Below are 54,563 nucleotides of genomic sequence, written 5' to 3'. Positions count from 1 at the left end.
CAAAAGCGGAAACGCCCAGCCGCCGGTAGTGCTCGAAGAACACGTCCAGATAATAGGCCCCATCGCGCACCAGGGCGATCAGCACCACCTCATCCGCTGCGGCAAAGCGTCGGGACGGGCCGTGCAGCCGGCGCAGCGACGCCTGCAGCCGCAGCTGATGCGCCATGCGCCCGGCGCGGGCGGCCAGCCTTTGGCCAAGTGATGTCTGCACGCTGCACCCGTCCTGCGTCGGTTCCGGAATTTCCCTGTCAAATTGCAAACTTCCGCCGAAGCCCGCAAGCATCCTGCCGCTGCTCAATTGCAAATGCGGCGCGAATGCTGCAGTCTCAAACCCGGGAAAACATCAGAAAGGACCGCGGCCCATGGCGGCTGAGCTGACTGTTCTGGCCGGGGATGTGGGCGCCAGCCGGACCCGGCTGGCCCTTGCCGCACCCGGCATCGGGGTGACTGCGCTGCAGAGTTTTTCCAATGACAGTTTCGCAAGCCTTGAGGCCGTGCTGCAGGCCTATTGCGCCCAGCCGGGTTTGCCGCCGCTGCAGGGGGCTTGCCTGGCTGTGGCCGGCCCGGTTGCGGATGGTGCCTTCGCGCTCAGCAACCGCAACTGGCGGGGCAGCACGGACAGCATCGCTGCGGCGCTGGGACTGACAGGCGGCGCCAAGGCATGGATCGTCAACGATCTGGCCGCGCTTGGCCATGCGCTGCCGGTGCTGATCCCGGGGCAGCTTTGCAGCCTGCAGGCCGGGCGGCAAAGCGGCGGCCAGGCGCTGGTTGCAGGAATTGGCACCGGCTTCAACATATCCGTATCGCTTGGCGGCGCTTCGCTGGAGGCGGAAATGGGGCATGCGGGACTGCCGCAGCCTTTGTGCCGCCGGCTGGAGGACGTTCTGGGGCGTGCGCCTCAGGATTTTTCCAGTATCGAGGCGCTTTTTTCGGGACCGGGGCTTGTGCGTTTTCACCAGGCGCTGACCGGCAGCGCCGCCAGCAGTGCCGAAGCGGTGGAGGCGGCGTATCTGGCGGACCCCAAGGCGCCGGAAGCCCGCACCGTTTGCGAATGGGCGCATCTGCTGGGGCTGCTGGCACGGGAGCTGACGGCGGCTTACCTGCCGCGGCAGGGGCTGTTTTTCGCAGGCAGCGTGGCGCGCGGCATCCTGAACACGGCGGCGCGGGCCCAGTTCCTGGACAGCTATACTGCCCCTGGCGGGCGGCTTGGGGCGATCTGCTCTGATGTGCCCCTGTGGCTGATCACTGACGATGCAGCGGGGGTCAGCGGCGCCGCCCAGGTGGCGCTTGCCGCTGCCGGGGTTGCGGAATCCGGTACGAACTCCGATCCGGAAATCGCCTGATTTCCGGGCCGTTTTCCGTGCCGGAAAACGGTTGCCGGGGCGCGCGGAAGGGCTGCGGACGGACCTTGGTCAGTAGTCGCGTTTGAAGAACAGCCCGAACCCGGTTTCGCCTTCGCTGTCCACCGTGCCCTGCACCGTCAGGCTGCCGGTCACATCCAGATTGATGCTCAATTCGCTTTCGCCGCGGGTGTTAACGTTGAAATCGGTATAGACATTCTCTGCCGCATAGCCGCCCAGCCCCAGCTGCCCGGCGCCCAGGTTGTCGGCTCCGATATCGACGTCATCGGCCCCGGTCGCCTGGCGCACCCTGTCCTGGGCACCGCCGCCGCGTCCGCTGAGGGTCAGCGCCGAGCCGGCCAGCCGCGCCAGCGCCAGCGGCGAGATATCCTGGATATTGTCGCCGAACAGCAAGAGCGCCAGTGCTTCTTCACTGGGTCTTGGCGGATCCGAAGTCACTTTGATCTCCGGCGCGTCGACCCGGCCGGAGATTTCCAGCGTCGCGGTGCCCTGGTCGGTGGCGGCGGAGGACTTGAACTCCAGATAGGGTTTCAGATCGCCAAGCAGGGTGATCCGGCCCTCGTCCAGCTCCAGCCGCCGGCCCAGGATATCAAAGGTGCCGCGGATCAGGCTGATCTGGCCGGAGGGCGAGAGCCGCGCGGTGCTGCCGCGCAGGCGGATTTCGCCCCCCAGTTCCGAGCGCAGGCCGCGGCCGCGGGCAAAAATTCGCGATGGCGCGCTGATCAGGATATCCAGATCCGTCCTGCCTGACCCGCCGGTGCTGCCGCCACTGCGGGTCAGCCCGGCGCGGGCCAGCGTCTGGCGCACCTCCCGCGGCGCGCCCACATGGCGCACCGGGGGAATGGGCGCAGCCGAGACCGAGCCTCCCGCCGTGTTCAGGTTGATATTGGTCTCGCCCACATCAATACGGCCAGTGATCCGGTTGCTGCCTGCCATGGCACCGGACATCGCCAGCGAGCCATTCAGCAAGGTTTCGTAAGACAGGTGATCTGTCACCACCACATCGGCGATGGCGATCTGCAGGCCGCCGTTGAACGGCGGCAGCAGCGCCACTGGCCCGCTGACCCGCACCGTCCCGCCATCGCGGGGGCGGGCCGAGACCTGCAGCTGGGCGCTGGAGCGGGCGATAGAGACAGTGGCGTTGATATCATCCACCCGCTGGGCGGCTGACGGCACCGCCAGCGAGGCACCGGGGATGGATACGGTGCCGCTCAGGGCGTCCAGCGAAGGCGCCCCCTTGAGCGCGAGATCGAAGTTTGCAGCCCCCTGCAGCAGGTTCGGAGAGATAAAAGGGTTCACACCCTCCAGCCGCAGCGTGCCCTTGGCGGTGACATCGGCGGTGCCCTTTGCCTCGTTCCAGCTGCCTGCCACACGGCTGTCGATGCCGGCAGGCCCGCTGGCGGTGCTGTCTATGGTCCAGGTGCCATCACGGCGGCTGGCGCTGCCCTTGGCCGCCAGCCGGCCGGGCAGGTCGGGGACCAGCCGCTGCAGCTGTTCCATCACTGCATCAAACCGCAGATCGGCGCTGCCGTCGCCTTCATTGAAACTGCCTTCGAAATCCGCGGCAGATCCGGTGGGCCCTGCCACTGCGGCCGAAAACTGCCAGTCCCCATTGCGGCGCCTGGCGGTGCCATCGGCGCTCAGCTTGCCCGGAAGCTGCGGCACAAAGCGCTCCAATTCGTGCAGCGCGGCGGCAAAGGTGAAATCCGCATCGCCCTCCAGCGTGACTGAGCCGTCCAGCTTGGCGCCGGAGGTGTGCGGCCCGCTCAACTCCGCCACACCGCTGAGCCGGTTGCCATTGCGGGTGAGGGTGGCGGCCAGCGCCAGCGTGCCGGGGTTCTGCGGCACCAGCACCTCCAGTTTCCTGAGTTCGGCGGTGATCTCCATCTGCCCGGCATCGCTGTTGAGGCTGCCTGCCGCGGCGGCGGCAATGGCGCTGCCTTCCAGGTCGAAATGGTCGATGGCGATGCCGTTTTCGTCCCGTGCCGCCTTGAGCTGCAGGGTGGTGGTGCCCGCCAGCAGCGCATCCGCCTGGGCAATGCCGGCAGAGAGGTCCTGGGCGGTCACTTCCAGATCGGTGTCAAAAGCACCGGAGAGCGGCGTGAAGGAGCCCTTCACTGCGCCGCGCACCGCGCCGCCCAGCGGGCGCCCGGCCAGATCCGAGAAGCGGGCAAGATCAGCTGCGCTTGCGGCCAGGTCCGCGGTCACTTTCAGCCCGCTTTCCAGCCCGTCCAGCGCCACATCGCCGGCGGCCTCATAACCGCTGCCGCGCAGCTCCATCTCCGTGATACGCAGCGCCCCGGGGCCTTCGGTGCTCAGCGTGCCCTCGAACCGGATGTCCTCTCCAGCGGCCCGCGCCAGCGCCGGATCACGCGGCTGGAACCCGCTGAGGCCGGCATTCAGGCGCCCCTCCAGGGCAAAGCCGCTGCTTTGGTCCAGCGTGCCGCGGCCAGCGATTTCGGCCTGGCCGATCAGCGCGCCCGGGTGGCTCAGCTGGTTCAGGACGCCGTCCAGCGCCCAGCTGCCGTCCGTTGCCTTGCGCAGTTGAAGGTCGGCCCCGGCCAGCGTGGTCTGGCCGCCCGCAACCGGCAGGGTGACGGCGGCCAGACCTGCGGGCGGCGTGATGGCGGTTTTCAGGTTGGCGGTGTCCAGCTTGCCGCCCGCGTCCAGTGCCGCGGCGCCGGTGACCTGCAGCGCGCTGGTGCGCAGAACCAGCGTGTCCAGCGCCACGGCGCCGCTGGCGGCACGTGCGCCTTTTACGTTCAGCCGCAATCCGGGGCCAAAGAACGGGCGATTGACCGGCGGCAGCAGCACATCAATATTGCCGCCCAGATCGGCAGAGAACCCAATATCGCGCGGGCTGCCGGCAGCTGCGCCTGCGGGCAGCGGGCGGGCCGCCAGCACCACCTGGCCCGCCAGCCGTTCAGCGCCATTGGTGGCAAGGCTGATATCCGCGGTGAAATCCGAAACCGGCCCGGCGCCCTTGGCAGTAAGCTTCAGATCGGGCCGGCCCGGCAGGTCCAGGCTGCGGGAAATCAGCCCGCCCGGCGCCTCTTGCAGCACCAGGTCCAGCGCAATCTCTTGTGTTTCATTGTCATAGCCGGCCATCAGCTGCAGGTGATCGCCGGGTTTGTCCAGCCGCGCGGCCTCAAGCCGCGTGTCCAGCGCCCCGTCAGCCAGTTTCAGGGACCCTTCGACCGACAGGCTGGCAGCGGTGCCGGCCAGCGCTTCGCCCAGGTCAATCCGCGCAGCCTTGATCTGGCCCAGCTCGATCGCCACCGGCAGTTCGGGCAGGGCAAAGGGCGCTGCTTCAGGCTCTGGCAGCTCCGGGTCCGGCGGCAGCGGCTCCGGCGCCCGCTCCACCGCGATCCGTTCGGCAGACAGCTGATTGACCGAGAACCGCCCGCGCAGAAGCTCCAGCCGGTTCCAGTCCAGTTCCGCCTCCTCAATGGTCAGCCAGATACCCAGTTCATCCGCGACGGTGATCTTCTTGATCCTGGCCTCGGAGGAAAACGCCCCTTCCAGCCCCGACACGCTGATATAGCGGCTGTCGCCGGACAGCGTGTCCTCCAGGAAGCCGACCAGCAGCCCGCCGGCATCTTCATCGCCGGTGTCCTGCGCCGCAACAGGCGCCACCGTCAGGCCCGCGGCCAGAGCAAGGCTAAGGTACTGTCTCAAAACGCCTGTCCTATCCCGATGTAGAATTGCAGCCCGTCCTCGGACCCGCCGTCCACCGGATAGGCAAGGTCCAGGCGGATCGGGCCGATGCCGGCCACATCATAGCGCAGCCCGAAACCCGCACCCGCATGGCGGGCCGAGGAACCAGAGACAAAACTGTCCGCATCGACAAGGCCGATGTCGTAGAAGCCAACCAGCGAGATCTTCTCTGTCACCTTGCCGCGCAGTTCTCCTGACAGGGACAAAAAGCTGCGCCCGCCTGCGGTGCCGCCGCCAACAGGCACCCCCAGCGACTGGAACTCATGGCCGCGAACCGATCCCGCGCCGCCGGAAAAGAACAGCAGCGTGGGGGAGATTTCGCTGAGCGACGGCCCGATGGCCGATCCGATTTGCAGCCGCCCGGCCAGTACGATCCGGTCTTCGGCGCCCAGCCCGTAATAGGCACGCCCGTCGCCTTTGAGCTGCAGGCCGGATTTGCTGCCGCCGATGCCGATAAATGGCGTCGCGCCGCCCTGCAGGAAAAAGCCGCTGCTCGGGTTCACCCGGCTGTCGCGCCCGTCGTATTCGGCGCGGATCCGGCCTGCCAGGTATTTGAAACGGCGCTTGCCGAAAACATCCTCTGCCAGGGTTGAGGAGACCCCCAGCGCGGCCTCGGCAAAAAACATGTCGGAAAAGGTCCGCCGGGCGCCAACCGCCCCCAGCACCTGGGTCGCGCTGTAGTGCTCCTCGTCCAGCCGCTCGGCCTCTGCCAGATAGAAGATACTGTCATCCGGCCCCAGTTTCGCAGGCCGGTCCAGCCGCACCGCGATGCGGCCGTCAATGTCGTTGCTGCTGCCGATGCCGCTGAGGCGGGCCTCGATGCGCAGCTTTTCGGCGGCTCCGAACAGGTTGCGGTGCATCCAGCTGCCAGAGATTTCCAGCCCGTCCGAAGAGCTGATCTCGGCGCCGAAGGTCAGGCGGCGCGGCGGCAGGTCCTCGACCTGGGCGGTGAAGTCCAGGGTGCCGTCCGGGTTGGGCTGCTCCGCCTCGCGCAGGACAACTGTTGAGAACGTGCCGGTGCGGCGCAGGCGGGTGGCCGATTTTGACACCAGATCGGGGTGGAATTCCTCACCCGCCGGGAACCCGGCAATCCGGCGGATGGCCTCTTCGCGCACGGCGGTCTCGCCAAAGATCCGCATCTGCCCGAACCGCAGCTTGGGCCCCGGGGCAAGGCGCAGCTGCGCGTCCAGCCTGGCCTGCAGGTGATCGGCGGTGATTCTCTGCTGCGCGACGGTGGCCTTGGCATGGCCGCTGCGCCGCCAGGCCCGCACCCCGGCAATGGCCGCTTCGCGGATGGCGCCGCTGCTTGCGGGCTGCCCGGGGGCGTAAGCCGCCGGGATTTCCACCTCGCTTTGGGCCGGAAAGGGGGCAAGCTCCGCCTTGCCAAAGGCAAATCGGGGGCCGGGCTGCACGGTGATCTCGACCTTGCTGATGCTTTTGGGCGGGTTCAGCGGCTGGATCCCCGCGGCCTCGCGCCCATCCAGGCGGATGTTCACCACAGGCGAAAAATGGCCTGCATCATACAGCACCTGCACCAATGTCCGGTAGTCTGACAGGGCTGCCGCCAAAAGCTCCTGCACATTGGTCTCCCCGCTTGCCGCAACCGAGGCAGAGGCGCCGCGCAACCGGTCTGCCAGCTCCTGGCTCGCGCCGGGCGCCTTCAGGGCTGCGTCGGCGGCAAGGGCCGCAGGCGGAGAAAAAGCCAGCAGGCCCAAGGCAATGGCGCACGCCAGCGGGCGCGGGCGGAAGAGAAAATTCATGTCGGCTCCCGGCAGCGGGCTAATCAATTCCGGCCGCAAAGCCCGGCAGGGCGGCTGGCGGCTTGGGGGGAGCCTAGCACGGGTAAATTGGGGGATGGAACCGGCAAAGCGGCAGCTTTGCGCCGGGTCCGGCGGCGGCCGCCCCAGCGGCAGATTGCCGCGCAGCCCGGCGGCCGCGGCGGCTCGCTGCAAAGGGGAACAGGGCTGCGCCAGCACAATCTTGCCAGTTTGGCGCTTGCACGGTGAAAATGGCCGGAAAGGTGATTGGAAAACCGTCGGGAAACTGTACTATCCAGTTCAGCTCCGGCAGGTAAACCCGCCGGAGCTGACACTGGTTAACAATATACTTTGATTAAACGTCAGGCGCAGCCACCACTCACAACGCAGCTAAGCCTGACTGGAATGATACCACGCGGAATGTTACTGTCCAGATAATTGTCGGATTGATAATTTTCCCGTGGTGTCGTTTCATAGGTACGGATTTTATCAGTGCTGGAGCAATGGTTTAGTATTCCGGGGGTGCAATTGTGGATCGGTTGAAATCTATTTTCGAACTTCGCGACATGCTGCATGAGATGGAGCGCGACATTGGCCTGGACCGTTTGAGCCGCGCCGAAAGGGACGTGCTGCTGGCGGCCCACGCGCTGACCAGCGCACCGGGTGCGGCGGTTCAGTCCGAACAGATCCGCAGCCACCGCCTGGTGCGGGGCATTGCGCAGGCGACGTTTCACCGGACCTTGAAGTCCCTGCTAACGCTTGGCCTGCTGGAACGGGCCGGGGGCAGCAGGGCCAAGCATTACGTGGTCTGCTTAGACAAGGTCGCTGGCTGACGGCGGCTGGCCGTTCGTTCAATAACCGGATTGCAGCTTCCCCGTACTCTGTCTAAAGGGGCGGCATGATACGAGTATTGCAGTTGCCCCCCGGTGTTCAGAGTTTCGCGGTCATCACTGCCGCCTATGTTATTTGCCACGGTTTGACAGCTTGGGTTGTCACGCCGGTGCAGAATCTGTTCCTGCCGGACATCACCGTCTTTGCCAGCCTTGTTTACCTGCCCCACGGGGTGCGGGTGCTGAGCGTCTGGCTGCTTGGCTGGAAGGCCGTCCTGCCGCTTGCTGCCGGGGCCCTTCTGGCTGAGCTGCTGTTCACCTCTGCCAATGTGCGCCAGCTGATGGAGCCGGTGCTGCTGGAATCCATCGCTGTTGGCGCGGTTTCGGCGCTGGCGGCCTTCGAGCTTGCCCGGCTGCTGGGTAGGAACCTCTATGCCGGCCAGTCGCGGCGCATGGCCTGGTCCGGCTTGCTGGCCATCGGAGCCGTGGCTTCTGTGCTCAATTCCCTGGGGCAATCGCTGGTGTTTTCCGGGCTGATCTTTCCCGGCGATCAGCTGCCGGTGATGGCGGTTTATGCGGCAGGCGATCTGATCGGGCTGGCGGTTTGCATGGTTGTTCTGATGCTGATCTTCCGCTGGTTCCGCCTGGCAGGAAAAGGGCGCAGGCTGCAGGAATAGCAAAGCCCGCCGGACGGGCGGGCTTGCACACAGGTTTTGGAGGGGCGGGCCTATCCTGCCATCAGCCGTGCAACATCCAGCATCCGGGCTGAAAACCCCCATTCATTGTCATACCAGCCAAAGACCCGCACCTGGGTATCCCCGGCCATACGGGTTTCCGGCCCGGCAATCACCAGCGATTCCGGCCGCGCCCTCAGGTCGGAGGAGACCAGCGGCATGTCGGTCCAGCCCAGCACTTTCGATGCGGCGACCCCTTCACGCAGCGCGGCATCGAACTCCGCCTCGCGCATCGGGGTTTTCAGCTGTGCCACCATGTCGATGGCAGAAACGCTGGCCGTCGGCACCCGCACCGCCGCACCGCTCACGCGGCCCTTCAGATGCGGCAGCACGTCGTCGATCAGATGCATGGCCGAGGTGGTGGTCGGCACCATTGACTGTGCACCGCCGCGCGAGCGCGCAAAATCGCCGCGCGGCGCGTCCACCATCGGCTGCGAGTTGGTATAGCAGTGGATCGTCGTCATATGCGCGGTGTCGATGCCTGCGATGCCGTCCAGCAGCTTGACCAGCGGCGTCAGCCCGTTGGTGGTGCAGGAGGCATTGGAGACGATGCGCGCATCGCCCAGCGTCTCCTCGTTTGCACCCAGCACCACAGTCAGCTCAGCCGCGGGGGAGGGGCCGGAGATCAGAACCTTGGCAGCGCCCGCCTTCAGCCCGCGTTCCGCCACATCGGAGGTCCGCGCAATGCCGGTGCACTCCAGCACCAGATCGACGCCGCTCAGATCCACCTTGGTCAGGTCCGGCTCATGGCTCACCGGGATGGTGCGCCCCATCACCTGCAGCGCATCGCCGCCATGCTCCACCGGATGGGCAAAGGGGCCAAAGGTGCTGTCGTACTGAAACAGATAGGCGCACATGTCCAAGGGTGCGATATCATTGATCCGCACCACCTCGATGCCGTCTCCGCGCGACGTGGTCAGAATCTGGCGCAGGATGGCGCGGCCAATGCGGCCGAATCCGTTGATAGCAAGTTTCATGCGCAATCTATGGCAGGCGCTCCGGCACCGCTCAATCCATGGGCTCCCGGAAAATGATCACATTTCCCAAGAGGATGTTTCAGAAAAACGCTGCTAAACCGCGCAAGCGTCAGGGGCGTTGCTATTTGCGGCAGATCACCTGCGCGTAATAGGTGCCGGTGATATTGCGCACCATTGTGTCCAAGCTGACGCTGCAGCCGGTGGCGGTTCGGATGGCCCTGACCGCCTGGCGCGCGGTCAGCACCGCAGGCGGGCGGAAGGCCAGATGCTCCAGGTTCATCCGGGTGGCGCTGTAGCGGTTTGGCATGTCCTCCACCGGGGCCACCACCCAGTCGCGGCCCAGCACGGTGACTTGCTTGCCCTCCACGCCCTGGGCCTGGGCAGCCGGGGCCAGCGCGGCGCAAAGGGCCGCTGCCAATGCAGTCTTTTTCATCATCGAAATGCTCCTGCGGAAATCACTGGCTTCAGCCTAGCTCAGGGCAGGGGCTTTGCAAGACGTAAGCTTACAGGTGATCCACTGCCTCCGCCTGGCGCAGCTCCGCGGCGCACAGCTGCAGCCCGCGCAGCAGCCGCCCGGCATCCGCCTCCGGCTGCTGGCCCCGCGGCGCAGAGCAGCCGGCCACGATCGGCGTCCGGCCTGGGCGCGACACAGGCACCGCATAGCCGGTGATCCCGGACTCGAATTCACTGTCCGTCAGGCAATACCCTTGCGCGCGGGCTTCACCAACGCGCTCCAGAATGGCGGCGGGATCGCTCAGAGAGGCCTCGGTGTGGCGCGGCAGGTCCGTTTCTGCCAGCACCTTTGCGGCCTCTTCCTCCGGCAGCCCGGCCAGCAGCATCCGCCCCAGGCTGGTGTGGGCCAGCGGAATATGCGAGCCGGCGGTGAAGCCATAAGTGATATGGCCGTGCTCGACGGTGGATTGCGCCAGCAGCAGCACCCGGCCCTGATCCAGCATTGCCAGCGTCACCTCGATTTCCATCTGCCTTGCGTGGCGGTTCAGCACCGGTTGCACCCGGCGGCCGAACTGGTTGGCCTGCAGGAACCCGCCCGCCAGCGCCAGCACCCGCGGCGTCAGCGACAGCATCCGCCCGTCCTGGCGCAGATAGCCCGCCTGCACCAGCGTCAGCGCGCCCCTGCGGGCAGTGGCACGGTCCTGGCCGCTGCGCCGCGCGATTTCGGCCAGGGTCATGCTGGGGGTCTCGGCGTCAAACACCGCCAGCACCGCCAGCCCCTTGGCAAAGCTCGACGAAATATTCCTGTCCTGGTCTGCCGCTGTCATGGCGAAGCCGTCCCGTTCTGATCCTGAATTGCCGCGGCCCGGCAGGGCATTGTGCGGATGCTGGCATCAATGTTCGCTTTGCGAACGCTGTCAAGGCGCAAAGGCACCGCAATATCCAGATTGCGCAAGGGGTTGCAGTGAAAACCGCCGCGGACTGGACGGCAGGCCATTTCCGGTGCAATTTCAAACAGCTCCGCACAACGAGGCCGCCCATGGCAGAAGATTTCACATCCGGCAGACTGGCCCGCCTGGGCCTGCTGTCACCTGAGGACTGCCGGAAGGCGGCAGAGATCACGTCGCGCGCGCAGTTTGACGGGATTGAGACGGTGCGGGTGCTGTTCCCCGATCAGCACGGGCTGCTGCGCGGCAAGACAGTGATGGCAGAAGCCTTTGCCCCCGTCTTTGACCGCGGCCTCAACGTGCCCGCAACCCTGCTGCTCAAGGACACCTCGCACCGCACCGCCTTCCCGGTGTGGGAGGAGGGCGCCGATCTGGCTGGCCCGATGCAGGGGGCAGGCGACGTGCTGCTGGTGCCGCGCCCTGACACTTGGCGCGCGCTGCCCTGGTCCGGTCACTCCGCCTGGATCTTCTGCACCCCGGTCTACCCGGACGGCCGGCCCATTCCCTTTGCCCCCTGCGCGGTGCTGCAGCGGCAGGTGGAAATGCTGACGGCGCAGGGCATGGCCGCCACCTTCGGGCTGGAGGTAGAGTTCCACCTGTTCGAGCTGGCGGATAAATCCGACGCCCACGCCCTGGCGACCCGCCCCGGCGCCCCGGTGCAGACCCGCAACCTGACGCAGGGCTACCAGTATCTGACCGAAACCCGCTATGGCGAGGTGGAGGGCATCCTCGACCTGCTGCGCCGCAACGCCCAGAAGCTCGGCCTGCCGGTGCGCTCCGTGGAAATCGAAATGGGCCCCAGCCAGGTTGAGTTCACCTTTGCCCCCGACAGCGCCATGGCGCAGGCCGACGCGATGGTGATGTTCCGCACCATGGTCAAGGAGGTCTGCGCCCGCAACGGCCTGCACGCCAGCTTCATGGCCAAGCCGCGGCTGGACAACGCCATGGCCAACGGCTGGCACGTCCACCAGTCACTTCAGGACCTGGCCACGGGGCGCAACCTGTTCATGCCGGAAACCGACGGGATGCTCAGCCCTCTCGCCAGCGCCTGGATGGCCGGCCTGCTGAAGTACGCGGCGGAAACCTCGCTGCTGATCGCCCCCACGGTGAACAGCTACAAACGCTACCTGCCGTTCCAGCTGGCCCCCAGCCGCATCGGCTGGGGCGAGGACAACCGCGGCGCCATGCTGCGCGCGCTGATGCAGCCCCGCAACGCCGCCAGCCGGATCGAGAACCGCGCCCCGGACAGCTCCGCCAATCCCTATTATGCGCTGGCCGCCCAGATCATCGCAGGCGCGGCCGGCATCCGGGAAGGGTTGGAGGCCCCGAAACCCACCCTGTCGCCCTACAGCGAAGACGCCGACCGCCTGCCGCGCTCGCTGGGCCAGGCGCTGGACGGGTTCGCAAATTCAGCCCTCTGCCGCGAGGCGCTGGGTGCGGACACCGCGGACTACCTGCTGCAGCTCAAGACCTTTGAGTGGGAACGCTACCTGGATACCGTCAGCGAATGGGAACAGGCGGAGTATTTCAACCTGTTCTAAAGCCTGTCAGGGCCGCAAATTTTCCCCCAGCCGGTGATTTGCCGTCTTGATCGGCAGCCCCCCCCGTTGATACCGTATACCCGCGTATGCGAGGGGGCGCCCCTTGCCATCCGCGGCGCCATTTCCGGCGGCCCGAGACATTGAAACCCACGCCTCTTCGAAGGAAAACACCCCCATGAAATACACCGAGGAACACGAGTGGCTGCTGCCCGAAGGCGACCTGATCACCGTCGGCATCACCGCCCACGCCGCTGAGCAGCTGGGCGAGGTGGTCTATGTCGAACTGCCGGAACCGGGCACCGAGGTCTCCAAGGACGACGAGATCGTGGTGATTGAATCGGTCAAAGCGGCCTCCGACATCCTCGCCCCGCTGGACGGCGAGATCGTCGAGGTGAACGAGGCGCTGGCCGACGACCCCGGCAAGGTGAATGAGGACGCCGAGGGCGACGCCTGGTTCTTCAAGATCAAGCCCTCGGACCTGTCGCCGATGGACGATTACATGGATGAGGCCGGCTACAAGGACTTCATCAGCTGATCTAGTTGCCCCGCCGCCATTGTGTATCCGGCTTTTTCCAGCGGGAAAAAGCCGGTGCCTCCGGCGGGAGTATTTCAAACCAGAAAGAAGCAACGGGCGTTTCTTTCCGGATTGGGCTCAATACCCCCGCTCACGGTCCACTTCGTGCAGCAGGTCTTCGCCCGCCTCCAGCCGCCGCAGGTTCTCCACCACGTCTTTCAGCGCGTCGCCCAGGTGCCAGCCGGACACATGCGGCGTGATGGTGACCTGCGGGTGGGCCCACAGCGGGTTGTCCGCGGGCAGCGGTTCCTTGCTCACAACGTCCAGCACCGCATGGCCCGGGGTGCCCCGGTCCAGTGCCACCAGCAGCGCGGCTTCATCCACCAGATCGCCGCGGCCTGCGTTGATCAGTGTGGCGCCCGGTTTCATCGACGCCAGCACCTCGGCATTCATCAGCCCGCGGGTGGCAGGGGTGGAGGGCAGGATCGAACAGACATAATCGCATTCCCCCAGCATCTGCGGCAGCGCATCTGCGCCGTGGCGGCAATCGACGCCTTCAATCTCCTTGGGCGAGCGGCTCCAGCCCAGCACCTTGAACCGCATGTCCCGCATCAGCTGCGCCGTCATGCCGCCGATATGGCCCAGCCCCAGCACGCCTACCGTGGTTTCCTGCGGCCGTCCCGGTGCCAGTGGCTCCCAGGCGCTGCGGGACTGCGAGGCTGCGTGCGCCGTCATATTGCGCTGGCCGCGCAGCACATAGGCCAGGCAGAATTCCGCGATCTCATGCGCGGGTTCCAGCGGCTTCAGCCGGGTGACGCGCACATGCGGCGCCAGGCCCGGGTGCGCAACGATAGTATCCACCCCCGCACCCAGCTTCTGCACCAGTTTCAGGTTCGGCAGCTGTTCCGGCAGGCCGTCCTTCAGCACCGAAACAGCCAGCACGGTGATGTCTTCCAGGTTGCCCGGCGCCGAGATGGGCCGGATATCGGCGCCGGGGGCCATCGCCCGCAGCTCCTCCGCCAGCTGTTCCTCGGTATACCAGCCGTCGTGGCCGATGCTGATCAGCATTGCCATGCGCGTTCCTCCCCGTGCCGCGTCCCCTTGGCGGGACTAAGCCACGGATCGCGCTGGAACGAAAGACAGTTTTCGCGGTCTCAATCCAGCCGCCGCACCAGGATCTGGTTGCCCTCGCCGCGTTTGGTCTCAAACAGCTTCAGCGAAGCGATCAGGTCGCTCAGCTTGCGCTTGCCATAGCTGCGGGTGTCGAAGTCCGGAAAGGCCGCAGTGATATACTGGCCGATCTGGCCCAGGGTGAACCACTCGTCCTCCTGGCCGATCGCATCCATTGCCCGCACCACCAGCTTGGCCGGGTCCGGCAGCGCCGCGGGGGCATTGCCGCTGTCGTCTTCCTTCTTGGGCTTGGCCTTGGGTTTGGCCGGCTCCTCCAGCAGGTTCTCCACATAGATGAAGCGTTTGCAGGCCTGCACAAAGGCAGCGGGCGTCTTGCGCATCCCCATGCCGTAGACATCCACCCCCTGTTCGCGGATGCGGCTGGCCAGACGGGTGAAATCGCTGTCAGAGGAGATCAGCACGAAACCGTCAAAGCGGCCCGAATGCAGGATGTCCATCGCGTCGATCACCAGCGCTATGTCAGAGGCGTTCTTGCCGGTGGTATTGGCAAACTGCTGATGCGGGATGATCGCCAAGGCGGCCAGTTTCTCCTTGTTCCAGCCTTGCGGGCTGCCGCCGGCAAAGTCGCCGTAGATGCGGCGGATGCTGGCCTCGCCGAAGGAGGCGATCTCCTCGAACATCGCCTCGGCGTATTTGGCAGAGATATTGTCGGCGTCGATCAGGACAGCCAGAAGCGGCGGTTTGGTTGTTGGTGCCATTTTCGGGGTCTCTGCTTTCTTTTGTGTGCGGGCGGTGCCGCAGGGGAGCTGCCGGTTCGTCAGTATGGCTGAGTATGGGCAGGTGCCGCTGCGATGCAAGGGCAGGGCGGTTTGGCTGCTGCCTGCTGCCGGAGGGGGCGAGGGGGTGCAAGGGGGGTGCACAGGTGGTGCACAGGGGGTGTACGGATGGCACCCCCTTCAGTTCGGCTCAGGCAAAGGGATCGTCCGGATACCCCACCCGCGCCAGATAGAGGCCATGGCCGGGGCAAACCGGCCCGCAGGCGGCGCGGTCGCAGGCTTCCAGCGCGGCCTTCACATCGGCCGGATGCCAGGCTCCGGCGCCGACCCGCTCCAGGGTGCCGACAAAGCTGCGCACCTGATTGTGCAGAAAGCTGCGGGCGCGGACGTGGAAATGGATCTCCGGCCCGGAGAACCCCTGCTCCCGCTCCACCCGCAGCTCATCCAGCGTCTTGACCGGGCTTGCCGCCTGGCAGATCGAAGAGCGGAAGGTGGTGAAATCATGATTGCCGATCAGGTGGTTGGCCGCTTCCTGCATGGCGTCTGCATCCAGAACATGGCTCAGCTGCCAGACCTGTCCCGCGTCATGGGTGGCAGGTGCGCGGCGGATCAGAATGCGGAACAGATACTGCCGCTCCACCGCGGAAAACCGGGCGTGCCAGTCCCCCTCCACCCGGGCGCAATCCACGATGGCGACCGGATCGGGCTTCAGATGGTAGTTCAGCGCTTCTGACAGGCGGAACGGGTCCCACTCCTTGGCCATGTCGCAATGCGCCACCTGTCCCAGCCCGTGCACGCCGGTGTCCGTGCGCCCGGCGGCGGCAATGGTGTGCTCCCCCGGCTCCAGCCGCGCCAGCGCAGCCTCGATCGCGCCCTGCACCGAGGGCAGGTCCTTCTGCCTTTGCCAGCCGGCAAAAGGCTTCCCGTGATATTCGACTTTCAAAGCAAAACGCGGCATGGCCGGGCAACTAGCAACAGGGCCGGACCAGGGCAAGCCCTGCGTGCGCTCTGGTATCTTATCGACATGCTGCCTATCTTGTCAGCAGCAAGAACAGAGCAGGATCAGGGCCTTGGTGATAACCTCCCTTGCAGACGGGGTGATGAGCGGGGTGGAGAACGCGGCCAGCGGCCTCTCCGCGGCGCTGTTCGACCGGCCCATCCGGCTGGGCGTCACCGGGCTGGCGCGCTCCGGCAAGACGGTGTTCATCACTTCGCTGGTCGCCAATCTGATGGACCGGGGCCGGATGCTGCAGCTGAACGCCGCGCGCGAAGGCCGGATCGAGGCTGCCTTCCTGCAGCCCCAGCCCGACGACACCGTGCCGCGGTTTGACTATGAAAACCACCTCGCGGCGCTGACCGGGCCGTCACCCCATTGGCCGGACAGCACAAGGGCGGTCTCTGAGCTGCGTCTCAGCCTCAAGGTGCGGCCCGCCGGCTTGCTGGCCGGGCTGCAGGGGCCGCGCACGCTGCATCTGGATATTGTCGACTACCCCGGCGAATGGCTTCTGGACCTGGCGCTGCTGGACAAATCCTATGGCGAATGGTCCGCGGATGTGCTCGCCCGCATCGCCGCCCGGCCGCAGGCAGAAAATTTCCTGGCTGAGAAATACAAAGCCGTCCCCGCGGGGACGCATGACGAGCCGCAGGCCCAGGCGCTGGCCGCGGCCTTCACGGATTACCTGGCTGCCGCCCGCGCCGCCGGTTTCTACGATTGCACACCGGGCCGCTTCCTGCTGCCCGGCGACCTTGAGGGCTCGCCGGTGCTGACCTTCGCCCCGCTGCCGCCTGAGGCCAGCGCGCCGCGCGGCAGCCTGTGGCGTGAAATGGAACGGCGGTATGAGGCCTATAAATCCAAGGTCGTGAAGCCCTTCTTCCGCGACCACTTTGCCCGCATCGACCGGCAGGTGGTGCTGGTGGATGCGCTCTCGGCGATCCATTCCGGCCCGCAGGCGGTAGAGGACCTGCGCCATGCGATGACGGATATCCTCAGCGCCTTTAAACCGGGCCGCAATCATTTCCTGACCCGGCTCCTGGGCGGCAAGCGGGTCGAAAAGATCCTGTTCGCCGCCACCAAGGCCGACCATCTGCACCACGCCCAGCACCCGCAGATGACCGCCATCATCGAGGCGCTCACCCGCGAGGCGCAGGACCGCGCCCGCTTTGCCGGCGCTGAGACTGCGGCGCTGGCGCTGGCCTCCCTGCGCACGACGACAGAAGAAATGCGCAGCCATAACAGCAGCGAATTACCCTGCGTCCGCGGCACCCTGCTGGACAACGGCAAGCAGGCGGCCTTCTACCCCGGCGCCCTGCCGCAGGACCCGGCCCAGTTGCTGACACCGGCGCGGCAAGGGGCGGAGCGCTGGCTGGAGGGCGATTACCAGTCAATGGCCTTTGCACCCGCGCCGCTCACCCTGAAACACGGCAGCGGCCCGCCGCATATCCGCCTCGACCGCGCCGCAGATTTCCTGATCGGAGATGCCTTGTGACCCTTGTCTTGCGCCCCGCGGCCCCGCTCGATGCGGGGGCAACCGGTGATATTCTCTACCGCTTCCAGCAGGATACCGAATGGATGCCCAAGCTCTATTCATCGGCCCAGACGATCATGTTCTGCGGCATGATGATCGACCGGGGCTGGGTCACCGTGGCGGAGCGGGACGGGACGGTTCTGGGTTTCCTGGCCCGCAAGGAGCAGGAGGTCTGCTCTCTCTACCTTGCTCCCGGTGCCTGCGGGCAGGGGGCGGGCAAGATGCTGCTGGATGCGGCCAAGGCGGCGGCGCCGCGGCTGGTGCTGAACACCTTTGCCGCCAACACAAGGGCGCAGCGGTTCTACCTGCGGGAGGGGTTTGCCGAAGTTGCCCGCGGCGATGGCTCTGGCAATGAAGAGGGCCTGCCAGACATCACCTATGAATGGCGCGCCGCGCAGGAGGCCGCGGCATGAGCAAGAAGCCCGTTCTGTTTGATCTGGAGGAGGAGGCGGAGGCGCCGCCTGTGGCCGACGCGCCGCCAGTTCCCGACCCGCTGCCCGCGACGGCGAAACCAGCGGCAATGGAGCAGGCGGCCCGCATCGCTGCCCGTCGCCCGTCACGGCTGGCCCGCTTGTTCTGGGCGCTGCTGGTTGCGGTCATTGGTGCCATGGCCTCCGTCGCGGCCTGGGATTTTGCCGCCGGGCTGATTGCACGGGTGCCGCTGCTGGGCTGGGCTGTCACCGCTGGCCTGGGGGCGCTTCTGCTGCTGGCGCTGGCGATGGCTCTGCGTGAGCTAGCGGCGCTCTCCCGGCTGCGCCGCGTCGATGCGCTGCGTCATCTGGCAGAGGAGGCCGCGGATCTGGCCGATGCCCGCGCCTTCACCACCCGGCTGGAGGCGTTTTACAAAGGCCGCGAGGATCTCAGCTGGCATCAGGCCCGGCTGGCGGAACGCCGGGTGGAAGTGATGGATGGCGACGCTCTGCTGCTTCTGGCAGAGGAGGAACTGCTGGTGCCGCTGGACGCCATTGCCCTGCGTGAGGTGGAGGCCGCGTCCCGGCAGGTCGCGACAGTAACCGCGCTGGTGCCGATGGCGCTGGCGGATATCCTGACCGCGCTGGTCTCTTCGCTGAGGATGATCCGCCGGGTGGCGGGGATCTATGGCGGCCGGCCCGGTTTCTTCAGTTCCTGGCGGCTGACCCGCGCGGTGCTGGCGCATTTGGCCGCCACCGGCGCAGTGGCCGCAGGCGATGACTTGCTGGAGCCGGTGCTGGGCGGGTCGGTTCTGTCCAAGCTCTCCCGCCGGTTCGGCGAAGGGCTGGTCAACGGCGCCTTGTCCGCCCGCGTTGGTATTGCCGCGATGGAGGTCTGCCGCCCGATGCCGTTCTCGCCGCAGCACAAGCCCAGCACCCGCAAGGTGGTGCAGCGGGCGCTGACGGGATTGTTTTCCAAGGAGAAATAACGCGCGCGCCAGGCTCATGCCCAGCATGAGCCGCGCCCAAGGCCGCCAAGGCGTTCGGCGCCAGCCGTAGGCCTGCGGGCGCGGGAGCACCACTGTCCGGGCGATCAGAACAGCTTGGGCGGCTGGTCCTTGGGCTGGCGCATTGCGACGATGCCAGTACGGAAGCCTTCGCCGATGCGGTCGGCCAGGGCGCCCCATTGCAGCGCGGTGCGCTCCGGCAGCTCCGCCCGCAGCACCCGGTGGAACAGCCCCAGCCACAGCGGGAAATGCTCTGCCTTCACGTCTGGGCGCGAGACATGCACCCGCATCGGATTGCCGCTGTAACTGCGCTCGCGCAGGATTGCATTGCGCCAGAAGCCTGCGATCTTCTCCTCATGTTCGGGCCAATCCGTGACATGTGCGGCAAACACCGGACCCAGCACATCATCGGCGCGCACCTGCATGTAGAACACCGCCACCACGCGAGAAATCTCCTCAGCGGTGATCTCGAACCGCGCCAGCGGGTTCTGTGTTTCGGTATCGGTCATTGTCTGCTCCGGCCTGCTTTGGCCTGTAGATAGGTGGAAGCCAAGCCGAGCGGAAGGGTAAAGGCGCATCTGCCGCAGCTCCAGCTTGCGGCGGCGCTGGCGCCTGCGGCCGCCACCGCTATGGTGAGCGAGGGATTTGTCAAAAAGGCATTCATTGATGGCGGAGAATGCGAAGAGGGTGCTGGTTTTAGGCGCCTATGGGTTTATCGGGGCTGAGGTGGTGCGCACCCTTCGGGCCGCTGGAATGCATGTGACTGGCCTGGGACGCAGCACCGCGCAGGCAGCGCGGGTGCTGCCGGACGTTCCATTCAAGCAGGGCGACCTCTTGCAGCTGTTGCGGCCTGAGGGCTGGGCGCCGCTGCTGCAGGGCGCGGACGCCGTGGTGAATTGCGCGGGGGTTCTGCAGGATATGGCGCCGGGTGAGCTGGAGGCCGTGCATCACACCGCCATCGCAGCCCTGGGCACGGCCTGTGCGGAGCGGGGCATCGCGGTAGTGCAGATTTCAGCGGCCAGGGCAGGTCCGGACGCGGGGACAGAGTTCATGCGCAGCAAGGGGCGGGGGGACGCAGCCTTGCGGGCCACCGGTGCGCCGCTGCGTACCCTGAAGCCAGGGCTGGTGATCGGGCAAAACGCCTATGGCGGCACGGGTCTGCTGAGAATGCTGGCAGCGGTGCCGTGGGTGCAGCCTGTGGCGCTGGCAGACGCGCCGGTGCAATGCATCGGCATGGCGGATCTGGCGGCGGCGGTTGTTGCTGCGCTGCGCGGTGATCTGCCGCAGGGCACCTATGACCTGGTGGAGGACCAGCCGCACACGCTGTCGGAGGTGCTGGCAGAGACCCGGGCGTGGCTGGGGCTTGCTCCGGCGCGCAGGCTGCTGCGGATCCCGGGCTGGCTGCTGCCGCCGGTTGCAGCCTGTGCCGACGCTTTGGGGCGGCTGGGATGGCGCTCTCCGCTGCGCTCCACCGCAATGGCCGAAATCCAGAGCGGCGTGCGCGGCGATCCCGCACCCTACCGGGCCGCCATGGGGCAGGGGATTGCGCCGCTCAAGCCCGTCTATCAGTCGCTGTCTCCGGGGCGAGCGCAGCGGCTGGATGCGCGGATGGCTCTGCTGATGCCGGTTGCGGTCGCTGTGCTAAGCCTGTTCTGGCTGGCCTCGGGCCTGATCGGCCTCTGGCAGATGAATGGGGCGGCGAAAGTGCTGACGGATGCTGGATGGAGCAGCCTGCCGGCGAATGCGAGCGTCATCTTCTGGTCGCTTGCCGATATCACCCTGGGGCTGGCCATCCTGTGGCGGCCCTGGGCGGCGCGTGCCTGCGCAGGGATGGCAGCGGTCTCGCTGATCTATTTGGCGGCGGCCACTGCCGTTACCCCGCAGATGTGGGCGGATCCGCTCGGGCCGCTGGTCAAAGTGCTGCCGGGGCTGCTGCTGGCGCTGATCACCCATCAACTGCTGCAGGAGCGCTGAAATGGACCTGGACCTGATCCTGCGCTGGCTGCATGTGATCGGCGCCTGTGTGCTGCTGGGAACCGGCGCGGGCATCGCCTTCTTCATGCTGATGGCGCACCGGACACGGGACGCGGCACTGGTTGCCCATACAGCCAGCATCGTGGTGCTGGCGGACCTTTTGTTCACAGCCACGGCCGTGGTTGCCCAGCCCGTCACCGGCGGGTTGCTGGCCTGGCGGCTGGGCTGGCCGCTGAGCGCCGGCTGGCTGGCGCTGTCGCTGGGGCTTTATGTGCTGACCGGTCTGTTCTGGCTGCCGGTGGTCTGGATTCAGCTGCGGTTGCGTGACTTGGCGCGGGAGGCAGCCGCGGCGGGGCAGGTGCTGCCCGCGCGCTATCACCGCTTGTTCGCAATCTGGTTCGCTTGCGGCTTTCCTGCCTTTGCCGCCGTGCTGGCAATCCTCTGGCTGATGCTGGCGCGGCCTGATCTGGGCGTTTGGCTGGTGCGGTGACCAGAGCGGGTGGTTCCGCTCGCTGCTGCCCTCATCACTATGCGGCACATCAGCCGCTTTACCCTCCCGCCGCTCCAGCCTATAAGGCGGATCATGTCCCTATTCGCGGCCATCATTATTCGAATTATATCCCCGGCGCTCTGAAACCATTGAGCCGCCGGGCAAAGGCGCTTGAGCCATCGCGCCGAACCGAATATCCCCATTTCCGACCTTGATCATCCAAAGGACGCCCCAGATGTGCGCCGACACGCCCCAGACGCCTGACTATAAAGACACCCTGAACCTGCCCAAAACCGCTTTCCCGATGCGCGCAGGCCTGCCCAAGCGCGAGCCCGGCTGGCTGGAACGCTGGGCGCAGATTGGCGTCTACGACAAGCTGCGCGAGAAAGCCGCTGCGGCCAAGGGCGGCGACGCGGAGCGCAAGCCCTTCACCCTGCATGACGGCCCGCCCTATGCCAACGGCCACCTGCACATCGGTCACGCGCTGAACAAGACCATCAAGGACATGATCGTGCGCTCCCATCAGATGATGGGTTTTGATGCGCGTTACGTGCCGGGCTGGGACTGCCACGGCCTGCCCATTGAGTGGAAGATCGAGGAGCAGTACCGCAAGAAGGGCAAGAACAAGGACGCGGTGCCGGTTGTCGAGTTCCGCCAGGAATGCCGCGCCTTTGCCGACAGCTGGGTCGATATCCAGCGCGAGGAGTTCAAGCGTCTGGGCATCACCGGCAACTGGGATGATCCGTATCTGACCATGAACTACCACGCCGAGGCGGTCATTGCGGATGAGTTCATGACCTTCCTGATGAACGGCACGCTGTATCAAGGCTCCAAACCCGTGATGTGGTCGCCGGTCGAGAAAACCGCTCTGGCCGAGGCCGAGGTGGAGTATCACGACAAGGAAAGCTTCACCATCTGGGTAAAGTTCAAGGTGGCAGAGCCTGCGGATCACAAGCTGGCGGGCGCCAATGTGGTGATCTGGACCACCACCCCTTGGACCATGCCGTCGAACAAGGCCGTCGTTTACGGCGAAGAGATTGCTTATGGCCTCTATGAAGTCACCGGCACTCCGGATGAGTGCTGGGCCGCTGTGGGCGAGAAGTACATCCTGGCCGACAATCTGGCCGCAGACGTGTTCAAACGCGCGCGTCTGGCTGAGGATCAGTACAGCCGCGTGGCTGACGTTCCGGCCTCGGATCTGGCGGGCATCGGCCTGACCCACCCGCTGGCAGGCGCTGAAGGCTCCAACGGCGAATGGGACGATATCCGCGACTTCCGTGCGGCTGACTTCGTGACCGACACTGAAGGCACCGGCTTTGTCCACTGCGCGCCGAGCCACGGTATGGAAGAATTCGAACTCTACCGCGATCTGAACATGCTGGAGCAGGTGATCACCTACAACGTGATGGACGACGGCTCTTTCCGCGCCGACCTGCCGTTCTTTGGCGGCAAGTTCATCCTGTCGCGCAAAGGCGGCGAGGGGGATGCCAACAAGGCAGTGATCGACAAGCTGGTTGAGGTCGGCGGCCTCTTGGCGCGCGGCAAGATCAAGCACAGCTACCCGCACTCCTGGCGCTCCAAGGCGCCGATCATCTACCGCAACACGCCGCAGTGGTTTGCCTCCGTCGACCGCAAAATCGACGACGGCATGGACCAGATGGGCGACAGCATCCGCACCCGCGCGCTGCGCTCGATCGACGAACTGGTGAAATGGTGGCCGCAGACCGGCCGCAACCGCCTGTTCTCAATGATCGAAAGCCGCCCGGACTGGGTGCTGAGCCGCCAGCGCGCCTGGGGTGTGCCGCTGACCTGCTTCACCAAGAAGGGCGCGCTGCCGACCGATGCGGACTTCCTGTTGCGCAACGAGGAGGTGAACAAGCGCGTTGTCGCGGAGTTCGAAGAGCACGGCGCCGACGTCTGGTACACCGAGGGTTTCAAGGCCAAGGTGCTGGACGGCATCGTCGATGCGGACGCCTATGACCAGGTGTTCGACGTGCTGGACGTGTGGTTCGATTCCGGTTCGACCCACGCCTTTGTGCTGCGCGACCGTGAGGACGGCACCGAGGACGGCATTGCGGACGTCTACATGGAAGGCACCGACCAGCACCGCGGCTGGTTCCACTCGTCCTTGTTGCAGGCCTGCGGCACCAAGGGCCGGGCGCCCTACCGCAATGTGGTGACCCATGGCTTCACGCTGGACGAGAAGGGCATGAAGATGTCCAAATCGCTCGGCAACACCATCGTGCCGGAAGAGGTCGTCAAGCAGTACGGCGCCGACATCCTGCGCCTGTGGGTGGCCCAGACCGACTACACCGCCGACCAGCGGATCGGGCCGGAGATCCTGAAAGGCACCGCCGACAGCTACCGCCGCTTGCGCAACACGATGCGCTTCCTCTTGGGGTCGCTGGGCGACTTCAAGGAAGAGCAGCGGGTGGAGCCGGCAGATATGCCGGAGCTGGAGCAGTGGGTGCTGCACCGCCTGGCCGAACTGGATCACAAGGTGCGCACCGGCTACCAGTCGTTCGACTTCCAGGGTGTGTTCTCGGCGGTGTTCAACTTTGCCACCGTGGATCTGTCGGCCTTCTATTTCGACATCCGCAAGGACGCGCTCTACTGCGACGGCGACACGCTGAACGCCCGCGCCGCACGCACTGTGCTGGACATCCTGTTCCACCGCCTGACCACCTGGCTGGCGCCGATCCTGGTCTTCACCATGGAAGAGGTCTGGCTGGAGAAATACCCGGGCGAGGGGTCTTCGGTGCACCTGCAGGACATCCCGAACACGCCTGCCGACTGGCTGAACGAGCCGCTGGCCGCTAAGTGGTCCAAGATCCGCCAAGCCCGCCGGGTGGTGACCGCAGCACTTGAGGTGCAGCGCACCGACAAGGTGATCGGCGCCTCGCTGGAGGCCGCCCCTGTGGTGCATGTGCGTGACGGCGAAGCGCTGGAGGCGCTGCAGTCGGTGAACTTTGCCGATGTCTGCATCACCTCGGATATCCAGCTGACAAACGATCCGGCCCCCGCCGAAGCTTTCCGCATGCCGGAGGTGGATGGTGTTTCGGTGGTGTTCGAGAAGGCCGACGGCGGCAAGTGCCAGCGCTGCTGGAAGATCCTGCCGGATGTGGGCAGCCACAGCCACGAAGGCGTCTGCGGCCGCTGCGATAGCGCGCTGGATTAACTGCAGGATTCACCTTCGAATTGTTTGCAACGCCCGGCTTTTTGGCCGGGCGTTGTCATTTTTGCGCTATTGTTGCGAAATTCTCCGCACTTTTACCGTGTGTCGCCTTGTGTTTAGTGGAATTAGATTCCTCTAGATGTTGACCGGTTTTCCACAATTGGTTAAAAATTTGTTAATTCCATGAAGATTTTCAGCCGTCATTTCAAAGCATGGCATGGAGCAGGGGGGCAGTTTTCAATGCTGAAGCTGAAGGCAGACGCGCAACCGGCAGGTGAATCAGCCAAGCCGCGGGGGACATCCATCCGGATTGATGGGGTGTCTGCGCCGAAAAACATGAAAATCGGACTGGTTGCAGACGGCGCGGAGCGCAAGCCGGCCCCGGCCGCAGCCGAAGTGGCGAAACAGGCCCCGGTCAAGCCTGCAGCTGTCAAACCCTCTGCGCCCAAGCCTGCTGTGGCCGCTGCGCCCAAACCCGGCAAACGCGCCAATTCGGCGGAACAGACCGGGCCGCAACCCTTTGCTCCGCCGCAGATGGAAGGCGCAAGCTCTTTGCCGAAGCTGGGGCTGGCGGCGGCCGGACTGGCTGTGGCAGCGGCGATGCTGCTGTATTTCCAGTTCAGCGGCGGCACTCCGGCAGACACAGCGGAGACGGCCGGCCTGCAAGCTGCCGCTGCACCGGATACCCTGGCCGCGGATGTGCAGCCGGCCGGTGCTGCATCTGCTGCGGGCCTGCAGGAAGGCGCGGGCGCCGGGGAAGACGCTTTGGTGGCGCGCATCACTGCCGGAACCCTGGCAGCGCTGCGCAGCAAGCAGGAAAACCCCGAAAACCTGAGTCAAGGCGCCTCTGCCGCGGCAGAAGAGGGAACGGCGCTGTACAAAATGGTGCTGACTGCGGCGGCTCAGGGCCAGTCGGAAGCCTATATCGACCAAATGGTGAACGGTGCCTATGCACGCAAGGAAATCACTGTGCCTGCCAGCCTGATCGGAACCGACGGGCGGGTCGACACCGCCACGCTGCTGGCGCTTTTCGTCGGCAACTAAGGGTTTGCGCCGGCGTTCGCGCCGGAGCTGTTTCCGCAGAAGCCGCGTGCAGAACGCCGCGGCGGGGCGGAATACTATCATAACAAACAGACTAACAGGTGCTGCTGGCCGGAACCGGCTGCAGCACAGACGACTTCCCGGGGGGACTATGAAGAACTATATCGCTGCCGCTGCTATGGGTCTATTTGCCTTTGCAGCCAATTCCGCCGCTGCCGAAACCTGCGGCGGGATCTACTCTGTGCAGCCGGGTGACAGCCTGTCGGTGATCGCTGACAAACTGTACAAGGACGCAGGCAAATGGAGCGCGATCCACAGCCGCAATATCGACACCATCGGCCCCAAGCCGAACGCCCTGCGCGTCGGCATGAAGCTGTCGCTGGCCTGTCTCGAAGGGCTGCCGCTGGGCCTGGAAGGCGGCAAGGAAATCTCTGCCAGCGCGCCGGTGGCGGCCAAGCCGGTGCAGATCGCCTCAGGCAGCGCCGAGGTGCGCCACCGCATCAACCTGCTGACGGCGGATGACTTTGCCCCTTTCACCGGCAAGGACCTGCACAACGGCGGCATGATGACCGACGTGCTGAATGCCGCGATGCGCCACGCAGACCCGGACGAAGGCTATGCGGTTCATTGGGTTGATCTCTGGACCTCGCATGAAGAGCCGCTGTTGTCCAATGCGCTGCTGGACGCGGGCTTCCCCTGGTACAAGCCGGATTGTGAAAACAACCCGGCAGAGCCGCGCTGCAAGAACTTCCTGTTCTCCGAACCGATGTTCGAGGTCCTGGTTCTGATGTTCACCGACAAGTCGCGCCCTCTGACCTTTACCAAGGATGAGGATCTGTTCGGCAAGACCTTCTGCCGCCCGCAAGGCTATGAAACCTATCTGTTTGAGCAGCAGGGCCGCCATTGGCTGCGCGACGGCAAGGTAGAGGTGGTACAGCCGCTGACCACCGCGGAATGTTACGAAATGGTACTGGAGGGCAAGGCCGACGCGGTGGTGATGAATGAATTCACCGGCCGCGCGCAGATCAAGGAACTGGGCCTGTCGGACCGGTTTGACGCAGTGCCAGAGCCGATCTCGATCCAAGCGCTGCATGTGATCGTGCACAAGACCCACCCTGAGGCGCAGCAGCTGATGGACATGGTCAACACGTCTCTGCGCGGCATCCGTGAGGATGGCACCTATCAGGCGATCATCGAAGACCACATGGCCAGGGTCTGGGCCGGATATTGAGGGGGAGAGGCATGTTCAACAGCATCTGCCGCCATCTGCTGAGCCTTGGATTGCTGCTGGGTCTGCCTTCGGCGGCCCAGGCGATCTGCGACGTGGATTACGTTGTGCAGCCCGGCGACAACCTGTTCTCGATTGCAGAGACCCACTATGGCGACCGCGAACGCTGGACGATGATCTATTACCGCAACCAGGATGTGCTGGTGGGCTCCTCGGTGGTGCCGGGCCGCAAGCTGCACATCCCCTGCATAAAACAGGCAACCGCGCCCGATGCGACACCCCTGCGCAAGCAGGACGCGGAGATGACGCTGCTGACGGGCGGCGGATATGCGCCCTTCACCGACCGCGGCCTGCCTGGCCAGGGCATGGTGACAGAGCTGGTCAATGCGGCGCTGGAACTGGCCCCGTCTCCGGTGTCCTATGCGATCAGCTGGGAGGACGACTGGTCCAAGCATCTGTTCCCGATGCTGGATCAAAAGGAGTTCGACATGGGCTTTCCCTGGCTGCGCCCCGACTGCGAGGCAGAGCCGGACAACGAGCGTTGCGCGAATTTCCACTTCTCAGAGCCGGTTATGGCGCTGCCGATCATGCTGTTCGTGCGCTCCGATGATCAATTCGCCTATGCTGCCGACAGCGACATTGAGGGCAAGACCCTGTGCCGTCCCAAGGGCTATTTCACCCATGACCTGAACCGTTCAGGGCGGCGCTGGCTGGATGAGGGCAAGATCACTCTGGTGCAGCCGGACACGCCGGCCGATTGCTTCCGCATGGTGGCGCAGGGGCAGGTGGATGCCGTGGCGGTGAACCTGTTCCTGGGCGCCAACACCATCGTCCGCGAGGGGCTGCGCGACACCGTGCTGCCACTGGAGAAACCGCTGTCCGAAGAGGGCTTGCATGTGGTGATCTCCAAACGCCATTGGCGCGGCACGTCCCATCTTTACCGGATCAATGCTGGGCTGAAGAAACTGCGCGAAAGCGGCCGCTTCGAAGAGATCATGTCGCGCCATCTGGAGCTGTTCTGGGCGCAGCTGCAATAAGGATCAGGCCTGCCAGGCTGAAAAGCTCCTGGCAGCCTCATAGCCGTGACAGGCCGCTTCTGATCCTGTTTCCGGATCCGGCTCTTCGCGGCGGGCGCGCTGCAGCAGCAGATGCGCGGCCAGGACGGCATTTTCCTGAAACAAAGCGGGCGGCCGGTCCGGCCCGAGCAGGCCGCTGCGCGCCTTCAGGCGGCGGCTGTTCTGCCCGGCGGGCGGGTCCTGAGGATGGCTGTCCGGGTCCCGCTCCCGCGGGCTGGTGCTGGCAGATTCGCTGCGCTCAGGGTCGTCCGAGCGGACAACCGGGCGGGCGGTCAGATGACCGCGGTTTGGTTTGGCAGGATCTACCCGGCCTGAAACTGGTACAAACATGGAGCGGAACCTTCGCGCTGGCTGAGAACCGGTCTTGCAGGAAGGTTAACAGATCACGCTTAACAGCATGTTAATGCCGCCCGTACCCGGAAACAGCGGATCAGCCGGTGACCATCCGGGCCTTGACGTATTGGGCTTCGGCAGCCAGCGCGCTCACCGGTTTTGGGCCGGCCTGGCAGCCATTGGCCAGATCCAGAAAGAAGGCAGCCATGTCGAAACCATTGATTTGTTGCAGGTTCAGGGCCTCGCTGCGGGCAGCTGCGCGGGCGGGGCCAATGTACTGAGGCGTCAGGGCATCCGGGCGCTCGGCGCTCAGCATTTCTTCGCGGGCAGTGCTGCGGGCCAGGCCCTGGCTGCTGCCTTGGGTCAGCGGCGCATCCACCGGCTGGCCGCCTGCTTCTGCAATCGCCGGCTGCCGCTGATAGGCGGCTTGCAACTGCTTCATGCTGTTAAACAGGCTGGCGGAGCTGGAAACTGCAGAAATCATCTTGCTGACCTTTAGTACCGTTCTTGAAACTCACTTTATTATAATTTGATGCAATGGGGTGAGGATTTCTAAACACTGGTTAACGAAGTGTTAACGGCGGAGGCCGAAGCTACTGATCCGTCGGCCGGGCCACCGGACGCTCTTGCCTCTGGCGCCAATCCTGCCAGGATGCGCCAGCAGCGCGCTTCTGGGAGGTTCTATGATTTCAGCAAGTCTTGAAACACCGGTCGGCGCGCTCAGCGTGACGGAGCGGGACGGGGCCATCGTGCGCCTCGCATGGTCGGCGCAGGCAAGCGGCCAGTCCGCGCTGCTGGACAGGGCACTGGCACAGCTGCGCGCCTATTTCGCGGGGGAACTGACAGAATTCGACCTGCCGCTTCAGGTAGAAGGGTCAGGTTTTCAGCGCGCGGTTTGCGATGCGATGGTCGCGATCCCCTTCGGCGAAACCCGGACCTACGGGGAAATTGCCAAGGACCTGGGCGCGCCGCCCCAGCCGGTGGGCAATGCCTGCGGCGGCAACCCTATCCCGGTGATCATCCCCTGCCACAGGGTGCTGAGCGCTACCGGCCTTGGCGGCTTCTCGGGCCAGGGCGGGGTGGAAACCAAAGTGGCGCTGCTGAAGCACGAAGGCGCCGCCAGCCTGCTGATCTGAGCCGCAGCCCGGATGCGCCCTTTTCGCTTCTTTCTGGTAGAAAATACTCCGGGGTGAATGCGTCCCGGCAGGGGCGCAGAGGGGCAAAGCGCCCCTTCATCCTCAAACGGTGGAGGACTTGCGCCGCCGCTCGGGCACGATCTGCTGGGCAATGCCGACGAACAGCAAGTAGACCGAGGTGACGACCAGTCCCCAATGCGCCCAGCTGGCCGGATGGAAATCCACCCAGGCCGCCCAGCCGGCAAAGAAGGTCCAGGCCAGCGCCATGGGCAGTGACAGGTTGCGCCAGCGCACGGTGCGCACCGGATGAATGAATTTCAACGGCAGGAACATGGCGATGGACAAAAGCGTCACCAGCACAAGGCTGGTCCAATGGCTGGGTTCCAGGGCAAAAATCACCAGCACCGGCATATTCCAAACCCCGGGATAACCGGAAAAGGAGTTGTCCTTGGTTTTCATCCGCGTGTCGGCGTAATACATCGCGCTGCCAAAGGTGATCACGATGATCGCAAACCAGCCGGTCCAGCCCGCCATCAGCCCCGACTGGAACAGGGCAAATGCGGGGATGAACACATAGGTCAGATAGTCGATGATCAGGTCCAGCAGCACCCCGTCGAATTCCGGGGAATACCGCTTGACGTGGTAGTGCCGCGCCAGCGGCCCGTCGACACCATCCACCGCAAAGGCCACCACCAGCCACAGGAACATCAGGCTCCATTTGCCATCCGCCGCCGCCAGCATCGCCAGCATGGCAAAGACGGCACCGGTTGCGGTCAGCAGATGAACGGAGAGGGCGCGGATCTGAGGTGTCATTTGTCCCTGATGGCGAATTTGCCCCGGACCCGCAACCGTTCAGTGCAGGTTTGGGCGGAATTCCGTACCCTTGGCAAATTGGATCCGCGACATCCGGCGGCCATGCGGGGCAGGATCGGTAATGTCCGGGGCGGAGAAGGGCGGATGAGAAGGCAGATCGCTGATCCGCTCCCAGGGGTGGCTGCCGGGCGGCGGCGCAGGGGCCGCGGGGGCGCCGTCAAAGAACAGGGCGGCAAGGCCGGAACTGGTCATAGCAGAATCCTTTCTGGATCGGTTTCTGCCATCAAGCCTGCACCGCCTTAACAGAGGCTTTCAGCTGCCCGGCGAAAATAGCGCGGATTTTATCTAGTTCGGACCGCCTGCAGCTTCAGCCGCAGCACTTGTGCCCCAATTGCACCGGCGGGCAGGGTATAGTGCCATAGGAGCAGAACACGCAGCAATCCCCGGGCTTTGGCCGCAGCAGGGTGCTGCAGGCGGGGCAGTCATGGAACCACTGGCAGGCGTCCTGCGGCATCTCCAGAGCCGCCTCGTGCCCGCAAGCCGGGCATGTGAGCACACTGATCAGTTCGGGTTGCGCGGATCTGGCGTCAGTCATCGCAGGCCTCCTGCCGCCAGCAAAGGCCAGTCTCTTTGCCTGGTCAAGTCACGCCTTTGGATGGGCCTTGTTGTAGACTTCCATCAGGTGGGTGGTATCGACTGCCGTATAGGCCTGGGTGGTCGACAAGGAGGCATGGCCCAGCAGTTCCTGAATCGCACGCAGATCGCCGCCGGCCTCGAGCAGGTGGGTGGCAAAACTGTGGCGCAGCGCATGCGGTGTGGCGGTGGCGGGCAGGCCCAGCTGGGCGCGGGTCTTGGCCATCGCGCCCTGAATCTGGCGCGGGTTCAGCGCACCGCCGCGCACGCCGCGGAACAGGGGCGCGCCGGCTTTCTGCGGATGCGGGCAGAGCTGAAGGTAGCGTTCCACCGCATCCCGCGCGGCAGGCAGCACCGGCACCACGCGCTCCTTCCGGCCCTTGCCCAGGATGCGCAAGACCGGTGGCAGCGGCGCATCTGCCCCCGTCAGCCCCAGCGCCTCGGAAATCCGCAGCCCGCAGCCGTAAAGCAGCGTCACCACCGCCACGTCGCGGGCGGCCACCCAGTCCTCTTGCGACTGCAGCTCGACCGTCTCCAGCACCGCCTTGGCGGCCTCAGGCGCCAGCGGGCGCGGCAGCTTCTTCTGGAACTTGGGGGAGCGCGCCAGCAGCACTGCGGCCGGTTCAAAGCCTTCGCGCTCCGCCAGCCAGCGGTAGAAATTCTTGACCGCCGACAGCTTGCGGGCAAGCGACCGCGCGCCGGTGCCGGAGGTGCGCTCGGACGCCATCCAGGCCCGCATGTCTGATGTGGTGATCCGCGCCAGCGCACCCAGCCCCTGCGGCCCGCCGCTGTGCTGCGTCATGAAGGCCAGAAAGGCGGTGACATCGCAGCGGTAGGCGGTGAGAGTGTTGGCGGAGGCATCCTCCAGCCCGCCCAATCGCTCCAGCCACAGCTGCAGCGCATCCCGGCAGGCGGGGGAGATCAGGGTCATGACAGCCAGTAGCGCATCGAACGTTCAAACACGCCGCCAAAAAAGGCCAGCAGGTCGGTGCCCTGCATGGGCGAGAACTGATGTGGGTCTTCAGATCCCATCACCAGCATCCCGGGCAGGCGGCCTTCGCCCAGGTTCAGCATCAGGCAAGCCTCGGAGCGGATCCATTCGGCCTTTTGCCCATAGACGCGCGGGCTGCCGCCCTGGGTCTGGCGCAGCGTGACGGGGCGTTCGCTGCCGGGCTGGTCGGCATAGCTTTCGGTGAAACCGGGGCCAGCCAGTTTCAGAGCGCCGGATTTGCGCTCAATTGCCGCGCCGCCGGGCTGGGCAGTTTCCAGAACCAGCGCCAGCGCATTGACGCGCAGGATCTCCGGCATGTCCTGCTCCAGGCAGGTGAGGAAGGCGGTGAAATCCTGCGGCTCCAGCAGCCGCAGCACGGCGCGGTGAATGAGGTTGGTGCCGGCCAGGTTGTCATAAGCCGCGGCAATCACTGAGCGGTGGGTGTCCTCCAGCCGGTCCAGCCGCGCCGCCATCCGCTCCATCGCGATGCCGCGCAAATCGACGACATTGGAGCCCATGGCGCGCTCATTGGCGGCTACCAGGGCATTCATCAGGTGCTGGTCCTCCAGCACGGCATCGGGTTTGGCGAGGATCGCCTCGCGCAGCTGGTGTTCCAAATTGGCGGATTGGCTTGAACTGCTCATGTGTGAACTCTTGCGGCTCCGGACCTCTGACGGGTTTGGTGATGTGTATAGCACGGGATTTTTCCAATGCTGAGGAAAAATGCGGGCGCAGCGGAATTTACCGGCAGGGCGTGCTCCCGCCCGTCGCCGGTGCATATCCATGCCCCGCGCCCGTTGGGCATGGCGCCGGGCTGCGGCCCGGCGCCTGCGGCGTGAAGCGCCGCTGCAGCGCGCCGAAAGGCGCGCTGCCGGGTCCAAGCCGCCAAGCAGTCCGGCAACAGCCGGGGCGCAGGGCTGCGCGGGAGGACTTTGCCTGCAAAGGAAAAGGCGCCCGGTTAAGGGCGCCTTTCCAGGCCTTGCGAACTTCAGGCCAATCAGAGGATCTTGATCTCTGCCGCCTTGATGTCGGCCAGGAAGGCGTCCAGGCCCTTATCGGTCAGCGGGTGGTTCACCATCGCCTTGATCACGGCGGGCGGGGCGGTGATCACATCGGCGCCGATGCGGGCCGAATCCAGCACATGGTTCACCGAGCGGATCGAGGCGGCCAGGATTTGCGTCTCAAAACCGAAGTTGTCATAAATGGTGCGGATGTCCTCGATCAGCTCCATGCCGTCCAGGTTGATGTCATCCAGACGGCCGATGAACGGCGAGATGAAGGTCGCGCCCGCCTTGGCTGCCAGCAGCGCCTGGTTGGCGGAGAAGCACAGGGTCACGTTCACCATGTGGCCATCGTCTGTCAGGGTTTTGCAGGCCTTCAGCCCGTCCCAGGTCAGCGGCACTTTCACCGCGATGTTCTCGGCGATCTCAACCAGCTTGCGGCCTTCGGCGATCATGGTGTCCGCATCGGTCGCGGTCACTTCCGCTGATACCGGCCCCTCGACCAGATCGCAGATCTCCTTGGTCACTTCGATGATGTCGCGGCCGGATTTCTTGATCAGTGACGGGTTGGTGGTGACACCGTCCACCATACCCAGATCGTTGAGCTCGGCAATGGCGCCGATCTCGGCGGTATCTACGAAGAATTTCATGGGGCAGTCCTTTGGATGGGTTGGCCTCGGTCGCTTCTGCCTTTACCTCATGGGATTACGGGCGGCAACATGGGCGGCAGCATGAGCGGGCAGGAGTTCTTTCAGGCAGGCGAGCGGGTCGGGGTGCTGACCACGCAACCCCTTGACCGGCTTCTGGATTACCGCGCGCCCGAGGGCGGCTGTTTCCTTGGCGCCTTTGTCGAAGTGCCCTTGGGCCCGCGCAAGGTGCTGGGCGTGGTCTGGGGGCCGGGCGCCGGGGACTTCGATTCGGCCAAGCTGCGCGCGGTGATCCGGGTGCTGGACGTGGCGCCGATGCGGGGTGAGATGCGCCAGTTCCTCGGAAAAGCCGCCGACTACACGCTGACCCCGATGCCCGCGATGCTGCGGCTGGCGACCCGCGCGCCGGGTCTTTCCGATCCGCCCTCAATGCGCAAGATCCTGCGCCGGGGCGACGGCGTTCCGGACCGGATGACTGATGCCCGTACAAGGGTGCTGGAGGTGCTGGAGCAATACGGCGGCCTCGCCTTCACGCCCAAGGAGCTCGCCGATATGGCAGATGTGACGCCATCGGTGGTGAAGGGGCTGGTGAAACAAGGCGCCCTGCGCGAGGAGGAAGCCCCCCGCGATACGCCCTATCCGCATCTGGATCCGGAGCTGCCCTCCAAGCAGCTGACCGAGGATCAGGCCAAGGCCGCTGCCACGCTGGCCGAAGGTGTCCACAGCGGGCGTTACGGCACCACGCTGCTGAAAGGTGTCACCGGCTCCGGCAAGACCGAGGTCTATCTGGAAGCCGTCGCTGCTGCTTTGCGCGCCGGGCGGCAGGCGCTGGTGCTGCTGCCGGAAATCGCGCTGACGGCCGAATTCCTCACCCGGGTGGAGGCACGCTTCGGTGCCAAACCGGCCGAATGGCACTCTGGCGCCACCATGACCGAACGCCGCCGGGTCTGGAAGATGGTCGGGCAGGGCGCGGCGCAGCTGGTGATCGGCGCGCGTTCGTCGCTGTTCCTGCCGTTCCGGGATCTGGGACTGATCATCGTCGATGAGGAGCACGACACCTCCTACAAGCAGGAGGACGGGGTCCTTTATAACGCCCGGGACATGGCGGTTCTGCGGGCAGCCATGTGTTCGGCGCAGGTGGTGCTGGCCTCCGCCACGCCGTCGCTGGAAACCTGGGCCAATGCCGAGGCCGGCAAGTACAACCGCCTGAACCTGACGTCGCGTTTCGGTGCCTCTGTGCTGCCCGACATGCGCGCGGTGGACATGCGCAGCGAAGACCTGCTGCCCTCAACCTGGATCTCGCCCACGCTGAAACAGGCGATGAAGCTGCGCATGGAACGGGGCGAGCAGTCGCTCTTGTTCCTCAATCGCCGCGGCTTTGCCCCGGTCACCATCTGCCGGGCCTGCGGCGCGCAGGTGGCCTGCGACCATTGCGACGCGCGGATGGTGGAGCACCGGTTCATGAAACGGCTGATGTGCCACCAGTGCGGCGAGACCAAACCGGTGCCGGAGGCCTGCCCCTCCTGCGAGGTGGAAGGCAAGATGGCCCCCGTCGGCCCCGGCATCGAGCGGCTGGCGGAAGAGGCCACGGGCCTGTTTCCGGAGGCGCGGATTGCGGTGCTCAGCTCCGACCTGTTCGGCTCCGCAAGGGCGCTGAAGCAGAGGATTGAGGAAATCGCAGCAGGCGAGGCCGACATCATCCTCGGCACCCAGCTGGTTGCCAAGGGACACAACTTCCCGCTGCTGACTCTGGTGGGGGTGATTGATGCCGATCTTGGCCTGCAAGGCTCCGACCTGCGCGCCGCAGAGCGCACCTTTCAGCTGATGCGCCAGGTGGCGGGCCGGGCGGGCCGCGCCGAGCGGCCCGGTGAGGCGCTGATGCAGACTTTCCAGCCCGAACACCCGGTGATCCGGGCGATCCTGTCCGGCGATGAAGAAAGCTTCTGGAAGGCGGAAGCGGCCGAGCGCCAGGCGGCCGGTGTTCCGCCCTATGGCAGGATGGCCGGGATCATCCTGTCGGGGCCGGATCTGGCGGCGGTCTTTGACCTCGGCAATGCGATGGCCCGCAATGACGGCCCCCTGCGCCAGATCGGCGCCCAGCTGTTCGGCCCGGCACCGGCCCCCATTGCCCGCGTCCGCGGCCGCCACCGGGTGCGTCTGCTGGTCAAGGCGCCGAAAGGCGTGCCCTTGCAGGAGGCGATTGCCCGCTGGACGGCGCCGCTGCGTCTGAAGGGGGATTTGCGGCTGAGCATCGACATCGACCCGCAGAGCTTTTTCTGAGGCCAGGGTGGCGGGGGCGCTGCCCCCGGCCCTTGCGGGCCTCCCCCGGGATACTTGGGGCCAGAAGAAGAGGGGATCTTTTCTTCTTCTGGCTTCAAATATCCCGGAGCGCGAGGCAGAGCCTCGCATAAAATGCCTGTCAGGCGCTTGCGGTTTCAACTGGAGCACGGGTCAGAATGCTGGTTGCCATGGCGCCGATCCACATGAAGAACAGCGCCGCCCAAGCCGTTCCAACAAAGATCGACCCGCCGGTGACACCAGCGCCAATGGCGCAGCCGCCCGCCAGCATGCCGCCAAACCCCATCAGCGCAGCACCGGTCATTGCCTTGCGCATGGTGGCAGCATCGTCAAAGGCCTGCAGCTTCATTTCTCCAGCCAGGGCGGCAGCCATCATCGCGCCGATGAACACGCCAGGCACCAGACCGATGTCGAATTCCAGTACCGCGCCGCGGTCCAGGAAGAACATCAGCGTATGCGCCGAGGGGCCGGTGAAGGTGGCGCTTTCGATTTGCACCGGGTCAAAGGCCACCTGGCTCAGCGCATAGGTCAGCACCCAGCCTAAGGCGACGGCAAACCCAACGCCGGAGGCAAAGACCAGCCGTGCCGGGCCGATCCGGTTCCGGCGCGCCAGCACCAGCGCCAGCGCTGCTGTGCCCATACCCAGCACCAGCCCGCCGGTTTGCGGCAGGCCGAGGGCGGCCAGCAGGTCCAGGTTGCGGCCGCCTTCGGTGATCCACAATCGAGCCAGCGAGTCCCGGGCCGGCGACAACAGGCCAGAGAGGCTCATCTGCGCCACCACTGCGAAGATCAGTCCGGACACCACCGAGCGCAGATTGCCGGTGGCCGCCAGCACCAAAAGCCTCCCCGAGCAGCCGCGTGCCAGCACCATGCCGCAGCCGAACATCAGCCCGCCGAGGATGGCGCCGGACCAGCTGCCGGGCACCGCCATCATCCGGGCGTCGGCGCTTTCCATCAGCCCCAAGAGCTGCGCTGCCTGTACCCAGACCACGGCAGTGGAGAAGGTCAGCAGCCAAACTGCCACCTTGTCCCCCAGCCGGCCGCTGGCGAATTCTACCGTTGCCGCCCGCAGGCAGAAGCGGGACCGCTGTGCGGCGGCTCCGAACACTATGCCGGTGGCAAGGCCCAGCAGCGCCGCTGCCGGTGCTTCGCCGATGCGGTCAGCCAGGGGCACCAGATCCATCACACACCTCCAAATTCACGAAATTGCATATGTGATTTCAGGCGCGGCTGTCTTGATGCAGATCAGAAACCGCCCTGCGCCGGTTTCTGCGCGCTGATGCGAGGGTCGGTGTGCAGGCCGTCTTTGCCCTCGCCAAAGGCTCCGGACAGGCGTACATCCAGGGCATGTTCAAACCGATGCCCCTGCATGAGGCGCAAGGCCTCCCGTTCTGGCGCCGCCCCGTGACGCTCTTGTTCCTGATGGCGCTGGCGATGCCCATTGCCTTCAACGCCTGGAGCGCGCTGCTCAACAACTTCGTGATCGAAGCGGCGCAGTTTGATGGCGCCGATATCGGCCTGCTGCATACGGTGCGGGAGATCCCGGGCTTCCTGGCGGTGGGGGTGATTGCCGTCATCCTGTTCATCCGCGAGCAGGTGCTGGGTCTGATCTCGCTGATGCTGCTGGGGGTGGCCACGGCTGTAACCGCCTGGTTCCCAAGCTTGGGCGGGCTGTTGATGGTGACGCTGCTCAGCTCGATCGGCTTTCACTACTACGAGACGGTGAACCAATCGCTGCAGCTGCAATGGCTCAGCAAGGAGAAAGCACCGCAGACGCTGGGCTGGCTGGTGGCGGCAGGCTCTGCTGCGACGCTGGTGGTCTATGGCCTCATCGTGCTGACCTGGGACCGGTTCGATCTGGCCTATAACACGGTTTTCCTGGCGGCAGGCGGGGCAACGGCGCTGATTGCGCTCATCGCGCTCTTTGCCTACCCGCAGTTTGACGCACCGCACCCGCAGACCAAGAAACTGATCCTGCGCAAACGCTATTGGCTGTACTACGCGCTGCAGTTCATGGCCGGTGCGCGGCGGCAGATCTTTGTGGTCTTTGCCGGCTTCATGATGGTCGAGAAATTCGGTTTCGACGTGCATGAGCTGACCGGGCTCTACCTGATCAACCTGGTGATCAACATGACCGTGGCGCCGATGCTGGGCAAGGCGGTGGCGGTCTTTGGTGAACGCCGCACGCTGATCTTTGAATACGCCGGTTTGGCGATTGTCTTTGCGGCTTACGGCGGCATCTACTGGTTCGGCTGGGGCGTGGTGATTGCGGCGGTGCTTTATGTGGTGGACCACGTGCTGTTTGCCCTGGCGCTTGCGCTCAAGACCTATTTCCAGAAGATCGCTGATCCGGGCGACATCGCCCCTACGGCGGCGGTGGCCTTTACCATCAACCATATCGCGGCGGTGTTCCTGCCGGTGCTTCTGGGCCTCCTGTGGGTGTATTCGCCGGGTCTGGTCTTTGCCCTGGCGGCTGCGATGGCGCTGATTTCGCTGGCGTTGTCGCTGCTGATCCCGCGCCACCCTGAACCGGGCAACGAGACCATCTTCAGCAAATATGCCCGGCCCGCGCCGGCCGAATGACCCTGCAGCCCCGTTGCGCAAGCCGCGGGGCGAGCGCCCGCGCACGGGGGTGAGCGCGGGCGCTGCCCGGCCTTGCGGCCGGGCGGGGCGCTTGACGCGGGGCGCGTGTCAGCCTAGGCGCTGAGCAACAGTTTCAGGAGAGACGCCATGACCACCTTCACCGCCCTCACCACTCTTCCCGGAAAAGCCCAGGCCGAAGCGCTGGGCGAAGCCATGGAACGGCTGAACCCGGAACCCACTGGTGTCGGCGTCTTTGAGATGGAAGACGGCTCCGGCCTGTGGGAAGTGGGCGGCTATTTCACCGAAGCGCCGGATGAGGCGGGCCTGGCGCTGCTGGCCGCGATGCATGAGGCCAAGCCCTTTGTGGTCTCCGAGGTGCCGGAAACCGACTGGGTCGCCCATGTGCGCCGTGAGCTGGCACCGGTCGAGGCGGGCCGGTTCTTTGTCTATGGCTCCCATGATGCTGACAAGCTGCCGGAGGGCCGCATCCCGCTGCTGATCGAGGCGGCGATGGCGTTCGGCACCGGCCACCACGGCACCACGCTCGGCTGCCTCAAGGCGCTGGACCACCTGCTGGACCAGGGGTTTCGTGGCGAAAAAGTGGCCGATATCGGCTGCGGCACCGCGGTGCTGGCAATGGCCGCGGCGCGGGTCTGGGACGGTGCGATTCTTGCCAGCGACATTGACGAGGTTGCGGTCGAAGTCGCCGAGGCGAATTTGAAGGCCAACGGCATGGAAGGGCAGGTTGCCTGCCTGGAGGCGGCCGGTTTCGATCATCCCGACCTGCAGGCGCAGGCGCCCTATGACCTCATCTTCGCCAATATTCTGAAGGGGCCGCTGGTCGCTTTGGCGCCGGATCTGGCGGCGAATCTGCGTCCTGGCGGCTATGCGATTCTCTCTGGCATTCTGAACGAGCAGGCCGATAGCGTGGCCGAAGTTTATGCACAGAACGGCATCAATCCGGAGCGCCGGGACGAAATTGGTGAATGGACAACGTTACTTCTCCGTAAAGCGGGTTGATTAAAACAAGTTTGCGGCGAATTTGAATGGTTCGCCGCATTTCTGCCGCATTCTGAGCCAACAATGGGCTATCCGCTGGTGGGGGCCAGTTCGGAGGCGAGTTATGGGGGAAGACCGTAACCAGTTCCAGGCGCGTTTGAAGCAGATCAACCGCAAGCATGAAGCCTTGTCTGGGGGCTATTCGGCAAAGCTGCGGCCGGACGGGCTGCTGGTGGTGAAGCCGCACAGGGTGCAGTCGCGGATCTCGGGCCGCACCGTGATCTTTTTCCTTGCAGCATTTCTGATGTTCAAGGGCTTTCTGATGGCAGCACTTGGCTTTGGCAGCTACGATGAGCGGGTGCAGACCCTTGCCGTGGGCACCGGGCTTGAACGGGCCGGGGCCTTTGTGATGCAGGCGGACCCGCTATCGGTATTGATCGCTCAAAAGATCGGACCCATCCTGCGCTGATGGGCTGCCCTGGCGGAGTGTTCCGCCCGGGATCCAGCTGTGGGGGCTGAAAGGGCCGCTGGCGGGGGGAGCCGGCGGCTCTTTTTAATCGGCAAGGCGGCTGCCGCACTTGCAGGCCGGCAATAAAAAACGCCGCGGCCTTTTCAGGTCCGCGGCGTTTCCCTATTCGCCCCGAGGGAGGAGGCAGGGCGGAATCAGGTGTCTCAGAGGACGGTTTTGCCGGTGGCCACGCCTTCGATGTCACCGCGGCACATGCCGATATCGGCCAGCTCGCGGTCGGACAGGCCGGACAGCGCGTTGCGGGTTGCACGGGCGTCGTTCCAAGCGGCAATGGCGCCGGTTGCAGCGGCGGCCAGTGCGCCGATGCGGCCAAACAGGCCGGTGGAACCATAGGTGGTACGGGTGGTGTCAAAAGCGGCCATGTCCTTGTCCTCTGATTAGGTGTTAGCAAGCGTTCGCGTCATTGCGATGAGCCGCATCTAGTGCCGGGTGATTTCCGCAGCAAGGCCCGAATTTGCATGTGTCATATGCGCTGTGCGCATAGCTTTGCGCCTTATAAACAAGGGCTAAACGCTTGGTTGCCCAATTGTGGCGAAAGTGTCGGTGCAGCATAGGCAACTGGTCGGTTTCAGGCGTCATTTCCGCCGGGACGCAATTGCCGCGCGAGGGAAAGCAATTGGACATGTTCGCGTTTTGTGCTAGCCGTAGGGAAAATAATTTTGAACAAGCAGGCAGGGACCGGGCAGATCATGCGGATTTTGGGAATTGATCCGGGGTTGCGGAACCTTGGATGGGGCGTGATCGAATCGCGCGGCACCAGGCTGAGCCATGTTGCCAACGGCGTCTGCACCTCTGACGGCGACGATCTGGGCGAGCGTCTTTTGTCGCTGCACAATCAGGTCTCCGAGATCATAGAAGACTATGCACCGGATCAGGCGGCGATCGAACAGACCTTTGTGAACAAGGACGGCGCCGGCACGCTGAAGCTGGGCCAGGCGCGCGGCGTTGCGCTGCTGACGCTGGCCAAGGCCGGACTGCCGGTGGGCGAATACGCTCCGAACCGGGTCAAGAAAACCGTGGTGGGCGTAGGCCACGCCGAAAAGGAGCAGGTCATGCATATGGTCAAGCTGCAGCTGCCCGGCTGTTTGCCCAAGAACGCGGATGCGGCAGATGCGCTGGCGATTGCCATCTGCCACGCTTATTACGGCGGCACGCAGCAGCGCCAGCTGAGGGAGAAGCGCGCATGATCGGCAAGCTGACAGGCCGTCTTGACTACCGGGCGCAGGATCATGTGCTGATCGACGTGCGTGGCGTCGGCTATATTGTCTATTGCTCCGACCGCACCATGGCGGCGCTGCCTGGGCCGGGTGATCCGGTGGCGCTCTATACGGACATGGTGGTGCGCGAGGATCTGATGCAGCTCTATGGCTTTACCTCGCTGGTGGAGAAAGAATGGCACCGCTTGCTGACCTCGGTGCAGGGGGTTGGGGCCAAGGTCTCTCTGGCCATCCTAGGCGCCTTGGGGCCGGATGGCGTGAGCCGGGCAATTGCGCTGGGCGACTGGGCTTCGGTCAAGGCGGCCAAGGGTGTTGGTCCCAAGACGGCGCAGCGCATCGTGCTGGACCTCAAGGACAAGGCGCCCGGCGTGATGGCGATGGGCGGCACCGTGGTGGACGCGATGGACGGCCCGGGGCTGGAGGTGATCGAGGACGCCGATCCCGCGCCTGCTGCGAAGCCGGCCCGCAAGGCGCCGCCTAAGAAACCCAGCGGCGCGGCGGCAGCCTCCGCCGGGGCGCTGTCGGCCTTGGGCAATCTCGGCTATGGTCCCTCGGACGCAGCAGCGGCGGTGGCAGAAGCCGCCGCCACTTATCCGGATGCGGATGAGGCAGAACTGATCCGCGCCGCGCTGCGCCTGCTGGCGCCGAAGGGGTGAGGCGTATGGGCGTTAAATTTCAATGTATCGCTCGGCCGATAGGCCGGGCAGCGCCCGACCGCCCCCATGGGCGGGCGCTTTGCTTCCGCCCGCGGCCGGGCGCTGCCCTTTATGCCAGGGGAAATGACTATGATTGACGCCGATCCCGCCCTGCGCCCTGACCCCTTACCTGAGGACAACGACCGCGCCCTGCGTCCGCAGGGCCTTGGCGAGTTCATCGGCCAGGCCGAGGCCCGCGCCAACCTGCGCGTCTTCATCGAAAGCGCCCGCCGCCGCGGCGAGGCGATGGACCACACGCTGTTCCACGGCCCTCCGGGCCTCGGCAAGACCACCCTGGCCCAGATCGTTGCGCGCGAACTGGGAGTGAACTTCCGCATGACCTCCGGACCGGTGCTGGCCAAGGCCGGCGACCTGGCGGCAATCCTCACCAACCTGGAAGCCCGTGACGTCTTGTTCATCGACGAAATCCACCGTCTGAACCCGGCAGTGGAGGAGGTGCTCTACCCGGCGATGGAGGATTTCGAGCTGGATCTGGTGATCGGCGAAGGCCCCGCCGCGCGCACCGTGCGGATTGAGCTGCAGCCCTTTACTCTGGTCGGCGCCACCACCCGCATGGGGCTGCTGACCACGCCCCTGCGCGACCGCTTTGGCATCCCGACCCGGCTGCAGTTCTACACCATCGACGAGCTGTTTGAGATTGTCAGCCGCAACGCCCGTAAGCTGGGCGCCCCGGCCGATGACGCCGGTGCCCGCGAGATCGCGCGGCGCGCAAGGGGAACGCCAAGGATTGCCGGGCGGCTCCTGCGCCGCGTGGTGGACTTTGCGGTTGTCGAGGGCGACGGCACCATCACCCGGGAACTGGCCGATGGCGCCTTGACCCGGCTGGGGGTGGATCAGCTTGGGCTCGATGGCGCCGACCGCCGCTATCTGAAACTGATTGCCGAAAACTACGGCGGCGGGCCGGTGGGGATCGAGACGATCTCGGCGGCCTTGTCGGAAAGCCGGGATGCGCTGGAGGAGGTGATCGAGCCCTATCTGCTGCAGCAGGGGCTGATCCAGCGCACACCGCGCGGCCGGATGCTGGCGCAGAAGGCCTGGACGCACCTGGGCATGGCGCCGCCACGCAGTCAGAACGATTTGTTCGGGTGACACCGGGGTGTGCCACTATAAGTTGTGTCAGTGACTCTGCCCCAATGTTTCGCGCGCGAAACATACGGTCATAGGTGCTGACCTTTTTTGAGGCGGCTCAATCTGGTTTCCCGCGGCCCGCAGGAGGAAAGCATGACGCAAGGGGGCACTGTTTCGGAACTGACGGATCTGGCCCGCCAGGTTGCCGCGATCTATGCCGGGCGGTTCGGGATTGAGCGAGATCCGGCCTGGTACCTGGGTAAGATGACGGAAGAGCTGGGCGAGGTTGCCTCGGCCTATCTGAAGCTGGCGGGGCAGGGCCGCGGGGAGGCTGCACGGCAGGATCTGGAAGATGAAATTGGTGATCTGCTCGGTTTTCTTCTGCTGTTTGCCGATTGGCAGGGAATAGATGCCGCTGCGGCCTTGCAGCGCAAATGGGGAAGGTACCTGCAGGAGTAGCAGGGTCCCGCCCGGCACGGCGGCATCGCAGATGCCTTGCGCCAGTTGGGCCGGGCGCCGCGCTGGCGCGCGGCGTGCCTCCGGCGGGGATATTTGCGGCAAGAGGAAGGCGCAGCGCATGGCCTGTCTGCTGGAAGGATCTAGCGGGCTGTCCGGAACCGCGCCGCGCCAGTGGCGCCGGGCCCAAGGCTGCTTGCGGCCGCCTGGCGCAGCCAGGGGGGCGGGCAGGCGCGGGAGCTCCCCCTTGCCGCGGCGCGCGCCAGGCGGCATAGACGGGGCAGTACCAAGGAGACGCAAATGACCGCCCAGTTGCCAGACCTGACGCCGGAACAGATTGAAGCCCTGTTCACCCGCCATGACGGCTCTTACGCCTTTGCCCGCTGGGGGCGGCCGGTGGCGCCGATCGTGTTCGGGGTTCAGGACGAGACCCTGAAAACCGTCAAGGGCGCCTTGGAGGCGGTGATGACCTTGGCGGGCCATCAGATGGCCGAGACGGATCCGGAGCTGGGCTCGAACCTGATGTTCTTCTTCTTCCTGGACTGGGATGAGCTGCTGGCGGTTCCAGACCTGGACCGGCTGATTCCGGGGTTGCAGGAGCTGGTTGGACGGCTGAAAGAGGCGGATGCCAGCCAGTACCGCGCCTTCCGCTTTGACGATCAGGGCGGGATCAAGGCGGCGTTTGTGTTCCTGCGGATGAAGGGCGCCCTGGCGCAGATGCCGGCCGAGACCCTGGCGCTGACCCAGGCGGTGCAGGTGGCGCTGATGTGGGGCGATGGTGCCTTTGCAGAGGCCTCGCCGCTGGCAGTGATCCCGGAAACCGGTGCCACCATCCTGCGGCCGGAGATCGCCGGGGTGATCGCCGCGGCCTATGACCGGATGATGCCGGTTGCGGCAGAGGATAAATCCCACGCCCTGCGCTTGTTTGCGCGGCTGCAGGCGCCGGCGGAACCGCCGCAGGGCTGATGCGCGCCTTTGTCGGCCTGCCGCTGCCGGACGCAGCCCTGGACGCGCTGGAACGGGTGCAGGAAGGGCTGACCGTGGGGCGGCATGTCCCGGCAGAATACATGCACCTGACGCTGGCTTTCCTTGATGACCAGCCAGAGGCCGCGCTGCAGGCCTTGCATCAGCTGCTGGCAGAAATCAGCGCGCCGCCATTGACGCTGGCCTTCAGCGGGCTGGACACTTTTGGCGGCAAGCTGCCGCGGGTGTTGGCGGCGGAGGTGCGGAAAACGCCGGAGCTGGCGCATCTGCGCGACCGGGTCCGCAGCGCTTGCCGCCAAGCCGGTATCGATCTGCCCCGCGAACGCTTCCGCCCGCATGTGACGATGGCGCGGTTCCCCCGGCACATGGAGGCCGGGCGAGTCGAAAAAATAGCCCGCTGTCTGGCCGCAGCAGCGGATTTCAAGCTGGAGTGCGAAGCAGACAGTTTGGCGCTGTTCCAGTCCACGCTGGCCCCAGAGGGTGCGCGCTATGACGTTTTGGCGGAATATCCGCTGGAAGGGTGAGCCGCTTGCAGCGGTTTGGCGCGGCTTTTAGGGTGCGGGCAAGCGTAAGGAGCAGGCAATGGATCACCAATTCCCCGTCCGGGTCTACTACGAGGACACCGACATGGGCGGGATCGTCTACCACGCCAATTACCTTCGGTTCATCGAACGCGCGCGCAGCGACTGGGTGCGCGGGATCGGCATTGATCAAAACGCCATGCGCGAGGCCGGGCTGATCTATGTGGTGCGCCGGATCGAGGTGGATTACCTGGCGCCCGCAAAGTTCGACGAGGAGCTGGTGGTCACGACGTCGCTGCAAAGCCTGACCCCCGCCAGGATGACCCTGAATCAGGAAGTCGCGCGGGACGGTCAGCCGTTGTTCCGCGCCCTGGTCACCATCGTTTGCATCACCACGGGCGGCAAACCGGCCCGGCTTCCGGCAGAGATTCGCGCATTGCGGTAACATTTGGCGCAAGGCCGCCTGTTTTAATGGCCTTTGCCATTGAACTGCGCTAGCTTCGCGTCAAATAAGGCCGGATAAACGGCCGGGACATCGTAGAGCAGGCGGAATGGAAGCAGAAACTCTGGCGCTGGCGCAGGAGATTGATTTCTCCATGTGGGGCCTTTTCGCGCGGGCCACCGTAACCGTGAAACTGGTGATGCTGATGCTGATCGTGGCCTCGGTCTGGTCTTGGGGCATCATCATTCAGAAGATGATCAACTACCGCAAGGCGCGGCAGGAGGCGGACGCTTTCGACCGGGCGTTCTGGTCCGGAAACCCCTTGGATGAGCTGTTTGAGCGGCTGGGGGCGGAGCCTCCGGGCCAGGCAGCGCGGATTTTCTCCGCCGGGATGAGCGAATGGCGCCGCAGCCACCGCAGCGACGGCGGGCTGATCCCGGGCGCCCAGGCGCGCATTGACAGGTCGATGGATGTGGCGATCGCCAAGGAAACCGAAGGCCTGCAAAGCGGGCTGTCGGTGCTGGCGACCGTTGGTTCCACCGCGCCCTTTATCGGTCTTTTTGGCACCGTCTGGGGCATTATGACTGCCTTTATTGAGATTGCCGAGCAGCAGAATACTAACCTGGCCGTGGTGGCGCCGGGCATTGCCGAGGCGCTGATGGCGACCGGGCTGGGCCTGCTGGCGGCGATCCCGGCGGTGGTTTTCTACAACAAGCTGAGCGCGGACAGCGACCGCATCATCGGCGGCTATGAGGCCTTTGCCGATGAGTTCGCCACCATCCTCAGCCGCCAGCTGGACTCCTGACGCCATGGGCGCCGCAGTCCAGCAGCCGCAGGGCGGCGGCGACCGCCGCCGGGGACGCCGCCGCCGCAGCGGGCGGCCGATGTCCGAAATCAACGTGACGCCGTTTGTGGATGTCATGCTTGTGCTGCTCATTATCTTCATGGTGGCAGCGCCGCTGATGACCGTGGGTGTGCCGGTGGAGCTGCCCAAGACCGCAGCCGGGGCCTTGCCGGGCGACGAGGAAGAGCCGCTGACCGTCACCATAACGGCCGAGGGCGGGGTGGAGATACAAACCACCCCGGTGGCGCGGGATGAACTGGTGGCCAAATTGCGGGCGATTGCGGCGGAGCGGTCTTCGGACCGGGTATTCCTGCGGGCGGATGGGCGGATTGCCTATGCGGAAGTTATGCAAGTGATGGGCGCGCTGAACGCGGGCGGGTTTTCCAACGTGGGGCTGGTGACGGATACAGGCGGCCCGGCCTTGGACGGGTGGCAAGCCGAAGGCACGGGGCAGTAGGCGGGGACGCACGGGGTGCAGACCGGAACCAAAATCTCGCTGGCAGGCCATGGGCTGTTGATGACCTGGGTTGTCTTCGGCGCCTGGTTCCCGTCCGAACCTTTGCCGTCCAACGTGCAGCAGGTGGCGCTGATCTCAGCCGAGCAGTTCGAGAAGCTCAGCCAGCAGCGCCAGGCGCCGCAGGTGTCGCCAGAGCCTGCGCCGCTGAATGAACCTGCAGAGGTGCAGCCCGCGCCGGAGCCAGCGCCGCAGCCGGATCCGGAGCCGGAGATCACCCAGCCCGAACCGGTCCCCCCGGCTGAGCCGGATCCGCAGGTGGCGGAATTGCCCGAACCGCAGCCGGAACCCGTAGTGCCGGATACGCTGCCTGCCGCCGCCGAGGAGCCGGAGATCGCAGCGCTGGTGCCGCAGCTGCGCCCGGAAACCGCGCCGCGCCCGGTAGACCGGGTCGCGCCGGAGCCTGTGGCGCCGCCGGAGCCGGACACCAGGATCGACGACATCGTCAAGCCAGAGGTGGCACCGGATGAAGGGGCTGAAACCGAGCAGGAGGTGCAGGAGGCAACTGCACGCGAAGCGGCCAGCGACCGGATCGTGACGGAGGAGAACGAGGGCGAGGACGTCGCGGCCTCTGCCGCGCCGGAGGTGTCGGTACGGCCTCGCACCCGGCCCGCGCGTCCGCAGCCACAGCCGGAACGGGTCGTAGAGGCGGCGCAGCCCGCAGAACCCGAAGAACCCGTGCGGGATGATACCCCGTCTGCCGTCGAGGATGCCTTGGCCGAGGCCCTGGCAGGCGGCGCGGATGTAGAGGCGCCGGAACCCTCTGGCCCGCCGCTGACACTGGGCGAGAAAGACGCCCTGCGGGTTGAGGTCTCGCGCTGCTGGAACGTGGGCGCGCTGTCCACCGATGCGCTGAAGACGACCGTGGTCGTCGGGGTGTCGCTGAAACAAGACGGCAAGCCAGAGACCGGCACCATCCGGATGCTGTCGAGCACTGGAGGATCGTCCTCGGCGGCAAAACAGGCTTATGAGGCGGCCCGGCGGGCAATTATCCGCTGCGGGGCCAGGGGATTTCAGCTTCCCCCTGAAAAATATGCGCAATGGCGCGATATTGAAATGACATTCAATCCGGAAAGGATGCGGATCAAATGAGGAATTTTCTGGCAGCTCTCCTGATCGGGGCCTCGGCACTGTCCGGTGCCAGCGCGGCGGCGGCGCAGAACGGCCCGCTCCGCATTGAGATTGATCAGGGCGTGATCGAACCCTTGCCCTATGCGGTGCCGGATTTCGTGCCGGAAACCGCTGCGGCTGCGGAATATGCCGCGCAGATCGCGCGGGTGGTGGCAGCCGACCTGAGCGGCACCGGCTTGTTCCGGGAAGTGCCGGCCAGCGCGCATATTTCCAAGGTGACCGGTTTTGACAACCCGGTGAAATTTGCCGACTGGAAGGCGGTAAACGCGCAGGCTCTGATCACCGGTGCGGTCAGTGTGACCGGCAACCGGCTGACGGTGCGGTTCCGCGGCTATGACGTGTTTGCGGAAAAACCGCTGGAAAGCGCGCTGCAGTTTTCCGGCACCACCGATGGCTGGCGGCGGATGGCGCATAAGGTGGCCGATGCGATCTACAGCGAGATCACCGGCGAGAGCGGCTATTTCGACAGCCGGGTGGTCTATGTCTCGGAAAGCGGCCCCAAGAACGACCGGCGCAAGCGGCTGGCGATCATGGACTACGACGGCGCCAATGTGCAGTATCTGACCAATAGCGCCGCCATCGTGCTGGCGCCGCGGTTTTCGCCCACTGGCGACCGGGTGCTTTATACCAGCTATGAAAGCGGCTTTCCGCAGATCCATGTGCTGGATGTGGGCCAGGTGCAGCGCAAGATCCTGTCCAGCGGCGACGGCATCATGAGCTTTGCCCCGCGCTTTGCGCCGGATGGGCGCACGGTAGTTTATTCGCAGACCCAGGGCGGCAATACCGACCTCTATTCGATGGATATCTCCACCGGAGCCAAGTCCCGGCTGACCTCCGCCCCCTCGATCGAAACCGCGCCCTCTTTCTCGCCGGACGGCTCGCAGGTTGTGTTCGAAAGCGACCGTTCCGGCAGCCAGCAGCTTTATGTGATGCCTGCCGGCGGCGGCGAGGCGCGGCGGATCAGTTTCGGCCAGGGGCGGTATGGCACCCCGGTGTGGTCGCCGCGCGGCGACCTGATTGCCTTTACCAAGCAAAACAAGGGCCGGTTCCACATCGGCGTGATGCGCACCGACGGCAGCGAGGAGCGGCTGCTGACCGCCTCTTTCCTGGACGAGGGGCCGACCTGGGCACCCAACGGCCGGGTGATCATGTTCACCCGGGAAAGCCAGGGCAGCACCGGACGGGCGCTGCTTTATTCGGTGGATATCACCGGGCGCAACCTGAAGCCGGTCAAAACGCCGGACGGCGCTTCGGACCCGGCCTGGTCGCCGTTGCAAAGGTAAATGAACCGTTATGGCGGGGATACCCGCATAGAACCACCCCCGGGCTTGTGCTAGTTTCGGGTCAAGAAACAAGAATGGGATAGGCAGACGATATGAGCGGTTTGAAATTGGCAATGGCGGCTGTTGCCGTTCTGGGCCTTGCGGCCTGCAGCAACAACCCTTGGAATGACGATCTGAACGGCGGTGCCGGGGCAGGCGGTGCCGGCGCCGGGGCAGGCGCGCTGGATCCGGCCAGCCCGGCCTATTTCCAGCAGACCGTCGGCGACCGGGTGCTGTTTGCGGTGGATCAGTCCACGCTGTCGCCCGCCGCCCAATCCACCCTGCAGGGCCAGGCGCGCTGGCTGACCCAGAACGCGGACTATGTGGTCACAATCGAGGGCCACGCGGACGAGCAGGGCACCCGCGAGTACAACCTTGGCCTGGGCGCCAAACGCGCCAATGCGGCACGGGAATTCCTGATTTCCCAAGGCGTTGCAGGCAGCCGGATCAAGGTTGTGAGCTACGGCAAGGAGCGCCCGCTGGAAATCTGCTCGGACGAGACCTGCTATTCCAAGAACCGCCGCGCGGTCACCGTGCTGGCGGGCGGGCTGACGGGGTAACGCCATGAAATCTCTTCGCACTGCGCTTTTGGCAACCGTGATGCTGCTGCCGCTGCCGCTGGCGGCGCAGGACCAGCAGACCCTGGCGGACATCCGCCAGGAGCTGACCGTGCTGCATGTGGAAATCCAGCGTCTCAAGCGGGAGCTGTCGACCACCGGGTCACCGTCGGCGGATGTCTCCGGCAATACGGTGCTGGACCGCGTCGCTGCGATCGAGAGCGAATTGCAGCGGCTGACCCTGCAGACCGAAGAGATGACCCACAGAATCGACCGGATCGTCAGCGATGGCACCAACCGGATCGGCGATCTGGAGTTCCGCCTGGTGGAACTGGAAGGCGGTGATGTCGGCGCCCTGGGCGAGACCACCACGCTGGGCGGCGGCGAATTGCCGCCTGCCGGCACTGCAGGTGCGCAGCCGGGTGACAGCGGCACCGCGGGCAGTGAGCTGGCGGTCGGCGAGCAGGCGGATTTCGACGCCGCTGAAAACCTGCTGGCCGAAGGCCTGTACCAGGACGCGGCAGAGAAGTTTGCGGCCTTCAACCAGGCCTATCCGGGCAGCCCGCTGGCGCCGGCGGCTGAATTCAGCCGGGGCAAGGCGCTGGATGGGCTGGGGGACACCCGCGAAGCCGCCCGGGCTTATCTTGCGGCCTTCACCGGCAACTCCGTAGGGCCGGTGGCGCCACAGGCGCTGTTTGAACTGGGGGCTGCTCTGGGGCGGCTTGGACAGACCGATCAGGCCTGTGTGACCCTGTCGGAAGTCGGGGTGCGGTTCCCGGGCGGAGCCCAGGAGAGCGAGGCTCTGGCGGAGATGGCCAAGCTGGGATGTTCTTGACGGGCATGAAACGCGATATCCTGGCGGTGGTGCGCAACCAGTTCCGGTCCGCGCTGCCGGACAGGCTGGGCATTGCAATCTCTGGCGGCGGTGATTCGATGGCGCTGCTGCATCTGCTTCACGACTGTTTTGCGCAAGGCGGGCCGCAGCTATATGCGGCGACTGTGAACCACGGGCTGCGCCCGGAGGCAGCGGCGGAAGCCCGGGCAGCGGGCGCTGCGGCTGGAAAGCTGGGCATCTGCCATGAGGTGCTGCATTGGGAAGGCGGGCCGCAGGCTGGCAACCTGCAGAATCAGGCCCGCGAAGCCCGGTACCGCCTGTTGACCGGCTGGGCGCAGCAGCAGGGGATCCCGGTGCTGGCGCTAGGCCATACGGCCGATGATCAGGCGGAAACGGTCTTGATGCGGATGGCACGGGCGTCTGGCGTGACCGGCCTGTCCGGCATGGCGGAGCGGCGCACGCATAATGGTGTCACTCTGCTCAGGCCGCTTCTGGATGTCACCCGGGACGAACTGCGCGGTTACCTGCAGGGGCGCGGTATCGAATGGTCAGAGGATCCTAGCAACGAAGATACCAGATTCGAGCGGATCCGGGTGCGGCGCGCCTTGGAGGAACTGGCGCCGCTGGGGCTGACGCCGGAGGTGCTTGCCAAGGTCGCCCGCAACATGACCAAGGCCCGCGAGGCGCTGGACTGGTATGTTTTCCTGGCTGCCCGCGACCTTGCGCATCTTCAGGCCGGCGCCGTGGTGCTGTGCCAGCGCAAGTTCCGCACGCTGCCCAGTGAAATCAGCCACCGGCTTCTGGTGCGCGCGGTTCAGTGGATTTCCGCCGCTCCCTATCCGCCGCGCCGGGTGCCGATGGAAAAAGCAGTCCTGGCGGCCCGCAGCGGTGGTTCCGTGACGCTGTCCGGCTGCCGCCTGCTGACCACAACCAAGCAGATTTGGGTGTGCCGCGAGTACAACAGGGTGAGCACGCTGACGGCTGCGCCGGGCCGGACCTGGGACGGGCGCTGGAAGGTTTATGGCGGTGACGCAAAGGGATGCGAGATCCGGGCCTTGGCGCGCGCAGGCCTGCAGAGCTGCCCGGAGTGGCGCGCCGCAGGTGTTCCCGGCGCAGTGCTGGAGGCCACGCCGGCCCTTTGGCGCGGCGATGAACTGATCGCGGCGCCGGCGGCTGGTCTGGGCAACGGGTGGTCGGCTGAAACCACCGGAACCGAAGAAGAGTTCTTTGCATCCCTTTTATCGCATTGAACCTGCCCGAATGATCCTTATTTTAAGCACAACGCAGGCGCGCCCCGGCGGCGTGCCTATCTGATAGGGAGAACTTTCCTTGGGCAACGCTCGCAATATCGCCTTTTGGGTTGTTCTGTTTCTGCTGATCCTGGCGCTGTTCAATCTGTTCAGCGGTTCCGGCAGCACGATGCAGAGCCGTGAACGCACTTTCTCGGACTTCGTGGCTTCGGTTGAGTCCGGCAACGTGAATAGTGTCACTCTGGACGGGGAACAGGTGCGCTACACCACCTCGGATGGCCAAAACTATGTCACCATCAAGCCGGGCGATGCAGAAGTCACCTCGCTGCTGATCGAAAAGAACATTCCGGTGCGCGCTGAAAAGCAGCAGCAGTCGGGCTTTCAGTCTTTCCTGATCACGCTCCTGCCGTTCCTGCTGCTGATTGGAGTATGGATCTACTTCATGAACCGGATGCAGGGCGGCGGCAAAGGCGGCGCCATGGGATTCGGTAAATCCAAGGCCAAGATGCTGACTGAGAAGCACGGCCGCGTCACCTTTGACGACGTGGCAGGCATCGACGAGGCCAAGGAAGAGCTGGAAGAGATTGTCGAGTTCCTGCGCAACCCGCAGAAATTCTCGCGCCTCGGCGGCAAGATCCCCAAGGGCGCGCTGCTGGTCGGCCCTCCGGGCACTGGTAAGACGCTTCTGGCCCGCGCCATTGCAGGCGAGGCCGGGGTGCCGTTCTTCACCATCTCCGGCTCCGACTTTGTCGAGATGTTCGTCGGCGTCGGCGCCTCCCGCGTCCGCGATATGTTCGAGCAAGCTAAGAAAAACGCGCCCTGTATCGTCTTTATCGACGAGATCGACGCGGTGGGCCGTCACCGCGGCGCCGGTTACGGCGGCGGCAATGACGAGCGCGAGCAGACCCTGAACCAGCTGCTGGTGGAAATGGATGGTTTTGAGGCCAACGAAGGCGTCATCATCCTGGCCGCCACCAACCGCAAGGACGTGCTGGACCCGGCGCTGCTGCGCCCCGGCCGATTTGACCGCAACGTGACTGTTGGCAACCCCGACATCAAAGGCCGCGAAAAGATCCTTGGCGTCCATGCGCGCAAGACCCCGCTAGGTCCCGACGTGGACCTGCGCATCATCGCCCGCGGTACGCCGGGTTTCTCCGGTGCCGACCTGGCCAACCTTGTGAACGAGGCCGCGCTTATGGCCGCCCGCGTCGGCCGCCGCTTTGTCACCATGGAAGATTTCGAATCGGCCAAGGACAAGGTGATGATGGGGGCCGAGCGCCGCTCGATGGTGCTGACCCAGGATCAGAAGGAAAAAACCGCCTACCACGAGGCCGGACACGCCGTTGTCGGCCTGGAACTGCCGCTGTGCGATCCTGTCTATAAGGCAACGATCATCCCGCGCGGCGGTGCTTTGGGCATGGTGGTCAGCCTGCCTGAGATGGACCGCCTGAACTACCACCGGGATGAATGCCAGCAGAAACTGGCGATGACCATGGCAGGCAAGGCGGCGGAAGTCATCAAATATGGTGAGGACCACGTCTCCAACGGCCCGGCCGGCGACATCCAGCAGGCCAGCCAGCTGGCCCGCGCCATGGTGCTGCGCTGGGGCATGTCGGACAAGGTCGGCAACATCGACTATGCCGAAGCCCACGAAGGCTACTCCGGCAACACTGCGGGTTTCTCCGTGTCCGCCAATACCAAGGAGCTGATCGAGGAAGAGGTCAAACGCTTCATCCAGCAAGGCTATGAACAGGCGCTGGAGATCCTCAAGGACAAGAATGAGGAATGGGAGCGTCTGGCGCAGGGCCTTCTGGAATACGAAACCCTGACCGGCGACGAGATCAAGCGGGTGATGAACGGCGAGCCGCCACAGGCCGGCGACGACGAGGATGACAGCGAGGATCAGGGCAATGCCTCGGTCACCGCTATCCCCAAGGCGAAGCCCAAGAAGACCCCGCCAGAAGGCGGGATGGAGCCTGAGCCCTCCGCCTGACCCCCCCAAAGCTCTGACCCCCGGATGCCGCTGGTTTCCGGGGTTTTTTCATTCCCGGCACTGAACTGCGGGAACACAAAAATGCATCGCGCCACTACTGGCGCCGGCCCGCGCCGCCTGTATGCTCGCCGGAACATCAAAGAGATAAGCGGGGGAGAGCGGGCATGCCGGTGCTGCGGAAGACGGAATTCACGGGAGAGATCACCTGGCTGGGGCATGTGCCTGCGGACAGCGGCTTGCAGGCGGTGCCGTCAGATCAACTGGGTCTGGGGTTTGCTGGCATCGCCGGCGGGCGCCATGAGGGCGAAAACCGTGCCGCCTGTGTGCGGGTCCGGAATCTGTACCCGGAAGGCACCGAAATCCGCAACGTGCGCCAAGTGACCGTCCTGTCGGAAGAGGAACTGGTGCTGATCGCGGCGGATATGGGTATGGACAGCGTCGATCCTGCGCATCTGGGCGCCACCATCGTGCTGCGCGGCATCCCGGACTTCACCTTTGTGCCGCCGTCCTCGCGACTGCAGGGGCCGGATGGGATGACGCTGACTGTAGACATGGAAAACCGCCCCTGCGTGCTGCCGGGCCGGGAGATCGAGAAGGATCACGCAGGCTTTGGCGCCCGTTTCAAACCCGCCGCGCAGAATCGCCGGGGAATCACCGCCTGGATCGAATGCCCTGGCAGCCTGTCGCTGGGCAGCGAACTTGCGCTCTTTGTTCCGGATCAGCGCGCCTGGGCGCCCTAGGGGCACATTTCGGGGAATTCCGTTTCCTTTAAGGAACCACCGCAGAGCTTGCGAAAGACCCCACGCCGCTTCACGGCAGGATAATGTCGGAAATCACGCGCGTGTTTTGCCGCAGATTGGCTACACCTAGCGCCAATCCGGCATTCTGTGCCGGCGATTGTATGCAAACTCAGCAGGAACCTTGCCATGAGCTACAAGAGTGACATTGAGATTGCGCGTGAAGCGCAGAAGAAGCCGATCCAGGAGATTGGTGCGAAGATCGGGATTTCGAACGACGATCTGCTGCCCTACGGCCATGACAAGGCGAAGGTGTCGCAGAGCTTCATCAACTCCGTTCAGGACAAGG

At 65.2% G+C, this 54,563-nt stretch carries 56 protein-coding genes (1 of these 56 running past the window's edge); 36 read left to right on the top strand and 20 right to left on the bottom strand.

Going from position 1 to position 54,563, the window contains the following annotated elements; genetic code table 11:
- On the bottom strand, positions 1-211 hold the start of the coding sequence (locus ACXAHG_RS11715) for a glycosyltransferase family 2 protein (protein ID WP_475057463.1). The gene continues 827 nt to the left of window position 1, outside the view; the window shows 211 of its 1,038 coding nt (coding positions 1-211); the start codon lies at positions 209-211; its stop codon lies off the left edge, out of view.
- A gap of 151 nt (positions 212-362) precedes the next feature.
- Between ACXAHG_RS11715 and ACXAHG_RS11710 the strand changes: the two genes are divergently transcribed.
- Positions 363-1,343: a glucokinase gene (locus ACXAHG_RS11710; protein WP_475057460.1), complete on the top strand. Its 981-nt coding sequence runs from the start codon at positions 363-365 to the stop codon at positions 1,341-1,343.
- A gap of 69 nt (positions 1,344-1,412) precedes the next feature.
- Here the strand turns inward: ACXAHG_RS11710 and ACXAHG_RS11705 are convergent, their stop codons facing one another.
- Entirely contained in the window at positions 1,413-5,039 is a 3,627-nt protein-coding gene (locus ACXAHG_RS11705; RefSeq protein WP_475057457.1) for a translocation/assembly module TamB domain-containing protein, read from the bottom strand.
- On the bottom strand, positions 5,036-6,838 hold the full coding sequence (locus ACXAHG_RS11700) for an autotransporter assembly complex protein TamA (protein WP_475057454.1): 1,803 nt from the start codon (positions 6,836-6,838) through the stop codon (positions 5,036-5,038). The genes ACXAHG_RS11705 and ACXAHG_RS11700 overlap by 4 nt, the downstream gene beginning before the upstream one ends.
- A gap of 527 nt (positions 6,839-7,365) precedes the next feature.
- Between ACXAHG_RS11700 and ACXAHG_RS11695 the strand changes: the two genes are divergently transcribed.
- Positions 7,366-7,668: a hypothetical protein gene (locus tag ACXAHG_RS11695; RefSeq protein WP_475044884.1), complete on the top strand. Its 303-nt coding sequence runs from the start codon at positions 7,366-7,368 to the stop codon at positions 7,666-7,668.
- 143 nt (positions 7,669-7,811) lie between these two features.
- Positions 7,812-8,342, top strand: a complete 531-nt coding sequence (locus ACXAHG_RS11690; RefSeq protein WP_475057451.1) for a hypothetical protein — start codon at positions 7,812-7,814, stop codon at positions 8,340-8,342.
- 50 nt (positions 8,343-8,392) lie between these two features.
- Here the strand turns inward: ACXAHG_RS11690 and ACXAHG_RS11685 are convergent, their stop codons facing one another.
- The 3 genes from ACXAHG_RS11685 to ACXAHG_RS11675 form a co-directional block, all read right to left on the bottom strand.
- A complete protein-coding gene (locus ACXAHG_RS11685) occupies positions 8,393-9,376 on the bottom strand; it encodes a type I glyceraldehyde-3-phosphate dehydrogenase (protein ID WP_475057448.1) in 984 nt (327 codons plus the stop codon).
- Between the two features lie 121 nt (positions 9,377-9,497).
- A complete protein-coding gene (locus ACXAHG_RS11680; RefSeq protein ID WP_475057445.1) occupies positions 9,498-9,812 on the bottom strand; it encodes a hypothetical protein in 315 nt (104 codons plus the stop codon).
- A 67-nt stretch (positions 9,813-9,879) separates the two neighbouring features.
- Positions 9,880-10,656, bottom strand: coding sequence for an IclR family transcriptional regulator domain-containing protein (locus ACXAHG_RS11675; protein WP_475057443.1), 777 nt, complete (start codon positions 10,654-10,656; stop codon positions 9,880-9,882).
- A gap of 212 nt (positions 10,657-10,868) precedes the next feature.
- Here ACXAHG_RS11675 and ACXAHG_RS11670 point away from each other — a divergent pair, with 212 nt between their 5' ends.
- Both ACXAHG_RS11670 and gcvH read left to right on the top strand, forming a co-directional pair.
- A complete protein-coding gene (locus tag ACXAHG_RS11670; RefSeq protein WP_475057440.1) occupies positions 10,869-12,317 on the top strand; it encodes a glutamine synthetase family protein in 1,449 nt (482 codons plus the stop codon).
- Positions 12,318-12,492: 175 nt separating this feature from the next.
- The gene (gcvH, locus tag ACXAHG_RS11665) at positions 12,493-12,852 is read left to right on the top strand and encodes a glycine cleavage system protein GcvH (RefSeq protein WP_065267652.1); all 360 of its coding nucleotides are present in this window, start codon (positions 12,493-12,495) and stop codon (positions 12,850-12,852) included.
- A 117-nt stretch (positions 12,853-12,969) separates the two neighbouring features.
- Here gcvH and ACXAHG_RS11660 read toward each other — a convergent pair whose 3' ends face one another.
- From ACXAHG_RS11660 to truA, 3 genes are all read right to left on the bottom strand, one after another.
- Positions 12,970-13,905, bottom strand: coding sequence for a 2-hydroxyacid dehydrogenase (locus tag ACXAHG_RS11660; protein WP_475057437.1), 936 nt, complete (start codon positions 13,903-13,905; stop codon positions 12,970-12,972).
- A gap of 80 nt (positions 13,906-13,985) precedes the next feature.
- Entirely contained in the window at positions 13,986-14,720 is a 735-nt protein-coding gene (locus ACXAHG_RS11655) for an NYN domain-containing protein (protein ID WP_475044873.1), read from the bottom strand.
- Between the two features lie 208 nt (positions 14,721-14,928).
- Positions 14,929-15,696 (bottom strand): tRNA pseudouridine(38-40) synthase TruA, encoded by a 768-nt coding sequence (truA, locus tag ACXAHG_RS11650; protein ID WP_475057434.1) that lies wholly within the window; start codon positions 15,694-15,696, stop codon positions 14,929-14,931.
- Positions 15,697-15,808: 112 nt separating this feature from the next.
- On the opposite strand from truA, the gene ACXAHG_RS11645 reads away from it, so the two are divergent.
- The 3 genes from ACXAHG_RS11645 to ACXAHG_RS11635 are packed head-to-tail and all read left to right on the top strand — an operon-like array spanning position 15,809 to position 18,662.
- On the top strand, positions 15,809-17,224 hold the full coding sequence (locus ACXAHG_RS11645; protein WP_475057432.1) for a YcjX family GTP-binding protein: 1,416 nt from the start codon (positions 15,809-15,811) through the stop codon (positions 17,222-17,224).
- Positions 17,221-17,676, top strand: a complete 456-nt coding sequence (locus ACXAHG_RS11640; protein WP_475057428.1) for an N-acetyltransferase family protein — start codon at positions 17,221-17,223, stop codon at positions 17,674-17,676. Before ACXAHG_RS11645 ends, ACXAHG_RS11640 begins: the two co-directional genes overlap by 4 nt.
- The gene (locus tag ACXAHG_RS11635) at positions 17,673-18,662 is read left to right on the top strand and encodes a YcjF family protein (RefSeq protein ID WP_475057426.1); all 990 of its coding nucleotides are present in this window, start codon (positions 17,673-17,675) and stop codon (positions 18,660-18,662) included. Before ACXAHG_RS11640 ends, ACXAHG_RS11635 begins: the two co-directional genes overlap by 4 nt.
- A gap of 104 nt (positions 18,663-18,766) precedes the next feature.
- Here ACXAHG_RS11635 and ACXAHG_RS11630 read toward each other — a convergent pair whose 3' ends face one another.
- Positions 18,767-19,189, bottom strand: a complete 423-nt coding sequence (locus tag ACXAHG_RS11630) for a group III truncated hemoglobin (RefSeq protein WP_475057424.1) — start codon at positions 19,187-19,189, stop codon at positions 18,767-18,769.
- 157 nt (positions 19,190-19,346) lie between these two features.
- Here ACXAHG_RS11630 and ACXAHG_RS11625 point away from each other — a divergent pair, with 157 nt between their 5' ends.
- The 6 genes from ACXAHG_RS11625 to ACXAHG_RS11600 all read left to right on the top strand — a co-directional run bounded on the left by ACXAHG_RS11625 (position 19,347) and on the right by ACXAHG_RS11600 (position 27,625).
- Positions 19,347-20,654 carry an SDR family oxidoreductase gene (locus tag ACXAHG_RS11625; RefSeq protein WP_475057421.1) on the top strand — a complete coding sequence of 436 codons (1,308 nt, stop codon included), beginning with the start codon at positions 19,347-19,349 and terminating at the stop codon, positions 20,652-20,654.
- 1 nt (position 20,655) lies between these two features.
- Positions 20,656-21,144, top strand: coding sequence for a DUF2269 family protein (locus tag ACXAHG_RS11620; protein ID WP_475057419.1), 489 nt, complete (start codon positions 20,656-20,658; stop codon positions 21,142-21,144).
- Positions 21,145-21,379: 235 nt separating this feature from the next.
- Entirely contained in the window at positions 21,380-24,322 is a 2,943-nt protein-coding gene (gene ileS, locus ACXAHG_RS11615) for an isoleucine--tRNA ligase (protein WP_475057416.1), read from the top strand.
- A 333-nt stretch (positions 24,323-24,655) separates the two neighbouring features.
- Positions 24,656-25,363 carry a hypothetical protein gene (locus ACXAHG_RS11610; RefSeq protein WP_475057414.1) on the top strand — a complete coding sequence of 236 codons (708 nt, stop codon included), beginning with the start codon at positions 24,656-24,658 and terminating at the stop codon, positions 25,361-25,363.
- Positions 25,364-25,511: 148 nt separating this feature from the next.
- Complete coding sequence (locus ACXAHG_RS11605) at positions 25,512-26,591, top strand: peptidoglycan-binding protein LysM (protein WP_475044856.1); 1,080 nt, start codon at positions 25,512-25,514, stop codon at positions 26,589-26,591.
- An 11-nt stretch (positions 26,592-26,602) separates the two neighbouring features.
- The gene (locus tag ACXAHG_RS11600; protein ID WP_475044855.1) at positions 26,603-27,625 is read left to right on the top strand and encodes an ABC transporter substrate-binding protein; all 1,023 of its coding nucleotides are present in this window, start codon (positions 26,603-26,605) and stop codon (positions 27,623-27,625) included.
- Positions 27,626-27,628: 3 nt separating this feature from the next.
- Here the strand turns inward: ACXAHG_RS11600 and ACXAHG_RS11595 are convergent, their stop codons facing one another.
- Together ACXAHG_RS11595 and ACXAHG_RS11590 are read right to left on the bottom strand one after the other, a co-directional pair.
- On the bottom strand, positions 27,629-27,994 hold the full coding sequence (locus ACXAHG_RS11595; protein WP_475044854.1) for a hypothetical protein: 366 nt from the start codon (positions 27,992-27,994) through the stop codon (positions 27,629-27,631).
- Between the two features lie 100 nt (positions 27,995-28,094).
- Positions 28,095-28,481 (bottom strand): hypothetical protein, encoded by a 387-nt coding sequence (locus ACXAHG_RS11590; RefSeq protein WP_475057411.1) that lies wholly within the window; start codon positions 28,479-28,481, stop codon positions 28,095-28,097.
- A gap of 199 nt (positions 28,482-28,680) precedes the next feature.
- On the opposite strand from ACXAHG_RS11590, the gene ACXAHG_RS11585 reads away from it, so the two are divergent.
- Positions 28,681-29,133, top strand: a complete 453-nt coding sequence (locus ACXAHG_RS11585; RefSeq protein ID WP_475057408.1) for a methylated-DNA--[protein]-cysteine S-methyltransferase — start codon at positions 28,681-28,683, stop codon at positions 29,131-29,133.
- Between the two features lie 102 nt (positions 29,134-29,235).
- Here the strand turns inward: ACXAHG_RS11585 and ACXAHG_RS11580 are convergent, their stop codons facing one another.
- The 6 genes from ACXAHG_RS11580 to fsa all read right to left on the bottom strand — a co-directional run bounded on the left by ACXAHG_RS11580 (position 29,236) and on the right by fsa (position 33,221).
- Positions 29,236-29,946, bottom strand: a complete 711-nt coding sequence (locus ACXAHG_RS11580; RefSeq protein ID WP_475057405.1) for a CDP-alcohol phosphatidyltransferase family protein — start codon at positions 29,944-29,946, stop codon at positions 29,236-29,238.
- A gap of 39 nt (positions 29,947-29,985) precedes the next feature.
- Positions 29,986-30,198 carry a hypothetical protein gene (locus tag ACXAHG_RS11575; protein ID WP_475044848.1) on the bottom strand — a complete coding sequence of 71 codons (213 nt, stop codon included), beginning with the start codon at positions 30,196-30,198 and terminating at the stop codon, positions 29,986-29,988.
- A 115-nt stretch (positions 30,199-30,313) separates the two neighbouring features.
- On the bottom strand, positions 30,314-30,541 hold the full coding sequence (locus tag ACXAHG_RS11570) for a GDCCVxC domain-containing (seleno)protein (protein WP_475044846.1): 228 nt from the start codon (positions 30,539-30,541) through the stop codon (positions 30,314-30,316).
- Positions 30,542-30,589: 48 nt separating this feature from the next.
- Complete coding sequence (locus tag ACXAHG_RS11565; protein ID WP_475057402.1) at positions 30,590-31,510, bottom strand: tyrosine recombinase XerC; 921 nt, start codon at positions 31,508-31,510, stop codon at positions 30,590-30,592.
- Positions 31,507-32,214, bottom strand: a complete 708-nt coding sequence (locus tag ACXAHG_RS11560; RefSeq protein WP_475057399.1) for a DUF484 family protein — start codon at positions 32,212-32,214, stop codon at positions 31,507-31,509. The genes ACXAHG_RS11565 and ACXAHG_RS11560 overlap by 4 nt, the downstream gene beginning before the upstream one ends.
- A 353-nt stretch (positions 32,215-32,567) precedes the next feature.
- The gene (gene fsa, locus ACXAHG_RS11555) at positions 32,568-33,221 is read right to left on the bottom strand and encodes a fructose-6-phosphate aldolase (RefSeq protein ID WP_475044842.1); all 654 of its coding nucleotides are present in this window, start codon (positions 33,219-33,221) and stop codon (positions 32,568-32,570) included.
- 81 nt (positions 33,222-33,302) lie between these two features.
- Between fsa and ACXAHG_RS11550 the strand changes: the two genes are divergently transcribed.
- Positions 33,303-35,498, top strand: a complete 2,196-nt coding sequence (locus ACXAHG_RS11550; RefSeq protein WP_475057396.1) for a primosomal protein N' — start codon at positions 33,303-33,305, stop codon at positions 35,496-35,498.
- 139 nt (positions 35,499-35,637) lie between these two features.
- On the opposite strand, the gene ACXAHG_RS11545 is transcribed toward ACXAHG_RS11550, so the two are convergent.
- Positions 35,638-36,699, bottom strand: coding sequence for a YeeE/YedE family protein (locus tag ACXAHG_RS11545; RefSeq protein ID WP_475057393.1), 1,062 nt, complete (start codon positions 36,697-36,699; stop codon positions 35,638-35,640).
- Between the two features lie 164 nt (positions 36,700-36,863).
- Between ACXAHG_RS11545 and ACXAHG_RS11540 the strand changes: the two genes are divergently transcribed.
- From ACXAHG_RS11540 to ACXAHG_RS11530, 3 genes are all read left to right on the top strand, one after another.
- The gene (locus tag ACXAHG_RS11540) at positions 36,864-38,099 is read left to right on the top strand and encodes an MFS transporter (protein WP_475057390.1); all 1,236 of its coding nucleotides are present in this window, start codon (positions 36,864-36,866) and stop codon (positions 38,097-38,099) included.
- 147 nt (positions 38,100-38,246) lie between these two features.
- On the top strand, positions 38,247-39,119 hold the full coding sequence (locus ACXAHG_RS11535; RefSeq protein WP_475044838.1) for a 50S ribosomal protein L11 methyltransferase: 873 nt from the start codon (positions 38,247-38,249) through the stop codon (positions 39,117-39,119).
- A gap of 103 nt (positions 39,120-39,222) precedes the next feature.
- On the top strand, positions 39,223-39,567 hold the full coding sequence (locus ACXAHG_RS11530; RefSeq protein ID WP_475057387.1) for a hypothetical protein: 345 nt from the start codon (positions 39,223-39,225) through the stop codon (positions 39,565-39,567).
- A gap of 203 nt (positions 39,568-39,770) precedes the next feature.
- Here the strand turns inward: ACXAHG_RS11530 and ACXAHG_RS11525 are convergent, their stop codons facing one another.
- Positions 39,771-39,989 carry a DUF1127 domain-containing protein gene (locus tag ACXAHG_RS11525; RefSeq protein WP_475057384.1) on the bottom strand — a complete coding sequence of 73 codons (219 nt, stop codon included), beginning with the start codon at positions 39,987-39,989 and terminating at the stop codon, positions 39,771-39,773.
- Between the two features lie 327 nt (positions 39,990-40,316).
- Here ACXAHG_RS11525 and ruvC point away from each other — a divergent pair, with 327 nt between their 5' ends.
- From ruvC to ACXAHG_RS11440, 17 genes are all read left to right on the top strand, one after another.
- The gene (ruvC, locus tag ACXAHG_RS11520) at positions 40,317-40,814 is read left to right on the top strand and encodes a crossover junction endodeoxyribonuclease RuvC (protein WP_475057381.1); all 498 of its coding nucleotides are present in this window, start codon (positions 40,317-40,319) and stop codon (positions 40,812-40,814) included.
- Complete coding sequence (gene ruvA, locus ACXAHG_RS11515; protein WP_475044835.1) at positions 40,811-41,500, top strand: Holliday junction branch migration protein RuvA; 690 nt, start codon at positions 40,811-40,813, stop codon at positions 41,498-41,500. Before ruvC ends, ruvA begins: the two co-directional genes overlap by 4 nt.
- Before the next feature lie 129 nt (positions 41,501-41,629).
- Positions 41,630-42,649, top strand: a complete 1,020-nt coding sequence (gene ruvB, locus ACXAHG_RS11510) for a Holliday junction branch migration DNA helicase RuvB (RefSeq protein WP_475057557.1) — start codon at positions 41,630-41,632, stop codon at positions 42,647-42,649.
- Between the two features lie 132 nt (positions 42,650-42,781).
- Positions 42,782-43,087, top strand: a complete 306-nt coding sequence (locus ACXAHG_RS11505) for a MazG nucleotide pyrophosphohydrolase domain-containing protein (protein ID WP_475044831.1) — start codon at positions 42,782-42,784, stop codon at positions 43,085-43,087.
- Between the two features lie 297 nt (positions 43,088-43,384).
- The gene (locus ACXAHG_RS11500; protein ID WP_475057378.1) at positions 43,385-44,050 is read left to right on the top strand and encodes a hypothetical protein; all 666 of its coding nucleotides are present in this window, start codon (positions 43,385-43,387) and stop codon (positions 44,048-44,050) included.
- Positions 44,050-44,592 (top strand): RNA 2',3'-cyclic phosphodiesterase, encoded by a 543-nt coding sequence (gene thpR, locus ACXAHG_RS11495; protein WP_475057375.1) that lies wholly within the window; start codon positions 44,050-44,052, stop codon positions 44,590-44,592. The genes ACXAHG_RS11500 and thpR overlap by 1 nt, the downstream gene beginning before the upstream one ends.
- A gap of 58 nt (positions 44,593-44,650) precedes the next feature.
- Positions 44,651-45,034: a tol-pal system-associated acyl-CoA thioesterase gene (ybgC, locus tag ACXAHG_RS11490; RefSeq protein ID WP_475057372.1), complete on the top strand. Its 384-nt coding sequence runs from the start codon at positions 44,651-44,653 to the stop codon at positions 45,032-45,034.
- 106 nt (positions 45,035-45,140) lie between these two features.
- Positions 45,141-45,836: a protein TolQ gene (gene tolQ / locus ACXAHG_RS11485; RefSeq protein WP_475044823.1), complete on the top strand. Its 696-nt coding sequence runs from the start codon at positions 45,141-45,143 to the stop codon at positions 45,834-45,836.
- A 4-nt stretch (positions 45,837-45,840) separates the two neighbouring features.
- Complete coding sequence (gene tolR / locus ACXAHG_RS11480; RefSeq protein WP_475057554.1) at positions 45,841-46,332, top strand: protein TolR; 492 nt, start codon at positions 45,841-45,843, stop codon at positions 46,330-46,332.
- A gap of 15 nt (positions 46,333-46,347) precedes the next feature.
- A complete protein-coding gene (locus ACXAHG_RS11475) occupies positions 46,348-47,481 on the top strand; it encodes an energy transducer TonB (protein WP_475057369.1) in 1,134 nt (377 codons plus the stop codon).
- A complete protein-coding gene (gene tolB, locus ACXAHG_RS11470; RefSeq protein ID WP_475044821.1) occupies positions 47,478-48,803 on the top strand; it encodes a Tol-Pal system beta propeller repeat protein TolB in 1,326 nt (441 codons plus the stop codon). Before ACXAHG_RS11475 ends, tolB begins: the two co-directional genes overlap by 4 nt.
- 92 nt (positions 48,804-48,895) lie before the next feature.
- Positions 48,896-49,402: a peptidoglycan-associated lipoprotein Pal gene (gene pal, locus ACXAHG_RS11465; RefSeq protein ID WP_475044819.1), complete on the top strand. Its 507-nt coding sequence runs from the start codon at positions 48,896-48,898 to the stop codon at positions 49,400-49,402.
- 4 nt (positions 49,403-49,406) lie between these two features.
- Positions 49,407-50,234 carry a tol-pal system protein YbgF gene (ybgF, locus tag ACXAHG_RS11460; protein ID WP_475057367.1) on the top strand — a complete coding sequence of 276 codons (828 nt, stop codon included), beginning with the start codon at positions 49,407-49,409 and terminating at the stop codon, positions 50,232-50,234.
- The gene (gene tilS / locus ACXAHG_RS11455; protein WP_475057364.1) at positions 50,231-51,484 is read left to right on the top strand and encodes a tRNA lysidine(34) synthetase TilS; all 1,254 of its coding nucleotides are present in this window, start codon (positions 50,231-50,233) and stop codon (positions 51,482-51,484) included. Before ybgF ends, tilS begins: the two co-directional genes overlap by 4 nt.
- Before the next feature lie 79 nt (positions 51,485-51,563).
- Complete coding sequence (gene ftsH / locus ACXAHG_RS11450; protein ID WP_475044816.1) at positions 51,564-53,477, top strand: ATP-dependent zinc metalloprotease FtsH; 1,914 nt, start codon at positions 51,564-51,566, stop codon at positions 53,475-53,477.
- 164 nt (positions 53,478-53,641) lie between these two features.
- On the top strand, positions 53,642-54,217 hold the full coding sequence (locus ACXAHG_RS11445) for an MOSC domain-containing protein (RefSeq protein ID WP_475057362.1): 576 nt from the start codon (positions 53,642-53,644) through the stop codon (positions 54,215-54,217).
- Between the two features lie 186 nt (positions 54,218-54,403).
- The coding region (locus ACXAHG_RS11440) for a formate--tetrahydrofolate ligase (RefSeq protein ID WP_475057551.1) at positions 54,404-54,563 on the top strand (160 nt) is incomplete at its 3' end.

The organism is Leisingera sp. ABD4_442 (genome assembly GCF_056160905.1).
The sequence above is the reverse complement of the archived record's forward strand: the minus strand, read 5'-3'. Positions and strand labels throughout refer to the sequence as shown.

Excerpts from the sequence above, each read along its gene's own strand:
- tolR (WP_475057554.1), top strand. The coding sequence starts at position 45,841 with ATGGGCGCCGCAGTCCAGCAGCCGCAGGGCGGCGGCGACCGCCGCCGG.
- ACXAHG_RS11570 (WP_475044846.1), bottom strand. The coding sequence starts at position 30,541 with ATGACTGACGCCAGATCCGCGCAACCCGAACTGATCAGTGTGCTCACA.
- ACXAHG_RS11630 (WP_475057424.1), bottom strand. The coding sequence starts at position 19,189 with ATGACCGATACCGAAACACAGAACCCGCTGGCGCGGTTCGAGATCACC.
- ACXAHG_RS11675 (WP_475057443.1), bottom strand. The coding sequence starts at position 10,656 with ATGACAGCGGCAGACCAGGACAGGAATATTTCGTCGAGCTTTGCCAAG.
- ACXAHG_RS11625 (WP_475057421.1), top strand. The coding sequence starts at position 19,347 with ATGGCGGAGAATGCGAAGAGGGTGCTGGTTTTAGGCGCCTATGGGTTT.
- ACXAHG_RS11505 (WP_475044831.1), top strand. The coding sequence starts at position 42,782 with ATGACGCAAGGGGGCACTGTTTCGGAACTGACGGATCTGGCCCGCCAG.
- ACXAHG_RS11530 (WP_475057387.1), top strand. The coding sequence starts at position 39,223 with ATGGGGGAAGACCGTAACCAGTTCCAGGCGCGTTTGAAGCAGATCAAC.
- ACXAHG_RS11655 (WP_475044873.1), bottom strand. The coding sequence starts at position 14,720 with ATGGCACCAACAACCAAACCGCCGCTTCTGGCTGTCCTGATCGACGCC.
- thpR (WP_475057375.1), top strand. The coding sequence starts at position 44,050 with ATGCGCGCCTTTGTCGGCCTGCCGCTGCCGGACGCAGCCCTGGACGCG.
- ACXAHG_RS11605 (WP_475044856.1), top strand. The coding sequence starts at position 25,512 with ATGAAGAACTATATCGCTGCCGCTGCTATGGGTCTATTTGCCTTTGCA.
- ruvC (WP_475057381.1), top strand. The coding sequence starts at position 40,317 with ATGCGGATTTTGGGAATTGATCCGGGGTTGCGGAACCTTGGATGGGGC.
- ACXAHG_RS11685 (WP_475057448.1), bottom strand. The coding sequence starts at position 9,376 with ATGAAACTTGCTATCAACGGATTCGGCCGCATTGGCCGCGCCATCCTG.
- ACXAHG_RS11590 (WP_475057411.1), bottom strand. The coding sequence starts at position 28,481 with ATGATTTCTGCAGTTTCCAGCTCCGCCAGCCTGTTTAACAGCATGAAG.
- ileS (WP_475057416.1), top strand. The coding sequence starts at position 21,380 with ATGTGCGCCGACACGCCCCAGACGCCTGACTATAAAGACACCCTGAAC.
- ACXAHG_RS11535 (WP_475044838.1), top strand. The coding sequence starts at position 38,247 with ATGACCACCTTCACCGCCCTCACCACTCTTCCCGGAAAAGCCCAGGCC.
- ACXAHG_RS11525 (WP_475057384.1), bottom strand. The coding sequence starts at position 39,989 with ATGGCCGCTTTTGACACCACCCGTACCACCTATGGTTCCACCGGCCTG.
- ACXAHG_RS11610 (WP_475057414.1), top strand. The coding sequence starts at position 24,656 with ATGAAAATCGGACTGGTTGCAGACGGCGCGGAGCGCAAGCCGGCCCCG.
- pal (WP_475044819.1), top strand. The coding sequence starts at position 48,896 with ATGAGCGGTTTGAAATTGGCAATGGCGGCTGTTGCCGTTCTGGGCCTT.
- ACXAHG_RS11550 (WP_475057396.1), top strand. The coding sequence starts at position 33,303 with ATGAGCGGGCAGGAGTTCTTTCAGGCAGGCGAGCGGGTCGGGGTGCTG.
- ACXAHG_RS11580 (WP_475057405.1), bottom strand. The coding sequence starts at position 29,946 with ATGACACCTCAGATCCGCGCCCTCTCCGTTCATCTGCTGACCGCAACC.
- ACXAHG_RS11575 (WP_475044848.1), bottom strand. The coding sequence starts at position 30,198 with ATGACCAGTTCCGGCCTTGCCGCCCTGTTCTTTGACGGCGCCCCCGCG.
- ACXAHG_RS11670 (WP_475057440.1), top strand. The coding sequence starts at position 10,869 with ATGGCAGAAGATTTCACATCCGGCAGACTGGCCCGCCTGGGCCTGCTG.
- ACXAHG_RS11560 (WP_475057399.1), bottom strand. The coding sequence starts at position 32,214 with ATGAGCAGTTCAAGCCAATCCGCCAATTTGGAACACCAGCTGCGCGAG.
- truA (WP_475057434.1), bottom strand. The coding sequence starts at position 15,696 with ATGCCGCGTTTTGCTTTGAAAGTCGAATATCACGGGAAGCCTTTTGCC.
- ACXAHG_RS11595 (WP_475044854.1), bottom strand. The coding sequence starts at position 27,994 with ATGTTTGTACCAGTTTCAGGCCGGGTAGATCCTGCCAAACCAAACCGC.
- ACXAHG_RS11620 (WP_475057419.1), top strand. The coding sequence starts at position 20,656 with ATGGACCTGGACCTGATCCTGCGCTGGCTGCATGTGATCGGCGCCTGT.
- ybgF (WP_475057367.1), top strand. The coding sequence starts at position 49,407 with ATGAAATCTCTTCGCACTGCGCTTTTGGCAACCGTGATGCTGCTGCCG.
- ybgC (WP_475057372.1), top strand. The coding sequence starts at position 44,651 with ATGGATCACCAATTCCCCGTCCGGGTCTACTACGAGGACACCGACATG.
- ACXAHG_RS11680 (WP_475057445.1), bottom strand. The coding sequence starts at position 9,812 with ATGATGAAAAAGACTGCATTGGCAGCGGCCCTTTGCGCCGCGCTGGCC.
- ruvB (WP_475057557.1), top strand. The coding sequence starts at position 41,630 with ATGATTGACGCCGATCCCGCCCTGCGCCCTGACCCCTTACCTGAGGAC.
- tolB (WP_475044821.1), top strand. The coding sequence starts at position 47,478 with ATGAGGAATTTTCTGGCAGCTCTCCTGATCGGGGCCTCGGCACTGTCC.
- ACXAHG_RS11540 (WP_475057390.1), top strand. The coding sequence starts at position 36,864 with ATGTTCAAACCGATGCCCCTGCATGAGGCGCAAGGCCTCCCGTTCTGG.
- ACXAHG_RS11600 (WP_475044855.1), top strand. The coding sequence starts at position 26,603 with ATGTTCAACAGCATCTGCCGCCATCTGCTGAGCCTTGGATTGCTGCTG.
- gcvH (WP_065267652.1), top strand. The coding sequence starts at position 12,493 with ATGAAATACACCGAGGAACACGAGTGGCTGCTGCCCGAAGGCGACCTG.
- ACXAHG_RS11585 (WP_475057408.1), top strand. The coding sequence starts at position 28,681 with ATGATTTCAGCAAGTCTTGAAACACCGGTCGGCGCGCTCAGCGTGACG.
- tolQ (WP_475044823.1), top strand. The coding sequence starts at position 45,141 with ATGGAAGCAGAAACTCTGGCGCTGGCGCAGGAGATTGATTTCTCCATG.
- ACXAHG_RS11635 (WP_475057426.1), top strand. The coding sequence starts at position 17,673 with ATGAGCAAGAAGCCCGTTCTGTTTGATCTGGAGGAGGAGGCGGAGGCG.
- ACXAHG_RS11445 (WP_475057362.1), top strand. The coding sequence starts at position 53,642 with ATGCCGGTGCTGCGGAAGACGGAATTCACGGGAGAGATCACCTGGCTG.
- ruvA (WP_475044835.1), top strand. The coding sequence starts at position 40,811 with ATGATCGGCAAGCTGACAGGCCGTCTTGACTACCGGGCGCAGGATCAT.
- fsa (WP_475044842.1), bottom strand. The coding sequence starts at position 33,221 with ATGAAATTCTTCGTAGATACCGCCGAGATCGGCGCCATTGCCGAGCTC.
- ACXAHG_RS11565 (WP_475057402.1), bottom strand. The coding sequence starts at position 31,510 with ATGACCCTGATCTCCCCCGCCTGCCGGGATGCGCTGCAGCTGTGGCTG.
- ACXAHG_RS11710 (WP_475057460.1), top strand. The coding sequence starts at position 363 with ATGGCGGCTGAGCTGACTGTTCTGGCCGGGGATGTGGGCGCCAGCCGG.
- ACXAHG_RS11545 (WP_475057393.1), bottom strand. The coding sequence starts at position 36,699 with ATGGATCTGGTGCCCCTGGCTGACCGCATCGGCGAAGCACCGGCAGCG.
- ACXAHG_RS11660 (WP_475057437.1), bottom strand. The coding sequence starts at position 13,905 with ATGGCAATGCTGATCAGCATCGGCCACGACGGCTGGTATACCGAGGAA.
- ACXAHG_RS11700 (WP_475057454.1), bottom strand. The coding sequence starts at position 6,838 with ATGAATTTTCTCTTCCGCCCGCGCCCGCTGGCGTGCGCCATTGCCTTG.
- ACXAHG_RS11500 (WP_475057378.1), top strand. The coding sequence starts at position 43,385 with ATGACCGCCCAGTTGCCAGACCTGACGCCGGAACAGATTGAAGCCCTG.